55 protein-coding genes (1 of these 55 cut by a window edge) are annotated in these 57671 nt (G+C 40.2%); 43 read left to right on the forward strand and 12 right to left on the reverse strand.

Features of this window, described 5'->3' with window-relative positions; all coding sequences use genetic code 11:
• From rlmN to RMA95_RS03210, 28 genes are all read left to right on the forward strand, one after another.
• On the forward strand, positions 1-107 hold the 3' end of the coding sequence (gene rlmN / locus RMA95_RS03075; RefSeq protein WP_151682915.1) for a 23S rRNA (adenine(2503)-C(2))-methyltransferase RlmN. 1126 nt of this gene lie to the left of the window's left edge; the window shows 107 of its 1233 coding nt (coding positions 1127-1233); the start codon falls outside the window, past its left edge; it ends in the stop codon at positions 105-107.
• A gap of 15 nt (positions 108-122) precedes the next feature.
• On the forward strand, positions 123-923 hold the full coding sequence (pilW, locus tag RMA95_RS03080) for a type IV pilus biogenesis/stability protein PilW (protein WP_263612899.1): 801 nt from the start codon (positions 123-125) through the stop codon (positions 921-923).
• Entirely contained in the window at positions 914-1705 is a 792-nt protein-coding gene (locus RMA95_RS03085) for a RodZ domain-containing protein (RefSeq protein WP_263612900.1), read from the forward strand. The genes pilW and RMA95_RS03085 overlap by 10 nt, the downstream gene beginning before the upstream one ends.
• Before the next feature lie 21 nt (positions 1706-1726).
• Complete coding sequence (gene ispG / locus RMA95_RS03090; protein WP_000572095.1) at positions 1727-2842, forward strand: flavodoxin-dependent (E)-4-hydroxy-3-methylbut-2-enyl-diphosphate synthase; 1116 nt, start codon at positions 1727-1729, stop codon at positions 2840-2842.
• Positions 2839-4131 (forward strand): histidine--tRNA ligase, encoded by a 1293-nt coding sequence (gene hisS / locus RMA95_RS03095; RefSeq protein ID WP_311069560.1) that lies wholly within the window; start codon positions 2839-2841, stop codon positions 4129-4131. Before ispG ends, hisS begins: the two co-directional genes overlap by 4 nt.
• A gap of 28 nt (positions 4132-4159) precedes the next feature.
• Entirely contained in the window at positions 4160-4858 is a 699-nt protein-coding gene (locus RMA95_RS03100) for a tetratricopeptide repeat protein (protein ID WP_002053293.1), read from the forward strand.
• Positions 4858-6003, forward strand: coding sequence for an outer membrane protein assembly factor BamB (gene bamB / locus RMA95_RS03105; protein WP_311069561.1), 1146 nt, complete (start codon positions 4858-4860; stop codon positions 6001-6003). Before RMA95_RS03100 ends, bamB begins: the two co-directional genes overlap by 1 nt.
• A 188-nt stretch (positions 6004-6191) precedes the next feature.
• Complete coding sequence (gene der / locus RMA95_RS03110) at positions 6192-7601, forward strand: ribosome biogenesis GTPase Der (RefSeq protein ID WP_263612903.1); 1410 nt, start codon at positions 6192-6194, stop codon at positions 7599-7601.
• Positions 7602-7797: 196 nt separating this feature from the next.
• On the forward strand, positions 7798-8412 hold the full coding sequence (locus RMA95_RS03115) for a beta-ketoacyl synthase chain length factor (RefSeq protein WP_114270788.1): 615 nt from the start codon (positions 7798-7800) through the stop codon (positions 8410-8412).
• Complete coding sequence (locus RMA95_RS03120) at positions 8397-9200, forward strand: 1-acyl-sn-glycerol-3-phosphate acyltransferase (protein WP_077162756.1); 804 nt, start codon at positions 8397-8399, stop codon at positions 9198-9200. The genes RMA95_RS03115 and RMA95_RS03120 overlap by 16 nt, the downstream gene beginning before the upstream one ends.
• Before the next feature lies 1 nt (position 9201).
• The gene (locus tag RMA95_RS03125; protein ID WP_039250423.1) at positions 9202-9462 is read left to right on the forward strand and encodes a phosphopantetheine-binding protein; all 261 of its coding nucleotides are present in this window, start codon (positions 9202-9204) and stop codon (positions 9460-9462) included.
• A 5-nt stretch (positions 9463-9467) separates the two neighbouring features.
• Positions 9468-9722 (forward strand): acyl carrier protein, encoded by a 255-nt coding sequence (locus tag RMA95_RS03130; RefSeq protein ID WP_080649511.1) that lies wholly within the window; start codon positions 9468-9470, stop codon positions 9720-9722.
• On the forward strand, positions 9719-10273 hold the full coding sequence (locus tag RMA95_RS03135) for a septation protein IspZ (protein ID WP_311069562.1): 555 nt from the start codon (positions 9719-9721) through the stop codon (positions 10271-10273). Before RMA95_RS03130 ends, RMA95_RS03135 begins: the two co-directional genes overlap by 4 nt.
• A 9-nt stretch (positions 10274-10282) precedes the next feature.
• Positions 10283-11941 carry an AMP-binding protein gene (locus tag RMA95_RS03140; protein ID WP_311069563.1) on the forward strand — a complete coding sequence of 553 codons (1659 nt, stop codon included), beginning with the start codon at positions 10283-10285 and terminating at the stop codon, positions 11939-11941.
• A gap of 2 nt (positions 11942-11943) precedes the next feature.
• On the forward strand, positions 11944-12684 hold the full coding sequence (locus tag RMA95_RS03145; RefSeq protein WP_311069564.1) for a glycosyltransferase family 2 protein: 741 nt from the start codon (positions 11944-11946) through the stop codon (positions 12682-12684).
• A 2-nt stretch (positions 12685-12686) separates the two neighbouring features.
• Positions 12687-13613 (forward strand): acyltransferase, encoded by a 927-nt coding sequence (locus RMA95_RS03150; RefSeq protein WP_311069565.1) that lies wholly within the window; start codon positions 12687-12689, stop codon positions 13611-13613.
• A 1-nt stretch (position 13614) separates the two neighbouring features.
• On the forward strand, positions 13615-15150 hold the full coding sequence (locus tag RMA95_RS03155; protein ID WP_311069566.1) for an aromatic amino acid ammonia-lyase: 1536 nt from the start codon (positions 13615-13617) through the stop codon (positions 15148-15150).
• 9 nt (positions 15151-15159) lie between these two features.
• Complete coding sequence (locus RMA95_RS03160) at positions 15160-15588, forward strand: thioesterase family protein (RefSeq protein ID WP_039250438.1); 429 nt, start codon at positions 15160-15162, stop codon at positions 15586-15588.
• A complete protein-coding gene (locus tag RMA95_RS03165; RefSeq protein WP_104074996.1) occupies positions 15588-16217 on the forward strand; it encodes an outer membrane lipoprotein carrier protein LolA in 630 nt (209 codons plus the stop codon). Before RMA95_RS03160 ends, RMA95_RS03165 begins: the two co-directional genes overlap by 1 nt.
• Positions 16192-18507: a hypothetical protein gene (locus RMA95_RS03170; protein WP_311069567.1), complete on the forward strand. Its 2316-nt coding sequence runs from the start codon at positions 16192-16194 to the stop codon at positions 18505-18507. The genes RMA95_RS03165 and RMA95_RS03170 overlap by 26 nt, the downstream gene beginning before the upstream one ends.
• 30 nt (positions 18508-18537) lie before the next feature.
• The gene (locus tag RMA95_RS03175; RefSeq protein WP_311069568.1) at positions 18538-19833 is read left to right on the forward strand and encodes an NAD(P)/FAD-dependent oxidoreductase; all 1296 of its coding nucleotides are present in this window, start codon (positions 18538-18540) and stop codon (positions 19831-19833) included.
• A gap of 2 nt (positions 19834-19835) precedes the next feature.
• Positions 19836-20381, forward strand: a complete 546-nt coding sequence (locus tag RMA95_RS03180; RefSeq protein WP_311069569.1) for a DUF3261 domain-containing protein — start codon at positions 19836-19838, stop codon at positions 20379-20381.
• Complete coding sequence (locus RMA95_RS03185; protein WP_311069570.1) at positions 20378-21580, forward strand: beta-ketoacyl-[acyl-carrier-protein] synthase family protein; 1203 nt, start codon at positions 20378-20380, stop codon at positions 21578-21580. Before RMA95_RS03180 ends, RMA95_RS03185 begins: the two co-directional genes overlap by 4 nt.
• Positions 21580-22005: a 3-hydroxylacyl-ACP dehydratase gene (locus tag RMA95_RS03190; RefSeq protein WP_077162746.1), complete on the forward strand. Its 426-nt coding sequence runs from the start codon at positions 21580-21582 to the stop codon at positions 22003-22005. Before RMA95_RS03185 ends, RMA95_RS03190 begins: the two co-directional genes overlap by 1 nt.
• A 23-nt stretch (positions 22006-22028) precedes the next feature.
• Positions 22029-22754 carry a 3-ketoacyl-ACP reductase FabG2 gene (locus RMA95_RS03195; RefSeq protein ID WP_151793694.1) on the forward strand — a complete coding sequence of 242 codons (726 nt, stop codon included), beginning with the start codon at positions 22029-22031 and terminating at the stop codon, positions 22752-22754.
• Positions 22754-23980, forward strand: coding sequence for a beta-ketoacyl-ACP synthase (locus RMA95_RS03200; protein WP_311069572.1), 1227 nt, complete (start codon positions 22754-22756; stop codon positions 23978-23980). The genes RMA95_RS03195 and RMA95_RS03200 overlap by 1 nt, the downstream gene beginning before the upstream one ends.
• Before the next feature lie 11 nt (positions 23981-23991).
• Positions 23992-24426 carry an excinuclease gene (locus tag RMA95_RS03205; protein ID WP_263612915.1) on the forward strand — a complete coding sequence of 145 codons (435 nt, stop codon included), beginning with the start codon at positions 23992-23994 and terminating at the stop codon, positions 24424-24426.
• A 26-nt stretch (positions 24427-24452) separates the two neighbouring features.
• Positions 24453-25109 (forward strand): 4'-phosphopantetheinyl transferase superfamily protein, encoded by a 657-nt coding sequence (locus tag RMA95_RS03210; protein ID WP_311069573.1) that lies wholly within the window; start codon positions 24453-24455, stop codon positions 25107-25109.
• 71 nt (positions 25110-25180) lie between these two features.
• On the opposite strand, the gene secB is transcribed toward RMA95_RS03210, so the two are convergent.
• The 4 genes from secB to rsgA form a co-directional block, all read right to left on the reverse strand.
• The gene (gene secB, locus RMA95_RS03215) at positions 25181-25639 is read right to left on the reverse strand and encodes a protein-export chaperone SecB (protein ID WP_311069574.1); all 459 of its coding nucleotides are present in this window, start codon (positions 25637-25639) and stop codon (positions 25181-25183) included.
• A 27-nt stretch (positions 25640-25666) separates the two neighbouring features.
• A complete protein-coding gene (grxC, locus tag RMA95_RS03220) occupies positions 25667-25924 on the reverse strand; it encodes a glutaredoxin 3 (RefSeq protein ID WP_000729828.1) in 258 nt (85 codons plus the stop codon).
• An 11-nt stretch (positions 25925-25935) separates the two neighbouring features.
• The gene (locus tag RMA95_RS03225; protein WP_000443006.1) at positions 25936-26352 is read right to left on the reverse strand and encodes a rhodanese-like domain-containing protein; all 417 of its coding nucleotides are present in this window, start codon (positions 26350-26352) and stop codon (positions 25936-25938) included.
• Positions 26353-26449: 97 nt separating this feature from the next.
• Positions 26450-27508: a ribosome small subunit-dependent GTPase A gene (rsgA, locus tag RMA95_RS03230; RefSeq protein WP_004883292.1), complete on the reverse strand. Its 1059-nt coding sequence runs from the start codon at positions 27506-27508 to the stop codon at positions 26450-26452.
• Between the two features lie 125 nt (positions 27509-27633).
• Here rsgA and orn point away from each other — a divergent pair, with 125 nt between their 5' ends.
• The 3 genes from orn (at position 27634) to RMA95_RS03245 (ending at position 30026) form a co-directional block, all read left to right on the forward strand.
• Entirely contained in the window at positions 27634-28200 is a 567-nt protein-coding gene (gene orn, locus RMA95_RS03235) for an oligoribonuclease (RefSeq protein ID WP_311069575.1), read from the forward strand.
• Positions 28201-28354: 154 nt separating this feature from the next.
• Positions 28355-29086: a Bax inhibitor-1/YccA family protein gene (locus tag RMA95_RS03240; protein ID WP_002053496.1), complete on the forward strand. Its 732-nt coding sequence runs from the start codon at positions 28355-28357 to the stop codon at positions 29084-29086.
• A 136-nt stretch (positions 29087-29222) separates the two neighbouring features.
• Positions 29223-30026: an enoyl-ACP reductase gene (locus RMA95_RS03245; RefSeq protein ID WP_002027450.1), complete on the forward strand. Its 804-nt coding sequence runs from the start codon at positions 29223-29225 to the stop codon at positions 30024-30026.
• Positions 30027-30095: 69 nt separating this feature from the next.
• Here the strand turns inward: RMA95_RS03245 and RMA95_RS03250 are convergent, their stop codons facing one another.
• From RMA95_RS03250 to RMA95_RS03280, 7 genes are all read right to left on the reverse strand, one after another.
• Positions 30096-31493 carry an efflux transporter outer membrane subunit gene (locus tag RMA95_RS03250; RefSeq protein ID WP_311069616.1) on the reverse strand — a complete coding sequence of 466 codons (1398 nt, stop codon included), beginning with the start codon at positions 31491-31493 and terminating at the stop codon, positions 30096-30098.
• 22 nt (positions 31494-31515) lie between these two features.
• A complete protein-coding gene (locus RMA95_RS03255; protein WP_311069576.1) occupies positions 31516-33510 on the reverse strand; it encodes a MacB family efflux pump subunit in 1995 nt (664 codons plus the stop codon).
• Positions 33511-33512: 2 nt separating this feature from the next.
• A complete protein-coding gene (locus RMA95_RS03260; RefSeq protein WP_311069577.1) occupies positions 33513-34853 on the reverse strand; it encodes a MacA family efflux pump subunit in 1341 nt (446 codons plus the stop codon).
• A gap of 107 nt (positions 34854-34960) precedes the next feature.
• Entirely contained in the window at positions 34961-35950 is a 990-nt protein-coding gene (gene holA, locus RMA95_RS03265) for a DNA polymerase III subunit delta (RefSeq protein ID WP_019458091.1), read from the reverse strand.
• Positions 35951-35970: 20 nt separating this feature from the next.
• The gene (gene lptE / locus RMA95_RS03270; protein ID WP_134262251.1) at positions 35971-36480 is read right to left on the reverse strand and encodes an LPS assembly lipoprotein LptE; all 510 of its coding nucleotides are present in this window, start codon (positions 36478-36480) and stop codon (positions 35971-35973) included.
• Positions 36481-36507: 27 nt separating this feature from the next.
• Positions 36508-39132 (reverse strand): leucine--tRNA ligase, encoded by a 2625-nt coding sequence (leuS, locus tag RMA95_RS03275; protein ID WP_311069578.1) that lies wholly within the window; start codon positions 39130-39132, stop codon positions 36508-36510.
• Positions 39133-39319: 187 nt separating this feature from the next.
• Positions 39320-39673, reverse strand: a complete 354-nt coding sequence (locus RMA95_RS03280; protein WP_311069579.1) for a DUF4124 domain-containing protein — start codon at positions 39671-39673, stop codon at positions 39320-39322.
• Between the two features lie 502 nt (positions 39674-40175).
• Here RMA95_RS03280 and RMA95_RS03285 point away from each other — a divergent pair.
• From RMA95_RS03285 to RMA95_RS03305, 5 genes are all read left to right on the forward strand, one after another.
• Positions 40176-41900 (forward strand): acetolactate synthase 3 large subunit, encoded by a 1725-nt coding sequence (locus RMA95_RS03285; protein WP_263612922.1) that lies wholly within the window; start codon positions 40176-40178, stop codon positions 41898-41900.
• Positions 41900-42391 carry an acetolactate synthase small subunit gene (gene ilvN, locus RMA95_RS03290; RefSeq protein ID WP_170247650.1) on the forward strand — a complete coding sequence of 164 codons (492 nt, stop codon included), beginning with the start codon at positions 41900-41902 and terminating at the stop codon, positions 42389-42391. The genes RMA95_RS03285 and ilvN overlap by 1 nt, the downstream gene beginning before the upstream one ends.
• A gap of 32 nt (positions 42392-42423) precedes the next feature.
• Entirely contained in the window at positions 42424-43440 is a 1017-nt protein-coding gene (gene ilvC / locus RMA95_RS03295) for a ketol-acid reductoisomerase (RefSeq protein WP_032005583.1), read from the forward strand.
• Positions 43441-43904: 464 nt separating this feature from the next.
• Positions 43905-45959 carry an EAL domain-containing protein gene (locus RMA95_RS03300; RefSeq protein WP_311069580.1) on the forward strand — a complete coding sequence of 685 codons (2055 nt, stop codon included), beginning with the start codon at positions 43905-43907 and terminating at the stop codon, positions 45957-45959.
• Between the two features lie 607 nt (positions 45960-46566).
• Entirely contained in the window at positions 46567-47130 is a 564-nt protein-coding gene (locus RMA95_RS03305; protein ID WP_019458096.1) for a TetR/AcrR family transcriptional regulator, read from the forward strand.
• A gap of 174 nt (positions 47131-47304) precedes the next feature.
• Here the strand turns inward: RMA95_RS03305 and RMA95_RS03310 are convergent, their stop codons facing one another.
• The gene (locus RMA95_RS03310; RefSeq protein ID WP_134262255.1) at positions 47305-47877 is read right to left on the reverse strand and encodes a TetR/AcrR family transcriptional regulator; all 573 of its coding nucleotides are present in this window, start codon (positions 47875-47877) and stop codon (positions 47305-47307) included.
• Between the two features lie 330 nt (positions 47878-48207).
• Here RMA95_RS03310 and RMA95_RS03315 point away from each other — a divergent pair, with 330 nt between their 5' ends.
• From RMA95_RS03315 to RMA95_RS03345, 7 genes are all read left to right on the forward strand, one after another.
• Entirely contained in the window at positions 48208-49071 is an 864-nt protein-coding gene (locus RMA95_RS03315; RefSeq protein ID WP_004698707.1) for a hypothetical protein, read from the forward strand.
• 227 nt (positions 49072-49298) lie between these two features.
• Entirely contained in the window at positions 49299-50891 is a 1593-nt protein-coding gene (locus RMA95_RS03320) for a peptide chain release factor 3 (RefSeq protein WP_004698705.1), read from the forward strand.
• 69 nt (positions 50892-50960) lie between these two features.
• On the forward strand, positions 50961-51803 hold the full coding sequence (locus RMA95_RS03325; protein ID WP_311069581.1) for a hypothetical protein: 843 nt from the start codon (positions 50961-50963) through the stop codon (positions 51801-51803).
• 87 nt (positions 51804-51890) lie between these two features.
• Entirely contained in the window at positions 51891-52832 is a 942-nt protein-coding gene (locus RMA95_RS03330; RefSeq protein WP_263612930.1) for an RsiV family protein, read from the forward strand.
• On the forward strand, positions 52832-53644 hold the full coding sequence (locus RMA95_RS03335) for a TatD family hydrolase (RefSeq protein ID WP_263612931.1): 813 nt from the start codon (positions 52832-52834) through the stop codon (positions 53642-53644). Before RMA95_RS03330 ends, RMA95_RS03335 begins: the two co-directional genes overlap by 1 nt.
• 124 nt (positions 53645-53768) lie before the next feature.
• Entirely contained in the window at positions 53769-56525 is a 2757-nt protein-coding gene (acnA, locus tag RMA95_RS03340; RefSeq protein WP_311069582.1) for an aconitate hydratase AcnA, read from the forward strand.
• Positions 56526-56854: 329 nt separating this feature from the next.
• On the forward strand, positions 56855-57616 hold the full coding sequence (locus tag RMA95_RS03345; protein WP_311069583.1) for a tRNA threonylcarbamoyladenosine dehydratase: 762 nt from the start codon (positions 56855-56857) through the stop codon (positions 57614-57616).
• Positions 57617-57671 lie beyond the last annotated feature (55 nt).

A 57671-nucleotide genomic window follows, 5' to 3' on the forward strand; every position in this document is an offset into this window, starting at 1 on the left:
CTGCATGTGGACAGTTAGTGGGTCAAGTAGCTGATAGAACCCGCCGTGCTGAACAGTGGCAGAAAAAAGTTACACAGCGTCAAGAGATTTTACGTACACAAGGATAAAGTTGAGGGAAGACTTTGAGTACTCCGAAGTTAAAGATCATGTTATGTATGGGGGTTGCAGTTGCATTTCTGGCAAGTGGTTGTCAGACTTCGCCAACACTAAAAAAGGACCCGGAAAAAGCAGTTAAGGTGCGTACGCAGCTTGCTGCAGAATACATTCGTTCTGGTGACTTGGATTCTGCAAAGCGTTCCCTTGATCAAGCCTTAAGTGTCGATAGTCGTGATGCAACGGCAAATATGATGATGGGTATTTTATTGCAACAAGAAGGCAGTAAACCCAATTTAGAAAAAGCAGAACATTATTTTAAACGTGCAATTTCTTCTGAGCCAGATAATGCTCAGGCACGTAATAATTATGGTACGTACTTGTACCAAATGGAGCGTTATAATGATGCCGTCGAGCAATTCCGTATTGCTGGTGCAACATTAGGGTATGATCAACGCTATCAAGCCTTAGAAAATCTTGGGCGGATTTATTTAAAATTGGGTGATATTGCGAGTGCTGAAAAAACATTCAAACAAGCACTCCTTGCTAACCGCGACTCTTACATTTCAATGTTAGAGTTAGCAGAAATTTTTTATTTGCAGCAGCAGATTCCGGCTGCTACACAAATGTATGAACAATATGTTCGTACAGTGGGGCAGAAAAATCAGGGTGCTCGCGCACTTTGGATTGGTTTAAGAGTGGCTCGAGCCAATGCGGATAAAATGGGAATGCAAGTTTTAGTAAACCAGTTACGTGCTTTATTCCCGGAAAGTCCAGAATATCAACGTTATTTGCAATTACAGTATAGTACTGAGGCCGTATGGAAATAAATCCTAATTCACAGCAGCCAACTGGCTCAAGCTTACCGACTTCTGCTTTAGGAAATATTCAACGTCCTGGTGAGTATTTACGTCAAATTCGTGTTTCTCAGAAAAAAGAATTAGAGCAAGTATCTTCAGATTTAAATATGCCGCTTAAAACGCTCAGTGCGTTAGAGCAAGACGATTATAAATCTTTGCCAGAAGCAACCTTTATCAAAGGTTATTATCGTTCTTATGCAAAATATTTAAATGCTGATGCAACTGCAATTATTCAGCGTTTTGATGAGATTTATGCTAACGATACAGGCCTTTTGCCAAATCATGCTTTAAACAACTCACCAATTAAAATCATGGGTAAATTACCGGGTTCTAATAGTGATCGTAACAAGAAGTGGTTAAAGCGTGCATTGCTTGCGATTTTGATTATTGCTGTCGTGTCATTGATTGTGATGGGTGTCCAAAAATGGACTTCAAACAAAGAAGAAGCTGAGGCGCCAAAAGCAAATCAGTCTAATGTTGAAGTTTTACCTATGAAAGGAAATGCCTCTGCAACAGCGGGTGATCAATTGGTGTTAAACTTTAACCGTCCAACTTCTGTTCATATTGTAGATGCAACAGGGAAGGTTTTAGCTACGGGTCGTCAGGCATCGACTTTAACCTTAAATGGTGAGTCTCCATTCCAGATTCGTCTTGATGACGCAACAGCTGTGTCATTAAGCTTAAACCAAGAACAGATTTCATTGTCTCCATATACGGTAAACGGTAAAGCTGAATTCCGTTTATCCCGCTAATACCATGAGTTGAGCGATACAATGATAGAGAACCCAATTAAACGTCGACCAACACGTAAAATTCGTGTTGGTTCGGTCTATGTCGGCGGCGATGCACCTATCAGCGTGCAAAGTATGACAAATACCGAAACTTGCGATGTCGATGCAACAGTTGCTCAGATTGAACGTTGTGTTGATGCAGGTGCAGATATTATGCGAGTTTCAGTTCCTTCTATGGAAGCAGCTGAAGCTTTTGGTGCGATCCGTAAACGTGTTTCAGTTCCACTAGTGGCTGATATTCACTTTGACCATAGAATTGCTTTAGCAGTTGCAGACTATGGTGCAGACTGTTTGCGTATTAACCCAGGTAATATCGGTTCAGACCAGAAAGTTCGTGAAGTTGTTGCTGCTGCACGTCATCACGGCATTTCTATGCGTATTGGTGTGAATGCGGGTTCTTTAGAAAAAGATTTGCAGAAAAAATATGGTGAGCCTACAGGGCAGGCGCTGCTTGAGTCGGCTTTACGTCATATTGATATTTTAGACCGTCTAGATTTCCATGAGTTTAAAGTCAGCGTAAAAGCATCAAATGTGTTTTTAACCATGGATGCCTATCGTTTGCTTTCTCAACAAATTGATAATCCATTGCACTTGGGTGTAACCGAGGCTGGTATTTACCGTACAGGTACTGTGAAATCAGCGATTGCTCTTGGCGGTTTATTGATGGAAGGCATTGGCGATACCATGCGTATTTCGCTTGCTGCTGAACCTGAAGATGAAATCAAGATTGGTTTTGATATCTTAAAATCGCTTGGCCTACGTTCTAATGGTATTAACTTTATTGCGTGTCCAAGTTGTTCTCGCCAAGAATTTAACGTGATTCAGGTGATGCAAGCCTTAGAAGAGCGTTTAGAAGATATACGTACACCAATGGATGTTTCGGTTATTGGTTGTAAGGTAAATGGCCCAGGTGAAGCAAAAGAAGCAGATATCGGGGTTGTTGGGGCTGCGCCTCGTTCATTGGTTTATCGTAATGGTGAGAAAAGCCATTTAATTGATACCAATCAATTGGTTGATGAAATCGAAACTATGGTTCGTCAACGTGTTCAAGAGCTTGAAGAAGCTAAATCTAAAGAAATTATTCGTAGTTCATCATGAGTTCAATTGTCGCAATCAAAGGTTTTAATGACGTTTTACCAACGCAAACAGCAGCGTGGAGACGTCTCGAGCAGCATTTAGCATCGTTAATGGATGCTTATGGTTACCAACAAATTCGTTTGCCGATCGTTGAACAAACGGGACTGTTTAAACGTGCTATTGGTGATGCAACTGATATCGTTGAAAAAGAAATGTATACATTCTTCGATAAAGGGAACCCACCTGAATCATTAACTTTGCGTCCAGAAGGGACTGCGGGTTGTGTACGCGCGTTGGTTGAACATAACTTGTTGCGTGGTGCTACACCACGTGTGTGGTATATGGGACCTATGTTCCGTTATGAAAAACCACAAAAAGGACGTTACCGCCAGTTCCATCAGTTCGGTGTAGAAACTTTTGGTGTAGCGACTCCTGATATCGATGCAGAATTGATTCTGTTGACAGCTCGTTTGTGGAAACGCATGGGCGTTGATCACATGGTTCAGCTTGAGTTGAATACTTTAGGTGAAACAGATGAGCGTACAGAATACCGTAATGCTTTAGTTGCGTTCTTAAATGAACATAAAGATGCTTTGGATGAAGATTCACAGCGTCGTTTAACGACAAATCCATTACGTATTTTAGATTCTAAAATTGAATCGACCCAGAAAATTTTGGAAAATGCGCCGAAATTACATGACTTCTTAAAAGAAGATAGTCTAAGCCACTTCCAACAATTACAAGACTATTTGACTGCTGCAGGCGTTAAATTTGTAATTAATCAAAAATTAGTACGTGGTCTAGATTACTACAATAAAACTGTTTTTGAGTGGACAACGACAGCACTAGGTTCGCAAGGTACAGTATGTGCAGGCGGACGCTATGATGGTCTGGTTGGTCAATTAAAAGGTAAGGCTGATCAGTCTGTACCTGCTGTTGGTTTTGCAATGGGGATGGAGCGTTTATTGCTTCTACTTGAGCAAGTTGAACAAGCTGAAACTGTACGCGATTGTGAAGTTTTCTTGGTTGCAGAGCCTGCTTATCAAGCTAAAGCATTGGTTTTGGCAGAGCAATTACGTGATCAGTTAGAAGCTGCTAATAGCAATGTTCGCATTAAGACGGGTTCACAAGGCAGCATGAAGAGTCAGATGAAAAAAGCTGATCAAGCTGGGGCCGTTTACGCCATGATTTTGGGTGAACGTGAATGGGAAGCACAGCAGCTTGCTATCAAAGAGTTAGCAACAGCTGAGCAGTCTCAAGTTGCATTGGCTGAACTCGTACCATTCTTAATTGAAAAATTTACAAAATAAACTGAAACATCTGGAAAAGGACAATCACATGAGCTTAAGTGATGAAGAACAATTCGACAGCTTAAAGTCGTTCGCCAAAAAATATGGTTCTGCCATGATTAGCGGGATTCTCATTGCATTGATTGCCTTTTTCGGGTGGGAATATTGGCAAAAGAGAAACCTTGCAACGAGCCAGACAGAAACTGCAAAAGTACAGCAGTTAATGGATGAGGCAAATGCAACAGCCGATAATCCAAATGCTTTAGCTTCAATCACAGCTTCAGCAGATAAACTTGTAAAAGATGATATTGATTCAGTTCAGGCGATACAAACTCAATTTGTATTGGCAAAGCTTGCATATGAAAAACAAGATTATGCTGCTGCTGAAAAAGCTTTGAAAAAAGTTGAAAACTCAAAAGTAAAAGATGAAGGACTGATTCAGGTTGTAAAATTGCGTTTAGCAGATGCACAATTAGCGCAAAACAAATATGATGAAGCTCTAAAAACCTTATCTGGTAATGTCGATCCGGCATTTAAAGCAACAGTAGAAGAGTTACGTGGTGATATCTTCGTTGCGAAGAAAGATATTGATTCTGCTAAAAAAGCGTATCAAGCTGCATGGGATTCGTTACTGGAACGTAAACAAGAGCGACAAATTTTACAAATTAAACTCGAAAGTGTTGGCGTTTTAGTTGAAGATCCACAGATTGAGCGCCCAATTTTGGAAACACAGGTGGAAGAGTCTTAATGAATCAGAAATTCAAACTGCCTTTGGCAATTGCAATCGCATCAGCTGTACTGGTGGGATGTTCTAGCAACAAAGTAAAAGAAGCAAAACCAAATCCACTACCGAAATTGACTGAGTCGAAAAAGTCTCTAGTACCGGTGTTTTCGCGCAGTGCTTCTTCTACGAATAAGGCAGATCCATTACGTTTACAACTTGATGCTAATGACGGTGTTGTTTTTACACTTGACCCTAAAGGCGAAGTTGCTGCATATCGCGGTAAACAACGTCTTTGGGAGAAAAAAGTAAGTAAATTGGGCTTAAGCTCTGGTGTTGAAGCTGCTGAAGGTATTGTTGTTGTGGGTAACAGCAAAGGCCAGTTATTTGCTTTAGATCAAGCTACAGGTGAGCAAAAATGGACTGCACAATTATCTGGTGCATTATTAAGTCCTTCTTTAGTTCAATCTGGACGTGTGATTACGATCGCAAACGACGGTACTGTATTTGCACATGATGCATCATCAGGACAACAAGTTTGGGCATACAAATTGCCAAACGTTCAGTTCAGTTTGCGCGGTCAACCATCTCCAGTCAGTCTTGATCCACGTACTGTTTTAATTGCTTCTGCAAATGCATATGTTTATGCAATTGATACGATTAGTGGTATTCCACGTTTCCAACGTCGTGTTGCGGTAAGTGAAGGTCGTTCTGATATTCAACGTCTAATTGATATTGATGGTGACCCGGTTGTTGCAGGCCAGCTTATGGTTACAACCAGCTTCCAAGGTCAAGTCACAGTGACTGATTTGGCTTCTCAACGCGTAGTTTGGAGTGAAGATTCAAGCAGCACCAAACGTCCAGAAGTTTATGACAATAAAGTATTTGTTTCATCAACTGATGGCAAGTTGACTGCTTATGATTTATCTACAGGCGAAAAGCTTTGGGAAAATGAAAGTCTCTTAAATCGTCATTTAAGTAACCCTGTTGTATTGGGATCGGACCTTATTGTTGGCGATTTGGATGGTGTTTTACACCTGATTGACCCAGTAACAGGTAAATTGGTAGGTCGTTCTAAAACAAGTGGTGAGGTCAATACATTACGTGTTATTGAGAATCAGCTCTACGTTTCGACCCGAAAAGGCGATTTAAGTATTTGGCAGAATCGTTAATTTTGTTCGCTTGTGCTAAAATAGCCGCTTAACAAATTACGCTGTTAAAAAATATCGGGGTGTTTGAATTAAATCAGTTCAAAGCCCCGTCTTTTATTATGGTCATATCTGACCTTAAAATATATCTCCTGTACTGTTTCTAATGCTCATGCCATGAGATATGGCTGGTCTTGAATTAAGGTTATTGTATGAAACCCGTTATTGCGCTCATTGGTCGTCCGAATGTCGGAAAATCAACGTTATTTAACCAGATTACCAAGAGTCGTGATGCACTTGTAGCCGACTTCGCGGGTCTGACTCGTGACCGTAAATATGGTGATGCGACTTATCAAAATAAGTCTTTCATTGTTGTTGATACTGGCGGTATCGGTGAAAGTGAAGGCGGTATCGATAACTACATGGCCGAGCAATCAAAAACAGCCATCAACGAAGCAGATATTATTATTTTTGTAGTTGATGCGCGTGCTGGATTGTTAGCTTCTGATGAGCAAATTGCTCGTGAACTCCGTACTTTAGGCAAGAAAATTTATCTTGTTGCAAACAAGGTAGATGGCGTACATGCTGAAGCTGCTTTAGTTGAGTTTTATAAACTTGGTATGGGCGAACCATTACAAGTTGCAGCGAGCCATGGTCGTGGCGTACAGCAAATGCTTGAAGATGTACTTGCGGAAGTTCCAGAAGATGAAAATCCGGAAGAGCATGACAAAGATACTGGCCTACGTTTAGCCATTATTGGTCGTCCGAACGTAGGTAAATCAACGCTGGTAAACCGCTTACTTGGTGAAGACCGTGTAGTGGCATTTGACCAACCGGGTACAACTCGTGATTCTATTTATATTCCGTTTGAGCGTGAAGGTCGTAAATACACCTTAATTGATACAGCGGGTGTGCGTCGTAAAGGTAAAGTTGATGAAATGATTGAGAAGTTCTCAATTGTAAAAACTTTACAGGCAATGAAAGATGCGCACGTTGTGGTTGTTGTAGTCGATGCGCGTGAAGGTATTGTTGAGCAAGACTTACATTTAATTGGCTATGCACTTGAAGCTGGTCGTGCCATGGTAATCGCCATTAACAAATGGGATAACATGAGCGAGTACGACCGTAAACAATGTAAGCTTGACGTTGAACGTCGTTTTGACTTCATTCCTTGGGCAAAAATTCATTTAATTTCTGCACTGCATGGAACAGGGGTAGGTGAGTTATATCCTTCTATCCACCGTGCTTATGAGTCTGCAAACTTAAAAGTTTCACCAGCGAAATTAACTCAAATTTTGAGTGATGCGACAGAAGCTCACCAACCTCCAATGATTAGTGGTCGCCGTATTAAAATGCGTTATGCGCATATGGGCGGACAAAACCCACCGACTATTGTGATTCACGGTAACAAGGTTGATAAAACACCTGCGGACTACCGCCGTTACTTAGAGAACGTGTTCCGTAAAGTGTATAAACTTGAAGGTACGCCAGTTCGTATTGACTTTAAAACTTCTGAAAACCCGTTTGAAGGTCGTAAGAGTCAAGTTGATGAACGTACAGCTGCGCGCCGCCGTCGTTATATTCAGAAATTCAAAAAAGCGGAAAAGAAATTTAATCGTTAATCTGTATTCATGTAAAAAAGCCCAAAGTCTTCTTTGGGCTTTTTTTACAAAGAATTAAGATAGAACAAAGATTTATGAAAAAGTGTGATTGATAAACGTAATTTTTTGTAAATTTCATAACGAATGCTATAATCCATTTTTTTATAAAATAATCTATATTCCGAAAGAATAATGCTGCTTAAGGTTCTTTTTTAGCATGGTAACATTACATCTTGCCCAGTTAACGCTTACACATGCCCAACCTTCCTACGCGGCACTTGAGTGTATTCCCGCCATGCAAAGAAGGCGTCTCTCACCTTTGGCTAAATTAGCGCTCAATAGTGCAATTAGTACTTTAGATGGACAGCGTGTTGATTATATTGTTTGGGTATCACGTTATGGTGATGAAGCCAAAACATTGGGAATATTACAAGATGTTCTGCAAGGCCAAACACCATCACCTACGCAGTTCTCTACCTCAGTTCACAATGCTATTTCTGGTTTGTATTCTATTTTATGTCAGGATGACACTCCATCTACCAGTCTAAGTTGTTCATGGACTGAAGGATTAATAGAAGCTTACGCTGCATTAAAAGCTTTACCACGTATTCAGCGAGTTTTAGTCGTTGCCTACGATGAACCTTTACCAAACATTTATAGCGAGACTATTGATTTTCCTGCCTATGCAATGGCTGCCTTAGTAAGTCTGGATCAGCCTAATTTACAGTTTACTGAATGGTCACCTACAGATGAATTAGACGGTCTGACATTTTCTCGTTTTTGGCAAAGTGCTGATCTTTCTATGTCTGAATATGGGTGGAAAAAATGCTAAACCTTAAAAAGTTAAAGCAAAAAAGTAATTATTGTTGGCGGGTAGCTGCTACAGGTTTTAGCTTTGCGAGTTTTGGTATAGGGGGTATGGCAATTGCGGCAGTCATAGCACCTGCATTGAAAGTGACCACATCAGATCCGGAAAAACGCCAACAATATGCACAAAGTATAATTAAGCATAGTTTTAAAGGCTTTACTGAAATGATGGTTAAGCTTGGCATTATGACCTATTCGGTAGAGGGCCTAGAAAAATTAGAAAATAGTCGCCAAGAACTTGTCATTGCCAACCATCCGACTTTGATTGATGTTGTAGTACTAATTGGTATGATGCAGCAAGCTAATTGTGTGGTGAAGGAATCTCTTTGGAGCAATCCATTTACCAAAGGACCAGTACAAAGTGCAGGTTATATTTTAAATGCAGGCTCTAAGCAGTTTGTCGAGGATTGTGTTTCTCGGCTAAAAGAGGATAATGCCGCTTCTCTTTTGATCTTTCCGGAAGGTACTCGGACTGAAAAAGGAATGATCCTCAATGAGTTTCAGCGAGGGGCCGCAAATATTGCCATTCGTGCAAATGTGCCAATTCGCCCAGTAGTGATTACATGTGCTCCATCTACATTAACCAAAAATGAAAAATGGTATCACGTACCATCTCGGCCGTTTCATATAGAAGTGAAGGTACTAGATGCAGTGTATGTAAAAGATCTATTAGAAGATTTAACGGTAGGACCTAAACAAGTTCGTGAGTTAAGTCGTAGTTTTTACAAAATTTTTGATGAAGAGTTATCTTGAAATGAGCAATCTTGCTGATGAACTAAAGCAAATGATTATTGATGTTTTAGCACTAGAAGATATTACTATTGCCGATATTGATACAGAAGCTCCATTATTTGGAGAAGGTTTAGGATTAGACTCGATTGATGCCCTTGAGTTAGGACTTGCTTTGAAAAAACGTTACAACATCCATTTAAGTGCAGAATCGGATGAGACCAAACAGCACTTTAAATCAGTTCAAAGTTTGGTTGCGTTGGTCGAAGCGCAGCAGCAAGCATAAGGAGTGTGATGATGTTATCTCAAGAACAAGTACTGACAAAGCTCCGTGAATGGATGGAAGATTTATTTGAAATCGAACCTGAGTCTGTACAGTTAGATTCAAACTTATATTCAGATCTAGATGTAGACAGTATTGATGCAGTTGATTTGGTAGTTAAGATTAAAGAGCTAACAGGTAAACAAGTAAAACCTGAAGACTTTAAAAATGTAAGAACTGTGTTAGATGTGGTGACTGTTATTCAGAACATGACTGCTGAATGAAAATGTTAATTAAAGGGATAATTACAGCACTTTTCGTGCTGTATCCCTTTATTGTGGGCTGGAGTTTATCGCACGGACAATTTGTCTGGGTAAGTGCATTGCTTATTGGGCTAGGTGTTTTACGTTTATTTAGTAAAGGTAATCAGCTTTTATGGCCTTTAACCAGCCTTGCTATTGTTTGTGGTGGCTTAAGCTTACTACTACAGAATCATGCATGGTTAAAGCTGTATCCGGTTGGGATGAGTTTAGGCGCTTTAGGTATTTTTGCATTCACCTTAATCAAACCTCCTTCTATGATTGAGCGTTTTGCTCGGTTGATTGAACCTGATTTACTACCATCAGGTGTTCATTGGACTAGACAGGTCACTAAGGTCTGGTGTGTTTTCTTTTTATGTAATGCATTAATTGCATTCATTACGGTTTTTTTTACTTCGACTCAAATTTGGGTCATTTATAATGGCTTTATTTCTTATGTGCTGATGGGCATGTTATTCCTTGGCGAATTTATTTTGCGTAAAAGGCATCAGCGTTTACATTCTTCAAATCACTAATTCAAAATTATGCAGTGTCATTTTCAGAAATTCATCGATTCGGTTCAGCCACTTTGCTTAGACAATGCTCTGCATTCAACTAGCTTTAATCATTTTTGGCAGGATGTGGCCTTACAAGCTGGTGCAATTGCTCAATTAGAAAATTTAACTTGGGCTTTATGGGAAACAGATAGCTACGAATTTTTGGTTTTATTATTTGCTGCATTATTGGCTAAAAAGCAGGTGCTGTTACCGCCAAATCGAGTACGTGAATTAGAACAGGACTTTGCAGCACAGCATATTTATTTTTTAAAACGTCAAAGTGTTGAAACAGTTGTTCCCTTATCTTTAACGTTGGATGATGACTTTTTAGAGCAGGCACAACTCTATTTTTATACCTCTGGTTCAACAGGGCAGCCTAAAAAAATCCCAAGAACCCTAAAACAATTACTCAATGAGGTACAAGGCTTAAGCCAAAGTTTTGTTTTTGAAAATGATGCTATAGCTATTGCAACGGTGAGTCACCAGCATATTTATGGATTACTGTTTAAGCTACTTTTACCTCTTGCAACAGGTCGTTGTTTCTATATACCGCAAGTTGCTTATCCAGAAGATGTCATACAAGTTCAAAAGCAATTAAAAACACAGAGTTTAAGTAATTATTTGATTTCAAGCCCAGCTTTATTAAAACGCTGGACAACCGATGTGGTTTTAGAACAATGCCAGATGGTGTTTAGTTCTGGTGGCAAACTAGAAAGTGGCGTTCGTCCTTTAGTCAATTGCTTAATTATTGAAGTTTTAGGAAGTTCGGAAACGGGTGGTATTGCCCATCGTGCTAAAGATGATGACGTATGGACGCCTTTTGCCAATGTGGCTATTCGTATTGAAGACCATCAGCTCATGGTCAAAAGTAATCATGCTTATGAAGATAACTGGATTACCACAGGTGATCGTGCTGAATGGGTAGATCACATGTGTGAGAGCTTTCAGCTTTTAGGACGTACCGACCGAATTATTAAGCTTGAAGAAAAGCGTTTGAGTCTAGATGCGATTGAACAAAGTATTCAAGCCTTAGACGAAGTCAAACAGTGTCATGTACTGGTGTTTGAGCATGAGCATCGCCAAATGCTGGGTTGTATTGTTGTTCTGACAGAGCAGGCTCGTGAGCAGTTGCAAAAGCAAGGTAAGGCAGTCTTTGTTGGCCATTTAAAACAGCAGTTGAAAGATCATTTAGAAACCTTAGCAATTCCACGTCAATGGCGTTTTTTAAGTCAGCTACCGCAAAATACACAGTCTAAACTCGATAAAAGTTATTTGAAAACGCTATTCAAGCCGATGTTGCAACCTGTTGTGCTGTCACAGAGTCAAAGTGCAGATGACTATATTTTTAGTCTTGAGTTTCCACCTGAGTTAGCATGTTTTAAAGGCCATTTTCCAAACCAGCCTATTTATCCAGGAGTGGGGCAAATAGGTTTTTTACAACATTTTGCTAAATCAATTTGGTCCGATTTAAATTGGTGCAAAGGGTATGAGCAGTTAAAATTCCAAAATCTCATTTGTCCTTATGCTGTTGTGCAACTCAAGCTTTCGCGAAAAGAGCATAAGGTGAGTTTTGAATTACGTGATTCAGAACAGATTCTAGCTTCAGGACGACTATTATTTGCTTTGCAAACGGAAGTAGAGGGTTAAAAATGCAGACCAACTATGGCTTTGTTATCCCAGTCTATAATCATCCACATTTCTTAGCAGACTTGATTGCTAATTTGGATAGTTTTCATTTGCCGATTGTGTTGGTAAATGACGGAAGTGATGATGCGTGTAGCCAAATTTTAAGAGACTTGGCAGAGCAATATCCTCAAATTCATTTAATCGAGCATGAGGTAAATAAAGGGAAAGGCCAAGCTGTAATAACCGGATTACGCGCAGCACATGCGCTTGGTTTAAGTCATGCATTACAACTCGATGCCGATGGTCAGCACTGCTGGGATGACATTCCAAAATTTCTGGAACAGTCTCGGCAGCATCCAGATGCGATGGTGATTGGTCAGCCATATTTCGATGCCTCTATTCCCAAAAAGCGCCTATATGGACGTTACATCACCCACTTTTGGGTGTGGTTAAATAGTTTATCGTTTGAGATTAAAGACAGTATGTGTGGTTTCCGAGTGTATCCACTTGAGAGCACCATTAAGGTATTGAATAGCGCTAAATTCCAGCCGCGTATGGGTTTTGATAGTGAAATTTTAGTGCGTTTAAAATGGGAAAATACACCTTTTATTAATGTCCCGACACCAGTGGTTTATCCAGAGCAGGGGATTTCCCATTTTCATGCTTGGCGAGATAACTTAGGCCTAAGTAAGGCACATGCAACTCTATTCATGGGGATGCTGATTCGTTTGCCAAAACTGTTAAAACATAAGCTGCAAGGTTAACCATGACACAGTCAGCTTCTCCAAAATGGAATGATATTAAAGAGCGTGGTGGCATGTTGCCATTAATGTTAATGCTTTGGTTTTATCGTTTTGGTGGGCGCTGGTTATGTAAATTGGTGCTGTACTTTGTGATTATGTGGTATTGGTTATTTGCAGTTGCAGCAAGACAAGCTTCACTACTCTACTTACGAAAATTACATCGTTTTGCAGGAGCCAACTCTCCATTTACACATGAGCCGACTTTGGGAAATAGCTACGCGCACTTTATGCAGTTCGGCGAATGTATTTTAGATAAGATCGAGGGCTGGCTAGGCAATATTCCAGAACAGAAACTGGAAATTTTGGGACATGAGTATTTTCATCAGCACTACCAAAAGGGCGCTCTAATTGTTGTCTCGCATTTTGGTAATATTGAGTTACTTCGCGCAATAAAATCAGATCATCCACAAAAAATTAATGTGCTGGTTTATCAAAAACATGCAACGAAATTTAATGATTTTCTCAAAAAAATAAATGATAAAGCAGATGTTTGTCTTTTATCGGTCGATGAACTCGGTATTGAAACGGCTATGTTGCTTCAGGACAAAATGCAACAAGGTGAGTGGGTCATTGTTGCGGCAGACCGAGTGCCAGTGCAGTCAGACCGAGTACAGCAGCTAGAGTTTTTAGGGGAAACTGCTGCATTTCCACAAGGCGCATGGATTTTGGCAAATTTACTTAAAGTACCGGTGATTGCCGTATTTTGTTATCGCATGCAGCAACAATTTCAAGTGCATATCCATCTCATTTCAGAGCAGGTAAATTTACCGCGTGCTCACCGTATTGAAAGTATGCAAAGTGTGACTCGAACCTATGTAAATGTATTAGAGCAGCATTGCATGCGAGCTCCTTATCAATGGTTTAATTTTTATAATTTTTGGACGAAATAACATGCGTGTGTTAACCGTAGGGGAACAACCACTTTGCATTGAAGATGTTGTTGCTGTAGCCAGAGGCGAATGTCAGGTTGCGTTACCTGCATCCTCTGAATGGCGTGAACTGATTCAAAAAGGAGCTGATTTTCTCGATCAGTTACTTGAAGAAGAAGGGGTAATCTATGGTGTGACCACGGGTTATGGCGACTCGTGTTTAGTTGAAGTTCCATTGCATCAGGTCAATGAATTGCCACTGCATCTTTCTCGTTTTCATGGCTGTGGTTTAGGTGAAAACCTTGATGTAATTACTGCACGTGCAGTCGTTGTTACTCGTTTATGTTCATTGGCACGTGGTTATTCAGGTGTGTCGATTGCTTTGCTGGAACGCTTAGTTTGGTTGCTCAATCAAAATGTGATTCCGGTTATTCCATCTGAAGGTTCAGTGGGGGCAAGCGGTGATTTAACACCATTATCTTATATTGCTGGAACTTTGGTTGGTGAGCGTGATGTTTATGTCGATGGACGAATTGTTCCGGTTGCTCAAGTGTATGCCGAAAAAGGGTTACAGCCTTTAACACTCAGACCGAAAGAGGGCTTGGCCCTTATGAATGGTACTGCGGTGATGACGGCAATTGCATGTTTAAATTATAAAAAAGCAGAGCAGATTGCTTTTGCAAGTACTTTGATTACTGCGTTGAACGTATTGGCATTGGAAGGTAATCCAAGTCATTTCGATGAAGTTCTGTTTGCACAAAAGCCGCATCCAGGGCAGCAACAGATTGCCAAGCAATTACGTGATTGGCTGAACAGTGAAGTACAAACCGCACATCAGAGCCCACGCCTGCAAGATCGTTACTCATTACGCTGTGCGCCGCATATTATTGGCGTGTTTGAAGACTCAAAAGTATGGTTACGTCAGTTTATTGAAAATGAGCTGAATTCGAGTAATGACAATCCATTAATTGATCCTGTCGGCATGCGTGTGTTGCATGGTGGTCACTTCTACGGTGGACATATTGCACAGGCAATGGACAGCTTAAAAATTATGATTGCCAATATTGCTGACTTGATGGATAGACAGATTGCACAGTTGGTCGATCATAAAATGAATCATGGTTTACCGCGTAATCTAACAGGTGCAACGGCTGAACGTTTACCACTGAATCATGGTTTTAAAGCTGTACAGATTGGAGTCTCCGCGTGGACAGCCGAGGCTCTAAAAAACACCTTAGCTGCTTCAATTTTTTCACGTTCAACCGAATGCCATAACCAAGACAAAGTCAGTATGGGAACCATTGCTGCACGTGATGCGAGCCGTGTGATTACTTTGACACAGCAAGTAATTGCAGCGCTGTGCTGTGCAAGTGTACAGGCGATTCATTTGAAAGGTTTAACGGAACAATTAAGCCCAACATTACAAGCCTTCATGCAATGGACCTTACAAAGCTTTGCATTTGTCGAAGAAGATCGACCATTACAAACCGAATTACAACAGATTGTTGATCGTTTAGACCAACTTGAATTGTTTAATCAACCAGAATTTATGGGATAAGGTGAGCGAATGCATGCGGATGTAATCATTGAGATTCCATTTCATGATGTTGATACCATGAATGTGGTTTGGCATGGACACTATTTAAAGTATTTTGAAATTGCACGCTGTAAATTGCTTGATCAATTTCATTACAACTATATGCAAATGAAAGAATCTGGTTATGCATGGCCTGTGATAGAAAGTCACGTCCGTTATGCATATGGTATTGAGTTTGAACAAAAGATTCGGGTTCGGGCTATTTTAAAAGAATGGGAAAACCGTTTAAAAATAGACTATTTAATTTTTGATGCCGAGTCTGGAAAGCGTTTAACCAAAGGCTATACCACACAGGTTGCTGTAAATATTGCAAACCGTGAAATGTGCCTTCAGTCACCTCAGGTTTTATTTGAACGTTTAAATGCGTGGTCTGAGTTCCAACCAACGAGGGGAGCATGATGTCTAAATTTGTTAAAACTTTAGGGATAGGTCTCACAGTCTGGATGGGCAGCTTGAGTGCCGTTTATGCGGCCTCGACAGAAGTGACACAGATTTTTCAGCAGTTGGCACAAACGCCGATAGTCCGTGCTGATTTCGAGCAGCAAAAAAAATTACCGTCTTTGAATAAAACCTTTGTATCCAACGGTTCTTTATTATTTGCGAAATCTTATGGTGTGGCATGGCAAATTAAACGTCCGGTACAGGCGGATCTTATTGTTACTCCAACCAAACTGGTACAAAAAACTCAGCGAACATTTAGCCAGATTCAAATTGATCAATCACCTTATAGTTCTGTTGCAACACTCTTTTTGCAGTTAATGTCAGGTAATGAACAAGCCTTGGCAAAGAACTTTAATGTAGTGAGTGCAAACTATAGTCCAGCGGGCTGGAATATTAGTTTAACGCCAAAAAGTAGCTTATTTAAAAAACTGTTTGTGCGTGTAGATGCTCAAGGTCAACAGTATGTAAACCAAATTGTGATTACTGAAAAAGCCAATAATTTGACCACAATTCGCTTTAGTCACCAGACTTCTAAACCGACGACTTTAATGGCTGCCGAGCATGCGCTTTTCCAATTGGCAAAATAAATTTACTGTACTGTGGCTAATCGCGCTCTTACTGATGGCTGTGGGGTTGGGTATAACGTGGCTTAAAAAAGATATCCATATTCAGACGGATATTTTTGCGCTATTGCCAAAAATGCAGCAGGACCCACAGCTTGCCCGTACTCAGCAGTATATGAATGAGCAACTCAATAACAAAGTATTTGTTGTAGTTGATGCTAAAGATGAATCTGAGATACAACGCGCGACGGAGCTTTTAACGGTACAAGCCAAAAGCAGTGCATTATGGCAACCTTTAAAACCACAACTTGATTTTGATCAATTTGCAAAGCAGCTCTATCAACATCGGGTAGGTTTGTTAAGTGAGCAAGACCAGCAGTTACTACAAAAGCAAGATTATTCGGCACTTAGCGAACAAAGCTTAATGCAGATGATGAGTCCAGGCCTACCTGTGACAGCAGAATCACTTAAGCAAGATCCATTACTCTTGTTTACTCGTTATGCCATGCAATTGGCAAAGCCATCGCAGCAAGATATTGAAATGGAACAAGGCTTTGCGACTATTCATCACGATCAGGGGCTTTCACGATTATTTGTATTACAGTTAACCCAAAGCCCCTACAATATTGATTATCAAGAACAAGTATCGAGCTGGATTGATCAGACTAAACAAAAATTAGCTGCAATGGGACTAAATTCCCATTGGACGGGAACGATTTTATTTACAAATTTTGGAACGCAATCGGCTAAAGAGGAAATCTCGACCATTGGTGTTGGTTCGACATTAGGTCTGATTTTTCTGGTGTGGTTTGGTTTCCGCTCATTACGTCCTATGGCGACAGAATTTATTGCTGTTTCGACCGGAAGCTTTGTTGCATTTGCAGTGACTCACTGGATATTTGGGGAAATCCATCTCATCACTTTAGTATTTGGTGCGAGTCTAATTGGGGTTTGTGTCGATTTTTCTTTTTACTTCATGGCAATGCAATCTCAGCATAGAAAGCTAGGTGGTTTCCAGATTTTATTACCTTTATTGCCTAGCTTATTTATGGGCTTAATGACCACCTTGGTGGCTTATGTCTTTTTGAGTTTTACACCATTTCCTGGGTTTAGACAGATTGCGGTATTTTCAATTGTCGGATTAACTGCGGCTTGGATTAGTAGTGTGCTTTTGTTACCAAGACTACCTGCACTTAATGCCCAGCCAGCCATACATGCTTTGTCATGGATTGGACAAACACGACTGTGGTTTCAGCAACGTGCAAAAATACGTTATAGCTTGATTGCGACTATTTTAGTTGCGGGGACAGTTAGTCTTTTCTACCTTAAAACAAACGATGATATTCGTAATTTGCAAGGTATGGATGCGAGCTTAAAGCAGCAAGATCAAACTGTACGCGAACAATTTGGACAACAGCAAGGCAGTGATTATTTTGTGGTAAAAGCCGCCTCTGCAAATGAAATGCAACAACAGGAACAACAACTCATTGGACAGTTGCAGCAGTTACAGGCAAAAGGGGAAATTTCTGCATTTCAAGCTTTGGGACAGTGGATTCCACCGTTGGTTCAACAGCAACATAATGTGCGGCTATTACAAAGTATTCCACGCTCGACTTTAGAACAATATGCACAAAGTATGGGGCTAAATGTGGCTGATGTTTTGCAATGGCAACAGCAGCTCGTGAAACAACCCTTATTGGATTTTACCGTATTTAAAGATCATCCTTTAGCTTTTTTACAGCTCCAAGCGAATGAGCGTTTGGTTATGGTGACAGGGATAAAACACCCAGAGGTTTTAAAAGGGCTACAGTCTCAATATGTGCATTTTCAGCAACCGATTGCAACAATGTCGCAAATGTTTGCCGAGCATAGAGTACAGGCTCAGCATCTTCTGATTTATGCGTTAATTGGTCTAACACTAGGCTTAGCCATTATTTATAGCCTAAGTTCGATTGTGCCTTTAGTCCTGCCTGTGAGTTTGGCGTTATTGAGCACTTTTGCTGTTCAGGCGTGGTTAGGTGTAGAAATTAATTTGTTTAGTATTATGGCAACTTTCCTGATTATTGGGATTGGTGTTGACTATGCAATTTTTTATCGACATGGGCATGATCATCCACAAGTAGTTGGAATGGCGTTATTTTTATGTATGATGTCGACCTTACTTGGCTTTGGATTACTTTCATTTAGCCATACCTATGCAATTCACTGTTTTGGTTTGACGGTTTTATTTGGGGTTATTTTCTCATTCATCTATGCGACTTTACTCACCCCAGCAGATGAAAAACATATCGTGAATTTACAAGACCATTCATAATTTGAATAAATTAAAAAGGAAAGTTGTGCTATGAGCACTTTAGAAAAAATTGATGTAGTCATTATTGGGGCGGGTCCATCAGGAAGTTCTGCTGCGGCACTTCTGCGCAAAAAAGGCTATAAGGTTGCGGTTTTGGAAAAGCAGTATTTCCCACGGTTTTCAATTGGTGAGTCATTACTACCGCAATCTATGGCATTTTTAGAAGAGGCCGGTTTACTAGAAACAGTTCGCGAGCATGTCGAGCAATATGCGTTTCAATTTAAAAATGGTGCGGCCTTTTTACGTGGTAAACAACGCAGTTTTTATGACTTTACTGAAAAATTTACCGATGGGCCGGGGACGACTTGGCAGGTTCGCCGTGCCGATTTTGACAATTTGCTTGCTAAACAAGCTCAGGCTTATGGGGCAGACCTCCGTTTTGGACATGAAGTTTTAGATGTAGACGTAGCGCCGGAACAACCTATTCTTACGGTATTAGATGAAAATCAGCAAAGCTATCAAATTCAAACCAAGTTCTTACTTGATGCAAGTGGGTTTGGTCGAATTTTGCCAAAATTGTTAGATTTAGAGAGCCCATCAAACTTTCCGGTACGTCGTGCGCTGTTTACTCATATTGAAGATGGTATTGCCGATGACCCTGAGTTTGACCGTAATAAAATTTTAATTACGGTACATGAAAAAGACCACCGTGCATGGTATTGGCTAATTCCATTTGCTGATGGCCGAGCTTCTTTTGGTGTAGTCGCTGAACAAGATTTCTTTGACAAATACACAGTTGAAAATGCTGCCGATAATGAGCCAGAGGCAATGTTCAAACGCATTTTAGCTGACGAACCAAGCTTGTCAGAGGTACTTCGTCAAGCTAAGTTTGATACACCAGTACGTACTTTGGTGGGTTATTCTGCCAATGTTAAGCATTTGGCAGACCGCAATTATGCACTTTTAGGGAATGCGGGTGAGTTTCTTGATCCAGTGTTTTCATCAGGAGTGACTATCGCGTTAAAATCTTCCAGCTTGGCGGTTCCTTTGGTTGAGCGTGTTTTGCAAGGTGAACAGGTAGACTGGTTGCAAGAATATGAAAAACCGCTGCGCCGTGGTATTCAGGTGTTTCGTGCCTATGTTGAGTCATGGTATGAAGGTGAATTTCAGGACGTCGTTTTTTCACAAAATCAGAATGATGGCATTCGCCGTATGATTTCATCATTACTGGCGGGTTATGCATGGGACGAAAAAAACCCAATTCATAAAAATGCCAAACGTAGACTTAGCACCCTAGCAGAATACTGTCGTGAAGGCTTAACGCAAGAACAGGTATTAGAGGTATAAGCATGCAGCGCAAATGGATGATGATATTACTTGGTGGTTGCCTATGTTTTACGGGCTGCCAAGTGATGCCACATGCGAAAGGTTTACAAAGTCCCTTATGGCAAACTCAAGCTTATCAAAGACAAGATCAGGTTGAAGTTCAGTGGAAACAGCAAAGTTTTAGTTTTTTGCTTTATCAGCAACAGCAAGGAACTGTACTGGATATGGTCGCTTTGAGCTTGACTGGTCAACAGCTGTTTAAATTACAGTTTGATGGGCAACGAGTTCATGTAGAGCAGCGTATTGACCAAATGCGTTTATTACCTTTTGAATTTGTGGTACGTGATCTTTTATTTGCGACCTACCCAAAATTTTCAAGCTTGGGACAACAAGCTGTAGAAATGAAGCAACAGGCTGATAATCAGGTGATTTATATTGATAAACAGCCTGTATTACACATCAAGAAAGGTCAGGGAAGTATCGAATTACTTAATCAACAAGTTCCTTATAGCATGACGCTAAGTTCGATTGAAAATACCTTGCAGCCTCAAAAAAGCAGTACACCATGAGCGTTTCATCTATAAATAATTCTGCTCAAATGGCAGTCGGCATACAGTTCAGTGTAGGTTTATCTGCATTAGGTTGTGAATCTGATCAAATCAAACAAGCATTACAACAGCCGCAGCAAACCTTAACTTTGCGTGATGATTTAATCGCTGATCGTAATGTTTGGGTGGGACAATATACGCACTCATTGTGTTCGAGTGTGCCCGATGCTTTACAGTCTGTCGATTCTCGTAATTTAAGATTTGCTTTGACTGCTTTAGCAAAAATTGAAACCGAACTAAAAAGTTATACAGAGAAGTTTCCATCAAAACGTTTAGCGATTGTGGTTGGAACCTCTACTTCTGGTATTTCTGATAGTGAATTATTGCTTAAGCAATATTTTGAAGGACAAACTCAGCAACTCATTTCTCACCGACGTCAGGAAATGAGTTGTTTAGCAAAAGCCTTACAACAGTATTTAAACTGGGAAGGGCCAGCATATACCATCTCTACTGCTTGTTCCTCAAGTGCTAAAGCATTGGCTGCTGGGCAGCGTTTGCTACAAGCCGATTTAGCTGATGCAGTACTGGTCGGTGGTGTCGATACTTTGTGTCAACTCACACTCAATGGATTTAATAGCCTAGAGAGTTTATCTAGCGATATTTGTCAGCCATGTGGGGCTGAACGTGATGGTATTAATATTGGTGAAGCCGCAGCCTTCTTTTTGCTCACTAAAGAACAAACACCTGTCATGTTAATGGGCGCAGGAGAATCAATGGATGCATGGCATATTTCTGCTCCGCATCCGGAAGGTAAAGGTGCAGCTATCGCTATGAAGCGCGCATTGGAGATGGCAAATATATCTGCACAAGATATTGGATATTTAAATCTTCATGGAACTGCAACTCCACAAAACGATGCCATGGAAATAAAAGCTGTACGACAAGTCTTTGGCGATTATCAAGTTGCTTTAAGTAGTACCAAGCATAAAACTGGACATTGTCTTGGTGCGGCTGGTGCTATAGAAGCGTTTATTTGTGAGCAGATTTTAAAAGATCAAAGCTGGCTACCATTGCATCGAAATGTTGAGATTGATCCGGATTTGGCTAACCAAAACTATGTGCAAAATACCGAACTAAAACAGCCCATCCGTTATGTGATGAGTAATTCTTTTGCTTTTGGGGGAAGTAATATTAGTCTTGTTTTTGGAGTGATGCCCTAATGAAACTGGAGGCAATTCAATATATTCCTCATGAACAACCGATGGTATTTATAGACCATTTAACTGAGGTTGCAGAAGGGCGAGCACAAGCTGAGCTAACCATTACACCTGAGCTTATGTTTTGTGAAGCAGAAGGTTTGCCAACATGGGCAAGCATTGAAATTATGGCGCAAACCATTAGTGCTTACTCAGGCTGGCAAGGCCAACAGTCAAAACAAGCACCAAAAGTCGGATTTTTATTGGGAACACGTAAATTACATTTACCTATTCCTTATTTCGCCTTGGGTTCTCGATTGATCATTCAAATAGAACAACAATATTTTCATGAAGGACTTGGGCAATTTTCCTGTGAAATTCAATATGCTGAACACTGCATTCAAGCAACGTTAAGTGTATTTGAGCCAACAGAATCACCATTTGAATAACCACAAAGAATTAGGAATACATTGTGACAAGACGAATTTTAGTAACGGGTTCAAGTCGAGGAATTGGGAAGGCGATTGCATTACAACTGGCAAAGGCTGGTTTTGATGTAACGGTACATGCACGTTCGCGTCAGGCGGAGGCCGAGCAAGTCGTACAAGAGATTCAGGCATTAGGACAAAATAGCCATTATTTAATGTTTGATGTAAATGAGCGCAGTACGGTTCAGCAAATTTTAGAACAAGATGTCGAGCAGCATGGTGCTTTTTATGGCGTGGTTCTCAATGCTGGGCTTACCCATGATGGTGCTTTTCCTGCACTCACCGATCAAGACTGGGATGAGGTGATTTCGACCTCATTAGATGGTTTCTATAACGTTTTAAAACCGCTCATTATGCCAATGATTCATCTACGCAAGGGTGGGCGTATTGTCACTTTATCTTCTGTTTCTGGAATTATGGGTAACCGTGGTCAGGTGAACTATAGCGCTGCAAAAGCAGGTTTAATTGGTGCGACCAAAGCCTTGGCACTTGAGTTGGCGAAGCGAAAAATTACCGTGAACTGTGTTGCGCCGGGTCTGATTGAGACCGAAATGGTCACCGATGAAGTTAAAGAACATGCACTTAAAATGATTCCGTTACAACGCATGGGACAGGTCGATGAAGTGGCAAGCGTAGTGAAATTTTTATGTTCAGATGAAGCCTCTTATGTAACCCGACAGGTGATCTCTGTAAATGGGGGACTCATTTAATGAAACGCGTTGTTGTAACAGGAATGGCTGGAATTACCTCTTTAGGTGAAACTTCCGACGAAATTTTTGCTCAATTTAATGCAGCGAAAAGTGGCATCCGCTATATGCCTGAATGGGAGCAATATGTTGACCTTCGGACTAAGCTAGGTGGTCCAGTTGAAACATTTCATGTTCCTAAGCACTTTAACCGTAAAGTTACCCGTGGTATGGGGCGTGTTGCGCTCATGTCTGTGGTATGTGCTGAAACAGCTTTGCAAAATGCTGGTTTGCTTGGGCACGAAATTTTGTCCAGTGGTGAAACAGGCGTTGCATTTGGTTCTTCTGCGGGGAGCGTAGAGGCTGTAGGTGAGTTTGCAAGCATGTTGCTTCATCAGAGCATGAGTAAGATTAATGCAACCACTTATATACGTATGATGGCCCATACAAGTGCTGTCAACATGACCGTGTATTTTGGCCTAAAAGGCTTAACTTTACCGACGTCTAGTGCTTGTACTTCTGGCTCTATGGCCATTGGTCAAGCTTATGAAGCAATTAAGTATGGCAAACAACTGGTCATGATTGCGGGTGGTGCAGAAGAGCTCAGTGCTGCGGGCGCAGCTGTTTTTGATGTTCTATTTGCCACAAGTAATATGAATGATCAGCCAGAAAAAACACCACGTCCATTTGATGCAAAACGAGATGGTTTAGTGATTGGGGAAGGAGCAGGCTGTTTAATTCTGGAAGAATACGAACATGCTAAAGCCCGCGGTGCACATATCTATGCTGAACTTATTGGATATGGAAGCAATACTGATGGCCAGCATGTAACTAAACCTGATGCTGAGATGATGGGGCGTTGTATGGAGTTAGCGCTTAAAGATGCATCTTTGCAGGCTAGTGATATTGGTTATGTAAATGCACATGGCACATCGACCGATCAGGGGGATATAGCAGAAAGTCAGGCGACAGCAAAAGTTTTAGGACGTAAGCCAATTAGTTCATTAAAAAGTTATTTTGGACATACGCTGGGGGCATGTGGCGCTATTGAAGCTTGGCTCAGTATTGAAATGATGAACCGTAATTGCTTTATTCCGACATTAAATCTAGATGAAATTGACCCGCTTTGTGGAGATCTGGATTATATCGTTCAGCAGCCTAAAGCACTCGATGCAGATATTATTATGAGCAACAATTTTGCTTTTGGTGGGATTAATACTTCACTTATTTTTAAACGTGTTAAACAATAAGGAACACAACAATGTTAAATAAGAAAATTTTATTGGTAGCAATGTTGAGTGCTGGTTTTACTGCTACCGTTCAGGCTGCTGATGAAGTACATCATTTAAACTTTAAAGAAGCTGTAGACCGTGCCGTAGCAGATGGAACTTTGGATGGCTCTGTAAAATTTTATTTAAGTGGTACAAAGTCGGGCGGTAAAGTTATTCAAAAAGACGTGGTAACTAATAAAAAGACCAATGGTTTTGCTAAATCAGCAGAAGATTCATGTGATTGGGTTTTACGTTCAGCGCTTATTCAAATGCAAAACAATGCTAAAGCACAAGGTGCAAATGCAGTGACCAATATTGTGAGTTATTTTAAGTCAAATGAAACACGTAGTACGACGACTTATGACTGTTATAAAGGCACAATGATGGCTGGCGTAACGCTTAAAGGCGACATCGTTAAATTTTAATTTATTTGGTAAATAGGGTAGAGATAATGTCTGAGCATATTATAGAAGTTTATACACAGGCATTATCTCAACTTCTTTTAAAGTCCAAACAAGACTTCCCTGATTTTCGTACATTTAACGATTATAAAAAGCAGCAAATACAACATATTAAAAATAAACTATTAGCTCAAAAGCTAAATGTAACCCCAACAGATTTGGTATTTGCGAAACATGAGTATGGCAAACCTTATTTGTTAAATCATACGTTGCATTTTAACCATTCACATAGCCAACAATATTATGCTTTAGCGCTAAGTGAGCGAGTTAAAGATATTGGTATAGATGTTGAAGAACTTGACCGTAAAGTACGTTTAGATAGTTTGGCACAACATGCTTTTCACCCTGATGAATATGCAACATGGCAAAGTCTAGAACAAGATAGAGAGTATTGGTTTAAAGTCTGGACCACTAAAGAAGCTGTTTTAAAAGCATCAGGCCTTGGTATACGTTTAGATTTAAATACGTTAAACACTCAAGCACACCCCACCAATCATGGCGGATTATGTTCGCATGAACTTATTGGAACGTTTGCTTATCAAAATTTTGTTTTAGGTAACATGATTTTAACGGTCGCATGGCGTTCAGAGCAGTCTTGCCGTGGGTTTCAGTTCCCTTCTATTCAGCTTCATTCACTTGAAGGATAGGGTGAGCCAAATAGCACATATAAAAAAACCGCGAATTACGCGGTTTTTTCAGTTTAGAGCAAGCTATAAAATTAAGCTTGACCTTCAGCAGCAGCAGCTTGAGCACGTTCCATATTTGCTTCGAACTCTGCATCAAAGTTGATTGGAGTAAGAAGTAATTGTGGGAAGCTACCCTTAGTAACTAAGTCGTTTACAGCTTCACGTAAGAACGGGAACAAAATGTTCGGGCAGTATGCACCCAAAATGTAAGGTAAGCGGTCTTCTTCGATGTTATCGATTAAGAAAATACCAGATTGAGTTACATCTACGATGAATGCTGTTTCATTGTCGTTATTGGCTTGAACCACAACTTTTAAAGATACTTCAAAATGAGTTGGGTCAATCTTTTCAGCAGCAGAAGAAAGATTGATGTTAAGTTCAGGTTGCCATTGTTTAGTAAAAACTTGTGCCCCTGGAACCTCAAAAGAAATATCTTTTGTATAAATACGCTCTAAAGCTAATTGTGGTTGAACTTGTTGTTCTTCGCTCATTGTTTTTTCCTTAATATGGATGCGATGTTAAGCCAATAATTCGTCGAGTTTACCTTCACGCTCTAAAGCATAAAGTTGGTCAAAACCACCGATAAACTGATCATTAATAAAAATTTGTGGAACAGTACGGTGGTTTGTACGTTGCATTAATTCAGCACGTACTTCTGGTGCTTCAACAGAAAGATTTACTTCTTTGTAAGCAACACCTTTACGCTCAAGTAATTGTTTCGCGCGAACGCAATACGGGCATACAGAAGTTGAGTAAACAATGACATTTGCTGCCATAACAATTCTCCTTAAGCTTTTGGTTTGCTTTTAACGAGAGGTAAGCCTTGAGCTTTCCAGTTACTGATACCACCATCAAGGCGATAGCTGTCATGGTGAGCGACTTTTTGTAAAGCGCTACCAGCAACTTGCCCTAGGTTACAGATAAATACCAATGGACGGTCACTTGCTTTTAATTCATCAGCATGACTTGCAATTTGGCTATAAGGAATATTGCGGCTACCACTAATGTGACCTTCGCGGAAGTCTTTGCTATCGCGTAAGTCAATCAAAAGAGCATTTTTCGCTTTCACTAAAATACCAAGCGACTGTGGAGAAATTTTACGACCGTTACGTTGACCTTCAAAAATGAAGAATAATACGATCAAGACTCCGAGTGTACCAAACAAAATGGGGTGATTCCCCATAAACTCTAACCAGCGTTCCACAAGTCACCTAAAAAAATTAAAAACAAAATTGACCTAGAGTATAGCGTATATAGATGGTGATCAAAATCACCACTTCAAGGGCAAAAGGGGTAGAAAATTAGTTTTTTTGCTGCGCTTCTTGAATCTCATCGATTAAACGTAAGAAGCTATCTAAGCGTCGTGGCAAAATTTCACCTGCTTCAACAGCCTGTTTTAAACCACAGTTCTTTTCATGAGTATGCGTGCAATTACGGAACTGACATGAACCTAAATGCGCTTCGATTTCAGGGAAGCCCATACGAATTTTTTCTAAATCGAGATGCCAAAGCCCAAATTCGCGAATTCCCGGCGAATCAATTAAGGCACCATTTTTACCAAAGTTGATTAAGCGCGTAGAGGTTGTTGTGTGTTGGCCAAGTGCAGAGTTTTCAGAAATAATATTGGTTTTCTGCTCGGCATCTGGAATAAGCACATTAATAAGTGAGCTTTTACCAACCCCTGACTGACCGACAAAAGCAACGGTTTCACCATCAAGTCGTTGAGACAATGCTGAAATATCGCCTTTAGAATGACAAATCAAGCTCTCATAACCTAAATCTTCATACTCTTTAAGCATGTCGAGAATTGGGTCATTTTCAGTGAGTAAATCCGATTTATTCAGCACTAAAAGAGCAGGAATATTTGCATCTGCACATGCTACTAAGTAGCGGTCAATCAAAGTAGGTGCAGGTTCTGGAAGCGGAGCAAAAACAATAACGATTAAACTGATATTGGCTGCTACAGGTTTTACTTTGTGATAACGATCTGGACGAGTAAGCAGTGAAGTACGTGGGTGAATTGCAGTAATAATCCCTAAGCCTGTGTTAGGGTCTGCTTGCCACTTCACTCGGTCACCCGTGACCAGTAATTCAAGATTTGTACGCGTGTGACAGCGCCAAATACTTTTTAATTCAATCGGTTTCCAAAATGGTTCTGGTTCGCCTTCGGCAACTTGAGGTTTTTCTGGGTGATGCTCGGGTACAGAAAGTGCCTGTACTTCAAGTTGACGGCCATAGTGCTGTACAACCAGCCCATCTAGATCTTGTGAAGTATCGACTTCTTCTTGGCGAGTTTTATGCTGTTTTTCAATACGGCGTTGCTGTTGCTCAGTTAAACGACGCTTACGAATTAGAGCCATTCATATCCCAAAAAAACCATTGTTTGAAGACCGCAAAAATAGCACGAAGCTGGTATGGAATTACAGCGCAGAAGCAAGAAATTTGCTACTATTGATGTTTTTACGGCATTTTAGAACGTACATACATGAGCAGTACTTTAAATACACGATTAATTTGGATTGATCTGGAAATGACCGGTTTAGATACCTACAACGACCAGATTATTGAAATCGCAACAATTATTACAGATGATCATTTAAATGTACTTGCCGAAGGTCCGGTTTTGGCTATTCATCAACCTGATCGTATTTTAAATGCAATGGATGAGTGGAATACTCGCCAGCATGGTCAGTCAGGTTTAATTGAGCGAGTTCGCCGTAGTAAATTAACAGCTCGTGACGCTGAGTTACAGACTTTAGAATTCCTAAAAAAATGGGTTAATCCAAAAGTTTCACCAATGTGTGGTAACTCGATTTGTCAGGATCGCCGTTTCTTACATCGTCTTATGCCTGAGCTTGAGCAGTATTTCCACTATCGTAATCTTGATGTATCTACGGTAAAAGAGCTCTCAAAACGCTGGCGCCCTGAAATTATGAGTGGCCTGAAAAAGAATGCATCACATTTGGCGATGGATGACATTCGTGACTCAATTTCTGAACTTAAGTATTACCGCGAATACTTTTTCATTATGAATACTGATGGTAAAGATTAATGACGTTGTTCAAGTCATATGAAAGGGGGCAGTAGCCTCCTTTTTTATTGTTTAAAGGACATTGTTACAATAATGCCAAGGGCTCATTTGGCTTTCATATTCATTTTGCTTAAAATGATGTTTTAAGTTTATTTATTATAAAAAGAGAGCATTTATGCAAAGTAATAACCCGATACTGACCCGCGTTGAAACGGTCAGTGACTACAGTCAACCGATGACCGTGCAAGGTGCGATTCAAAAATCTGTGATGTTGACTATCATTGCTGCTGCAGTGGGTGTCGCTTTATTTTTCTATGCAGCCTTTACTGCAAATGTTGGTATTGCTTACGCAGCTTCAATTGTGGGTGCAATTGGTGGCTTGGTTTTAGCTTTAATCACAACGTTTAAACCAACGACTGCACCAACTTTAGCAATTCCTTATGCTCTATTTGAAGGAGCATTTATTGGTGGTATTTCGTTTACTTTCCAGTTGAAATATCCGGGTGTTCCTCTTCAAGCGTTATTGGCAACCTTTGTCACTACTTTGGTGATGTTTGGTCTATATAAGTTCCAAATTATACGCGCAACTGAAAAGTTCAAATCAGTTGTGATCTCTGCATCTTTGGCGATTTTTATTGTATTTATCGTGCAGATGGTTATGCGTTTAGCATTTGGATCAAGCATTCCTTATATTTTTGAAAGTAACTGGTTAGGAATTGGTTTTGCTGCATTTGTTGCAGTCATTGCTTCACTTAACCTGATTTTAGATTTTGACTTGATCGAAACCAATGCAGCATACCGTGCTCCAAAATTCATGGAATGGTTGTGTGGTATTGCGTTGCTTGCAACTTTAGTCTGGATGTATATCTCATTCTTACGTCTACTTGGCTTATTGTCTGACGACTAAAATTTAGATTATAAAAAGTCGCTCCTGCATAGGGGCGATTTTTTTTCGTGCGTTTTTTGAAAAAAGATGCATTATGCAATTTCGAAAAACGTTGAATATTGGCATTATGCTGAAAATTGTTTTGAGTGAGATCGGCATGACACAAGGACTTTTAGCAGGTAAACGCTTTTTGATTGCAGGCGTTGCTAGTAAATTATCAATTGCTTATGGTATTGCACAAGCATTACACCGTGAAGGTGCTGAGCTTGCATTTACTTATCCAAACGAAAAATTAAAAAAACGTGTAGATGAGTTTGCTGAGCAATTCGGTTCTAAGCTTGTGTTTCCATGTGATGTTGCCGTTGATGCTGAAATTGATAATGCATTTGCGGAACTTGCAAAACATTGGGATGGCGTAGACGGTGTTGTGCACTCAATCGGCTTTGCACCTGCACACACGCTTGACGGTGACTTCACTGACGTGACTGACCGTGACGGTTTTAAAATTGCTCATGACATTAGCGCATACAGCTTTGTTGCAATGGCACGTGCTGCAAAACCTTTATTACAAGCTCGCCAAGGTTGTTTATTAACTTTGACTTACCAAGGTTCTGAGCGCGTTATGCCTAACTACAACGTAATGGGTATGGCGAAAGCATCTTTAGAAGCTGGTGTTCGTTACTTGGCATCAAGCTTAGGTGTTGATGGTATCCGCGTAAACGCGATTTCTGCGGGTCCAATCCGTACTTTAGCTGCTTCTGGTATTAAATCTTTCCGTAAGATGTTAGATGCTAACGAAAAAGTTGCACCATTAAAACGTAACGTAACTATTGAAGAAGTGGGTAACGCAGCGTTATTCCTATGCTCACCTTGGGCTTCAGGTATTACTGGTGAAATTCTATATGTAGATGCTGGTTTCAATACTGTAGGTATGAGCCAATCTATGATGGATGATGAATAAGTTTTAAAATTTATTCAGACATAAAAAAAGCCGTAGTTGAAGGACTACGGCTTTTTTACTGGGCGCAAGTTATTGCGGCAGTTCTTTTACAGGTGAACCACCTAATGCCTGCATAAGGGTGACATAAGCGTTGTATTGGCTTTGTTTGGTTTCAACAAGATTCAAGCGCGCAGTACGTGTAGTTTGCTGTGCATCGAGAAGTGTTTTTAATGCAACAGCACCATAACGGTAGCGGACTTCGGTTAAACGTTCGGTTTTTTCTGCAAGTTCAACATTACGTTGTTGCAGCTCTACTTGTTTGTCGAGTTCTGTGCGGCTTGATAATGCGTTTTCTACATCAGCAAAAGCCTGATAAAGCGTTTGGCGATATTGAATAATCGCTTTTTCATAATCAAGGTTGCTAATCGCGATATCTTTTTTCATATCGTTATATTGCAAAAACGGTAAGCTCAAACTCGCCCCAAGCGTGAGTGCAGGGTTACGTAATAACTCCGTTAATGATGTACTGCTTGAACCTAAACTACTGGTTAAGCTAATTGACGGATAGTAGCTTGCTTTAGTTGCATCTTTGGTTGCTAGTGCTTTTCTCAAGCGAAGCTCAGCTGCTTGCAAGTCTGGGCGACGTGACAAAATATCTGCTGGTAAACCCGCACCAATAGCAGGCAGTGCTGTACGTGGTAAACGCTGTGGTTCTTGAATGTTGAGTTGCTGTACAGGCTCATGCAATAACACAGCAATCGCTGTACGTGTTTCAACAAGCTGTTGCTCAATTTGGCTTAAACTTGCTTTCTGGCTTTGAACAGACTGCTCGGCTTGCGTAAGGTCTAAGCCTGAAACTGCACCTGCTTTATACTGAGTTTGTACTAACTGATAAAGCTTTTGTGAAGTGGCTAAGCTCTGCTGTGCAGTTGCATAACGTTCATTTAAGTAGCCCAGTTGCCAATAGAGTTTCGCTGTAGTGGCAATCAGGCTTTGCCCTGTAGACTGTAAGTCTTGTTCGGACGCTAAAGCTTCCCATTTACTTACTTCAGTTTGACGAGCAAGCTTGCCAAACAAATCAAGTTCATAACTTACGCCTGCACTTAGCGAAAGTCCTGCTGAGCTGTCATCACCTGAATTTAAATCGAAACTATGGCCTGTTGAAACCTTTGAACTGGTACGCAAGCCTTGTTGATTTGCTGTTAAATCAGCTTTCAGGCGAGCTTGCTTTAAGGTGATCCCTGCAACAGCCAAATCGCTATTACGTTCTAATACGTTGTTTACGAGTTGGTTGAGCTGTGCATCGTTAAAAAGCGTCCACCAACGGTCAGAGTATTGCGCAACTGATACAGTTTTCGTTTTAGTTGGGTTGTCGTACTGAAAGTTACCCGGAACCTGTACAGACGGTGCTTGGTAAGGTGTTTTAACCATCGCTGCACATCCCACAAGAGAACTGGTGAGGAGAAGTGCTGCGCTAAGTTTAGTCATTGAAAAAGACATGCAATTTTCCTTATTCTCGTGATAGTGCTGCAACAGGGTCGAGTTTTGCGGCATTTTTGGCAGGCAAGAAACCGAATACGACACCAATTAATGTTGAGCAAACAAATGCAGCCACAATAGAAGTCGTCGAATATGCCACTGCAAAATTACCTGCGGCCACTTTGTTAATGAGCTGTCCTAGACCGAGCGAAAGTAATACGCCGAGTACACCACCAATTAAACACACTAAAATTGCTTCGATTAGGAACTGCTGCAAAATATCACTTTGTCGAGCGCCGACAGCCATACGCACACCAATTTCTTGAGTACGTTCAGTCACCGAAACCAACATAATATTCATTACACCGATACCACCAACCACCAGAGAAATGACAGCAATTGCTGAGACCAGAAGCGTCATGGTGCTGGTTGTTTTCTCAATGGTTTGACGAATACTGTCACTGTTCATGGTGAAAATATCTTGGGCACCATGTCGTTGCGTTAATAAGTTAACAATCGCGTTTTCAGCGGCGCTGGTCGAGTATTTATCGTTAATACGTACGACAATATTACGAACATGGGCTTGCCCTAACATACGGCTCATGACCGTGGTATAAGGCATATACACATTGAGTGTGTCATCTGAACCCATACCGCTAGTTTGAGGTTCTACAATCCCGATAATACGAGCTGGCACACTACCCAGTAATACCACTTGCCCAATTGGATTAGTGCCATCACTAAAGAATTGTTTTTGAGTATTGGTATCAATGACTACATCTTGCGAACGATCTCGCACACTACGCTGGTCAAAGGTTTGACCATCTTTGAAGACAAGTCCCTTTACGTCAAAGAAGTCGTTACTTACGCCGTTAATGGTCGCATTTGCTTCATTTTGTTGATAACGCATAGTCTTGGATGTGCTGACCATTGGACTGACCGCACTCACATAAGGCTGCGTCATTAATGCATCGGCATCGGCAGGCACCAGCGTTTTAAAATTGGCTGTTTTGGAGTTATCACCAAAACCACGACCTTGGAATACTGTAATTGTGTTAGTACCGAGGCCACTAATATTTTCCAAAATCTGCTTTTGTGAACCATTACCCAGCGCTACCACCGTTACGACAGATGCAATACCAATAATGATGCCTAGCATGGTTAAGAAGGTACGCATACGGTGGGCATTCATGGACAGTAAAGCCATTTGGAATGCTTCAGATAAGCGGTCTAAGGTTGAACGCCAAGCTGAAATACTTTTGCCTTTTTTCTGCTTGTTTTGTAGAGCAGGGGCTGCATCTGGGTCAGATTTAACTTCTTCTGTAGATTGGTCTGGAGCATTAGGACGGTCACTAATAATTTCGCCGTCACTAATTTCGATAATACGCGTTGCATTTTTTGCAACTTGCATATCGTGTGTAACCAAAATAATGGTATGACCAGCCGCATTGAGTTCACGCAAAATTCGCATAACCTCAACACCACTATGTGAGTCGAGTGCACCTGTTGGTTCGTCGGCTAAGATTACATCACCGCCATTCATTAAGGCGCGGGCAATCGAAACACGTTGCTGTTGACCACCAGAAAGTTGGCTCGGTCGGTTTTGAGTTTTAGTGCCTAAACCTAATTCAGTGAGTAGGGCAGTTGCACGTTGTTTACGGTCCGAAGGAGTAACACCTGCATAAACAGCTGGAACTTCAACGTTACCTTCGGCTGACAAGTCACCGAGTAAATGATAACGCTGGAAAATAAAACCAAAATATTCGCGACGTAACTGCGCTAACTGGTCGGGTTCTAGCTTACCGGTTTCTTGACCATTAACCTTATAACTACCACTTGTTGGGCGGTCCAGACAGCCCAAAATATTCATGAGCGTTGATTTACCAGAGCCGGACTGACCGACAATGGCAACCAGTTCACCTTCATAAATAGTCAGGTCAATGCCTTTTAAAATTTGAATCGTGCTTTCGCCAGCAGGGAATTCCCGGACCAGATTGCTGACTTCAAGCAAAGCTTGTTTTGTCATGCTTACATTCCCATTGGACCGCTACGGCGACGGTTATTACCACTATTTGCAGAAGCAGCAGAGTTTTCTGAACTATCAGCAATCACAACTTGGTCACCTTGTTTTAATCCGGCAAGTACTTGTGCGTTTACACGGTTGTTAATACCCACCAAAATTTGCGTTGGTTTAGTCGTACCGTCTGCTTGTAAAATACGAACGACACTCAGCGTTGCTTTGCCTTGTTCAATAAGTTGTTTTTGTTCAGGAGTTAAATTTAAGCGTTCTAAACGAGCACCATTACCTTCATGTTTTCGCTCTGCTCTTGGTGTAGAGCTTGCTTTGTCAGCTGACTGACCAGGTTTTCTTTGACCAGAAAATTGTTTACTACTTAAAGCAGAAGATGGAACCAATAAGGCATTTTTTGCTGAATCTAATACGATATAAACTTGAGCGGTCATATCAATACGCAATTTGCCATCTGTATTTGGAACGTCAAATAAAGCGTTGTAGTAAACAGCTGAACTGCTAGTTGAACTTGTTGTGCTGTTTGATTCACTAGAAATTGAATCTGGAGCTGGCTCAATCTGACGTAATGTCGCATAACGCTTGCTGTCATCGCCTAGAGTAGTGAAGTAGACCTGTTGGCCTTTTTCTACTCGCATAATATCGGCTTCACTCACCTGCGCTTTAATCGTCATATTTTGCAGTTTCGCAATTTTAACGATTGTAGGAGCACTTTGGTTCGCGTTTACGGTTTGGCCTTCTTCAGTCACAATCGCAACAACCGTACCATCAGTTGGCGCAACAATACGTGTATAGCCAATGTTTGTTTGTGCTGTTGAACGCGTAACTTTCGCAGACTCAATTTGTGCATCTAATGCTTTAACTTGTGCCTGAGCGGTTTTATAAGCAGCTTCAGCTGACTCTAAATCTGCACGAGGTGTTGCATCTTGAGCATACATTTGTTGCTGACGACGATACTCAAGTTGTTTTTCATTTAAAGATGCTACTTGTTGAAGGCGCTGTGCTTCTAAGTTTTTAATATTGGCATCGGATGTTTTTAAACTGTTCTCTTGGGTAGTCGAGTCAATTTGTGCAATGAGTTGACCTTGTTTGACCTGATCGCCAAGCTGTACATACATCTTTTTAACCTGACCAGATACCTGAGCACCGACACTAATCAGTTTGGTTGCATCAAGCGTACCGGTTGCAAGTACATTATTCTCAATATCTCCACGAGTTACCTCAGCTGTAATATATTGAGGTTGCTGTTGTTTAGGCTTTAAAAACTTCCAAGCTAATACAGCAATAACGGCTATACAGACGACAATAATAACGAGTTTAATTGGCTTTATTTTTGGCATGGCGAGAGGTCAGAAAGTCTAAAATTTTAATTAGTATAAGAGTCAATTGAGGATAAAACGTGAATTTTTATGATATTTCAATCAAGCAGGCAAAGGATTTAACTGCTCTATTGTATAAATAATGTTTTCCCACACAACTCGGCAATTGCCTGTTGCATCAAATGTTCGGCATTTTCATTAGACATGCCTTTAATTGCCGCATCGATTTGCAAGAGTAGAGTAGACCAGCCTAAAAACTGCTGTGGATTGAGTCTTCTTAACGCTTGCTGATATAAGCTAACTTTTGTTTTCCAAATACCGAGCTGCAATGCATTATGCGGTTGTTCAAACAACTGCATGAGTAAACGCATTTCTTTACTTAATGTCCATAAGATCAGGCTTTCAGGTTCACCAGAACCAATTAAATACTGGAATATCTTAATCGACTGGGCAAGATTACCTTCTAATAAAGCATCGCTTAAATCGTAAGTGGTGTAACGAGACTGATCTTGTAGACATGCATATAACTGTTCAATTTGAATCAGCTTCTGGTCTGGGAAAGTATCTCGTACGCGCATCAAGCTATTTTTAGCAGCAAGTAAATTGTGCTCGTGATGCTGCATGAGCCACTGCCAAGCGTCATTGTCGAGTTGAATTTCGAGCTTCTCTGCTTCAGCAGTTAAAATTCTTTGACGGTCTTGCGGATAGTTGGCAGTCAAAGCAACAACAACGCCGTTAGCTTCGACAACTTGGAAAAAAGCAGACTTTAAACTGCTACTGTCTTGTTTAGGTAAAACAATTAATAGCAGGTTAGTTTCATTATGTTGAATATAGCTTTTAAGCTGTTTTAGACCATTTGCATCGGGCTTGATATTGCCATGAACTTCAATCGCAAGTTGCTGCGAAAATAAAGACAAGCTGTTCAGTGCATTAAAAACATTTTTCCAGTCACTCACGCTACTAATGTCATAGCGCTGTCTTTCAATGTCTTGCTGCTGCCAGCTTTTGCGGAAAGTATCTAATAAGTTTTGTTCAAGTAATGGTTCCTGTCCATGCAGAATCCACGCACCCCGAGCTTCCGGAATGCGTTTAAGAGCTTGTAAATAGTCAAGTTTCATTACTTAAGAACAAATAAATCTTATGGTTGAGCTTTTGGTAAGCGGTTTGCTGAAATTTGACGAGTAATTTGCTGTGCAATGTCATCAATCACAATACGTTGTAAGTAGCCTTCTTGCTGGTTCTCAGTGTTAACCGTTGCCAAGTCGTATTGATAACTACGAGATGCAGTCAAAGTACGCGGCTCGGTAATTTTATTACCTTGACGATCTTCAATTTGGAAAGTCACAGTCAAGCGTAATAACACTTCTGTAAGCTTACCATTTAGAAGTTGACGACGCGGTGTGTACTCTAAAACATGAAGAACATACGCATCATTGTCATTGCTGAACTGAACGCCATTTGCAGCTAAATACACTTTTAATTGTGTTTCTAGGTCATCGGTTTTTGCCGGTAACTCAAGGCTTAACTTTTTATAAACAAGTGGAGTCGCAGTCGGGTTAGTTCCTTTTAAATGGAAACCACACCCGACTAAGCCTGCACTAAGGCCTAAGGTTAAAACAACAGCGGCTAAACGTTGGGCTAAGTGCATGCTTGATCCTCTCATTAATACCTGTAATTAAACCACGAGGTTAACCAATTTGTTTGGAACCACAATTTCTTTTTTGGTTGGTCCTGTTAAGAACTGTTGCACTTCTGGTAATGCTTTAGCTTGAGCTAATAATTCATCTTTAGAAATATCAACAGAAACTTCAAGTTTACCGCGAAGTTTACCATTTACTTGTACAACAATCGTTTGGGTATTACGTGTTAACGCAGAAGCATCAACTTCAGGGAAGGTTGCTGCTGTTAAGTCCGTACCAAACTGAGCCAATAAAGTTTGGCTTAAATGTGGTGCAAATGGCGCAAGTAAAGTTAACAATGTTGTGATTGCTTCACGTTCTACAGCAATGTCATTGTCATCTTTTGCTTCAAACTTGTTGCTTGCGTTTAACAATTCCATCAATGCAGCAATTGCAGTGTTGAATGCATGACGACGTTCAATATCATCACTTACTTTTTGAATCGTTTCGTGAGTCTTACGACGTAAATCTTGAGCATCTTTAGACAAGTTTGCTGTATCGATTGTAGTTGCAGCGTTTCCTTTTTCAAGGAAGCTTGCTACAAGACGCCATACACGTTTCAAGAAACGGTTAGCACCTTCAACACCTGCATCAGACCATTCTAAAGATTGATCTGGTGGAGCAGCAAACATCATAAATACACGTGCTGTATCTGCGCCGTATTGATCAATAATTGCTTGTGGGTCAATACCGTTATTTTTCGACTTAGACATTTTTTCTTGTCCGCCGATAATCACTTCTTGACCGTCACCTGAATATTTTGCAGAAATGATGCGACCTTTCTCATCACGTTCTAATTCGATGTCAGCAGGGTTGAACCAAGTTTTCTTACCATTTTCTGCTTCACGATAGAATGTATCTGCAAGCACCATGCCTTGAGTTAACAAGTTAGTAAATGGTTCATTACCTTGTACAACGCCTTCATCACGCATTAATTTGTGGAAGAAACGTGCATAAAGTAAGTGAAGAATCGCATGTTCAACACCACCAATATATTGGTTTACAGGAAGCCAGTTTTGAGCTGCTTCAGGTTTAACCATACCGCCAGTGAAGTCTGGAGACGCATAGCGTGCGTAGTACCAAGATGACTCTACGAATGTATCCAATGTATCTGTTTCACGGCGTGCATCGCCACCACAACAAGGACATTTCGTTTCATAGAATTCAGGCATTTTATTAAGCGGGTTACCTGAACCATCTGGAACAACGTCAGTTGGTAATACAACTGGAAGTTGGTCTTCTGGAACTGTGACTTGACCACAAGTATCACAGTTAATCATTGGAATTGGACAACCCCAGTAACGTTGACGAGAAACACCCCAGTCACGTAAACGGAATTGAACTTTAGAGTTTGCTAAACCTTGTGGTTCTAATTTCGCAAGGAATGCGTCAAACGCAGCTTGGAATTCTAAACCGTCAAACTCGCCAGAGTTAACAAGTTTACCTTCTTTAGAACCGTACCATTCTTGCCACTCAGTTGCAGAGTAGTCTGCATCGTCAGCGCCTTTGGCATCAATCACTTGTTTAATTGGCAAGTTGAACTTGTTTGCAAATTCAAAATCACGTTCGTCATGGGCTGGTACAGCCATCACTGCGCCAGAACCGTAAGACATTAATACGTAGTTTGCGATCCAGACAGGAAGCTCTTCACCAGTGACAGGGTGTTTTACAAACAAGCCTGTTGCCATGCCTTTTTTCTCGGCTGTTGCCAAGTCAGCTTCTGCAACTGAACCCATGCGGCATTCTTCGATAAATGCAGCCAATTCAGGGTTATTTTCAGCAGCTTTAAGTGCAAGAGGGTGTTCTGCTGCAACAGCAACGTATGTTACGCCCATAAGCGTATCAGCACGTGTTGTATAAACAGTTAAGCCGTCAGCATAAATTTCGGTATTGGCAGATGGGAAAGTAATTTCCATACCTGTAGAGCGACCAATCCAGTTACGTTGCATGGTCAACACTTGTTGAGGCCAGCCGTCTTGTAAGGTATCTAGGTCGTCTAATAATTCTTGTGCATAGTCCGTAATACGGAAGTAGTACATTGGAATATCGCGTTTTTCAACCAATGCACCAGAACGCCATCCGCGACCATTTTCAACTTGTTCATTTGCCAAAACTGTTTGGTCAACCGGATCCCAGTTCACTGTTGAAAGTTTACGGTAGATCAAACCTTTTTTATAAAGCTGAACAAACAACCATTGTTCCCAGTGGTAGTACTCTGGTGTACACGTTGCAAATTCACGGTCCCAATCAACAGATAAACCTAATTTTTTTAATTGGTCACGCATATAAGCGATGTTTTCAAATGTCCATTTTGCCGGAGCAACTTTATGGGCAATTGCAGCGTTTTCCGCAGGCAAACCAAAAGCGTCCCAACCCATAGGTTGTAGTACGGTTTCGCCTTTTAAACGATAGAACCGGCTAATTACATCGCCAATTGTATAGTTACGCACATGACCCATGTGCAGTTTGCCACTTGGGTAAGGGAACATTGACAGGATGTAACGATGTTTACCTTCGACAGTGTCGGCAACTTTAAAGACTTTACGATTTTCCCAATCTTGTTGGACGGATGGTTCAATCGTGTTTGCTTGATATTCTGGGTCAATGTGAGAAATAGTCATAGACGTAAGCTATACAACGAAAATTGAAATGAAAGATTGCTGCACAGCATAGCGCAAAATAGAGGAAAATGTCAGTTTTTAGATCACGATTTTATCTTTTAATATGCGCTATAAAAATTTCCCAACTTATTCTTCTTTATTTTAAATCCGAGAAGAGTGGTGAAAGTATTCACCACTCTCATTTTACTTATCGTGGTGCTGAAGCTGATGGAGCCGGTGCGGGTGCAGCAGGTGAAGCTGCTACTGCAGGTGCAGTTTTTTCCTGCATGGCGTTAGCTGCTTCTGATACGGCTTTATCTGTTTTAGTCTGAGCTGGTTGTTCTGGGTTTGATGTCGGATTCTTCACAGAAGGCTGGGTACCGTAAGTTGAAACTTTGTTCAAATGTTTCGCACCCTTAGGTGGTGGCGTCGTGGTGTAATGTGTCGAGCCGTTTTTATCTACCCATTTATAATACTGCTCGGCCTGACTTTGAGTTGAGCAAACTAAAATTGCTGTAGTGATTGCTGTATATAAGCTTGTTTTTAAATAAGATAAATTCATATTAGATGTTCCCCAAAAAATACTGACTATATTTAAATAAAGTTCATAAATAAGCAATTTAGAATGCAGGGTTTTATATAAAAAAGAGTGTTTTTTTAATAAAAATGGAGAGGGAATGAACAAATTTACGGCTTAATATTAGATTAAAAAAACAACAGCTAAAACTTTTTATGGAAAAACCATTTCTTTATTCTTGACTTTGTATATAGAAACAACAAAAATGCTTTCTCTAGTTTTATATGTATTTACTCGATCACCCTTCGAATAAATATCATGTTTTGTAATAGACATTCTCTCTAGCCGAGAGATTGATTTTACTAAAGTATGTATATCCAGACATGCTTTATTAATGTTAAAACAGCTTATACGGCTGAAAACAGAAATTTTTCTATTGCGACGAAAACTAGACAATATGTGTGCTATAACAGTGCAGACAATTCAATGAATGAAACACTATTTGTGCCTTCCATAAATAGTGATAAAAATTTTAGGGTGAATCACGTTGGAACTTTTATCTGGTGGTGAAATGCTCGTTCGTGCTCTTGCGGACGAAGGCGTTGAACATGTTTTTGGTTATCCAGGCGGCGCTGTATTACATATTTATGATGCGCTATTTCAACAAGACAAAATCAATCATTACCTCGTGCGCCATGAGCAAGCTGCTGGTCATATGGCAGATGCATACTCGCGTGCTACAGGTAAGACTGGCGTAGTACTGGTCACTTCTGGCCCAGGCGCAACCAATACAGTAACTCCAATTGCAACAGCTTATATGGACTCAATCCCAATGGTGATTTTGTCTGGCCAAGTTGCATCACATCTTATTGGTGAAGACGCTTTCCAAGAAACTGACATGGTTGGTATTTCACGTCCTATCGTGAAACACAGCTTTCAGGTCCGTCACGCGAGTGAAATCCCTGCAATTATTAAAAAAGCATTCTATATCGCTTCAAGTGGACGCCCTGGTCCGGTTGTAGTTGATATTCCTAAAGATGCGACGAATCCTGCAGAAAAGTTTGCATACGAATATCCTGAAAAAGTGAAGATGCGTTCATATCAACCGCCTTCACGTGGCCACTCTGGTCAAATTCGTAAAGCAATTGATGAATTACTTACTGCAAAACGTCCTGTTATTTATACAGGTGGTGGTGTCGTACAAGGAAATGCTTCTGCTTTATTAACTGAACTTGCACATCGTCTTGGTTATCCGGTAACTAACACACTTATGGGGTTAGGCGGATTCCCGGGTGATGACCCTCAGTTTATTGGCATGCTTGGTATGCATGGTACATATGAAGCCAACATGGCAATGCACAATGCAGACGTAATTTTGGCAATTGGTGCGCGTTTTGATGACCGCGTAACAAATAACCCTGCCAAGTTCTGCCCGAACTCAAAAGTGATTCATGTCGATATCGATCCTGCGACCATTTCAAAAACGATTATGGCGCATATTCCTATCGTTGGTGCAGTAGAGCCTGTTCTTCAAGAAATGTTGGCACAGTTAAAACAGTTAAATGTGTCTAAACCAAATCCTGAAGCAATTGAGGCTTGGTGGTCTCAAATTAATGAATGGCGCAAAGTTCATGGTTTGAAATATGAAAACCTATCTGATGGCACCATGAAGCCACAGCAGGTTGTTGAAGCTTTATATAAAGTGACCAATGGTGATGCCATCATTACTTCTGACGTTGGTCAACATCAGATGTTTGGTGCACTTTATTATAAGTACAAACGTCCTCGCCAATGGATCAACTCTGGTGGTCTTGGCACCATGGGTGTTGGTTTACCTTATGCAATGGCTGCGAAGTTGGCTTTCCCAGATCAGCAAGTTGTTTGTATTACGGGTGAAGCTTCAATTCAGATGTGTATTCAGGAACTTTCAACCTGTAAACAATATGGTTTGAACGTAAAAATCTTGTGCTTGAACAACCGTGCATTAGGTATGGTGAAACAATGGCAAGATATGAACTATGAAGGTCGTCATTCAAGTTCTTATGTTGAATCATTACCTGACTTTGCCAAGTTAATGGAAGCTTATGGTCATGTAGGCATTCAAATTGATCATGCCGATGAACTTGAGTCGAAGCTTGCAGAAGCAATGGCAATTAATGATAAATGTGTATTTATCAACGTTATGGTTGACCGCACAGAACACGTTTATCCAATGTTGATTGCGGGTCAGTCTATGAAGGACATGTGGTTAGGTAAAGGGGAGCGTACATAATGAGACATATTATTTCTGTACTCGTTGAAAACGAAGCTGGTGCGCTTTCTCGCCTTGTTGGTTTATTTAGCCAACGTGGATATAACATTGAAACCCTTAATGTTGCACCAACCGAAGATCCGACATTATCGCGTCTGACTTTAACGACTTATGGCGATGACCATAAAATCGAACAAATTACGAAACAGCTCAACAAACTTGTTGAGGTGGTAAAAGTAGTTGATTTATCAGAAGGTGCACACATCGAACGTGAACTCATGCTAATTAAAGTAAAAGCATTAGGAGCTTCACGTGCCGAAATTAAGCGCACTGCGGATATTTTCCGTGCGCAAATCGTAGATGTGACACCAACGACCTATACCATTCAAATAGCAGGGACAACTGAAAAATTAGATGGTTTTATCGATGCACTTGCAGAAAACACCATTCTAGAAGTCGTTCGTTCAGGGGTATCTGGTATCGCCCGTGGCGAAAAAGTTTTAGCCATTTAATTTTTTAAAAAGTATTTTAGCGGAGAACACAAATGCAAATTTTTTACGATAAAGACTGTGACTTATCAATCATCCAAGGCAAGAAAGTAGCGATTATTGGTTACGGTTCTCAAGGTCATGCACATGCACTTAACCTTAAAGACTCAGGCGTAGATGTAACTGTAGGTTTACGTGCAGATTCAGCTTCTTGGAAGAAAGCTGAAAATGCTGGTCTTAAAGTTGCTGAAGTTCCAGCAGCAGTTAAGCAAGCTGACCTCGTAATGATTTTGACTCCAGATGAATTCCAATCACAACTTTACCGTGACGTGATTGAGCCAAACATCAAAGAAGGCGCGACTTTAGCATTTGCTCATGGTTTCTCTGTTCTATATAACCAAGTTGTTCCACGTAAAGACTTAGACGTAATCATGGTTGCGCCTAAAGCTCCTGGTCACACAGTACGTTCAGAATTCCAACGTGGTTCAGGTGTTCCTGATCTAATTGCAATTCACCAAGATGCTTCTGGTAATGCACGTAACGTTGCGCTTTCTTACGCTTCTGGCGTAGGTGGTGGCCGTACAGGTATTATCGAAACTTCATTCCGTGAAGAAACTGAAACTGACTTATTCGGTGAGCAAGCAGTTCTTTGTGGTGGTGCAGTTGAACTTGTTAAAATGGGCTACGAAACTTTGGTTGAAGCTGGTTATGCTCCTGAAATGGCTTACTTCGAGTGCTTACACGAACTTAAGTTAATTGTTGACTTGATGTTCGAAGGCGGTATCGCTGACATGAACTACTCAGTGTCTAACAACGCTGAATATGGTGAATACGTAACTGGCGTTGAAGTAATTAACGAACAATCTCGTGAAGCAATGCGTAATGCATTAAAACGTATTCAATCTGGTGAATACGCGAAGATGTTCATTCAAGAAGGTGCGTTGAACTACCCATCTATGACAGCTCGTCGTCGTCAAAATGCTGCACACGGCATTGAAGTAACTGGTAATAAGTTACGTGCGATGATGCCTTGGATTCAAGCGAACAAAATCGTAGACAAAGAGAAAAACTAAGATTTCTCTTTAGCTTGAAACGTGCGTTAGCGAAGTAAAACTTCGCTCTTGCACTCGGGCAGAGCGGTGCTCTGCTAGTCCTCGTTCATACCTTGGATTCAAGCAAACAAAATCGTAGACAAAGAGAAAAACTAAGTCTCTTTTCTAGTGTTTCTAAAAAACCCTGCTTAATGCAGGGTTTTTTATTTTAATTCAGCTAAAAACCAAGCTTAAAAAATCATCATTAAGGTCAATTGACCTAGACTTAAGAAATTCTATATTTTTCATATAATTGGATGCTTAATTTTTGGTTACTTTATTGATTTCTAAAGTAAAAAATGCTTGACCAAATGTTAGATAATGTTATTGTTTATAACTGACTAAAAAAGTCGAATTTACTAATTTTCTTTAACGTGTTTAATTGTATTTTGTGCAATGAATTGAACAAAATAAAAAAAAGTATTGAATAATCATGGAAGTCCAGTATGGGTCATGTTGATTACGATAGCACATTGATCGTCGGCTCTTTTATTGCGGCTGGCGTTATCTGCTATATTGTGATTTCCATGGAGCAGTTAATATTTAAGCAAGCTTATAAAAAAGTTGAACCGCTTATTTTATTACTGAATGGTTTATTGCTCGCAGCAGCCATTAGTATTGTCCATATCGTAGGCATGCAGGCTTACCATTTATTTGAAACAGCCTACTCTAATATTTCTTTAGTGGCACTTTCTTTTGGAATTAGTGCTGTACTTTCATGTATCTCAATTTGGCTCACTACTCGCTTTACACTACCATTATTTAGGTTGGTTTTAAGTTCAATCATTATGGGAATTGGTATTTCCGCTTCGTACTATGTAAGTATGTTGGGCTGGAATATTGATATTTATAAGAAAGATTACACCTCATTTCTCATTTTATTTTCTGTCTTAATTGCCATGAGTGGGTCGGGTTTAGCTTTCTTGCTAGCCTATAAATTAAAAGAGAGCGAACGTAATCGGGTGAGTTTAAAACTCGCTTTTGCAGTCATGATGACCTTAAGTATTATGGGTATGCACTATACGGCACTCATTGCGACCAATATTACCGATAAATTTGTGAGCCAATATCAGGCTGAACATGACTTGCTGCTGTTTACCATTATTTTGGTCACTTGTTTGGTGCTGGTCGCGAGTTTTATTGTTGCAGTGCTGGAGCAGCGACTAAATCAACGAAATTTAGAACTACGTAAAGCCAATAAAGAACTCGCCAACCTCTCCATTCAAGATAATCTAACTAAGTTACCAAACAGACTTTATTTAGTTGATTACGCAGAAGTTCTTCTTTCAGACCATCGTTATAAAGACCAAAAAATTGCTTTTCTCTATATCGATTTAGATCGGTTTAAATCGGTAAATGATGCGTTTGGACATCACATTGGTGATCAGCTTCTTATTCAAATGGCCAATCGCTTACATTGGCAACTCAATGAAAAATGTAAGTTACTTAGAATTGGTGGGGATGAGTTTTTATTAATAGCTGAAAATACTGATATCGATGGAGCAGTGCATTTAGCAGAAAAAGTATTGCAGCTTATTCAAGAAAGTTACCAAATTTCTGGTAAAGAAATTAATATTTCGGCAAGCCTTGGTATCGCACTGTTTCCGGAACATGGACAAAATGTTCAAGACCTGCTGATGAATGCTGACGCTGCCATGCTGATGTCTAAAGAACAAGGCCGCAACACTTATACCGTCTTTAGTTATTCTACTCATCAACAAGAAACCAGAAGTCAGTCAAAACTAATCAACGATTTATATAAAGCAGTCGACGAAAAGCAATTTGTTCTTTATTACCAGCCGAAGTTTAATACCAATCTTGAAATTTGTGGGGTAGAGGCGCTTATTCGCTGGAACCACCCAACGTTGGGTATGCTTACGCCACACATGTTTATTGGCGGTGCAGAAAAGACAGGTTTAATTATTCCAATGGGATATTGGGCGCTTGAACAAGCTTGCCAGCAAATTCAGGAATGGGAGCGCAATAATACTCATTTTTATCCAGTTGCAGTCAATTTATCGGCCTTACAGTTTGAAAATAAAAAGCTCTTTAGTACCCTCGAAAGCCTGTTAAAAAAATACCAAATTAAGCCTCATCACCTTACTGTTGAAATTACCGAATCAACAGCAATGCGACATATCGACTTAAGCATTCGTGCTTGTGAGCGACTGCGTGATATGGGTATTCGAGTGGCCATTGATGACTTTGGAACGGGGCATTCAAGCTTCTTATATTTAAAAGATTTACCAGTTGATGAGCTTAAAATTGACCGTGGTTTTATTGTCGATTTAAAACCGGGTTCAAAAGAAGAAGTCATTTTAGAAAGTATAATTCACTTGGCGAAAAAGTTAGGTTTAACCGTAACAGCCGAAGGGGTGGAGACTCAGCAGCAAGTCGAGATTTTAACGCGTTTGGGTTGTCAGCAGTTCCAAGGTTACTTGTTGGGTATGCCTGTAAATGTAGGGCAACTGATCCAGTCACAAGGCGCTCATTTTGTTTAATCTCGACATTAGCTTAAAATTAAAAAATACTAATATATATAATATCTAAAATCATAATTTATTTAATCTAATGAAAAACAATAAGAAATTTAAAATCTTGGCATAAATTCCACATTGACACTTCTAAACTCTCAGATTATCCTTTGCCTGCTGGCCTACATTGCCAGCCGGTTGTCGCAGACCGATTAGTAAAGGCATCAGATTATTCCCTCTGAGGAGTAGTCTTGTGTGTAAATCGTCCCTCGCTCGTTGCGGTAGGACGAGTGAGGGACACCTTCGGGTGTGCTGATTCTTTACTATCAGTCTGCGAACCCTTGCTCGTTCTGCCACCATAATTCTAAATTAATGCTTTGGCAGAACTCCAAATATAAGGAGTTGGCTATGCATACTTTTTTTATACCACCAGATTAGTCTTTAACAAGGTTTGATTACTTTTGAGTTTTCAGACTTTAGTTCGTCACGACTAAAAAATCATATGAACAATAAAACTTGAGATGCGTTAGGGCCATCTTTGGGGCCTTTGCATGCTTTTTTTGCCCAAAGCAAAAGTTGCAGCCGTTTTTTCTCATTTAGACACAACAACAAATTAATTTATAACGGTACATATATGCCATATTCAAATCTCTCATTTCGCGCGTTAAGTGCGCTGCATAAGTCTCGCTATCTTTTTAGTCAACATGGTTTTCACAACGTCGGTGTCGATCGACTTGCGAGAGAGGCAGAGGTCCCGAAAGCCTCATTTTATAACTATTTCCACTCTAAACAGCGGCTGGTTGAAATGTGCCTAAACTTTCAAAAAGATGCCTTAAAAGAGCAAGTACACTCAATCATTTACATACAAAAAGATTTAGCCTTACGTGAAAAGCTCAAGAAGATTTTCTTTTTACATACCAATTTAAATGGCAACTATTACTTATTATTTAGAGCTATTTTTGAAATTGAAAAAATCTACCCGACAGCTTATCAAGTGGTGGTGCAGTATAGATATTGGCTCATTAATGAAATCTGTAATTTGCTTTTAACCCTAAAGAAAGAAGCCACCCAACAAGATGCTTATATGTTTTTGTTTGTAATGGATGGGGCAATTATGCAATTACTCGATACAAACAGGGGAGATACACGAGACATGTTACTGGTGTATATTTTAAAGAGTATTTTTATGAGTGATTAATTAATTTAAATAAATAAGCTTACCTAACACTATATTTTTATTAAGGAATATTTAAATAATTAAAATTATATAAAGTTAAGGCCGCTATGTAGCGAGTACATGTCGGCCTAATTTATATTGATTAAGAGAAGAAGCAAATCTGCTTATATAAATAAACTAAATTATTAAGTTTATTTAAGCAGCTGCACATCTCAGAGTTGTTTCGAGTTCAATTAGTTTGTTTATATAAGACCATGTTTCTTCAGGGTTAATTTCTGGCTTATTAACGGTGGCATCAATAATAAGTCCATCTATAATATTAAGAAAAAGGCTGCTTAGAACTTTTGGATCTTCAATTTCTAAATCTGAAAATATTTCAAAAACTACATTGTAAATCCAGTTTCGGTATTTATTAACTTGAACTTTAACAGATGGATACATTTGTAGTACTTCAATGGTCGCTTTTTTAAATAAGCATCCATTAAAATCTTCAGTATTAATCCAGTCGATATACCAATTAAAAACACTTTTAAGTTTATTTAATGGGTTGTTTATACTGTTAACTTTGTCTAATAAAGACGCCTGAACCTCTAAAATCCGTCGTTGAAGACATTCTTCAATTAAAATCTCTTTAGAAGAGAAGTACTTATAGAACGTCATTTTTGCAACATTGGATTCAGCAATAATTTTGTCAATACCAATAGAGGTATAACTTTTTTGATTAAAAAGGGTCATTGCTGTTGTTATAATCGTTTCTCTTTTTGACATTGGTTGCCCCGTCATAGATATTTTTTGATTAACTTTGCTATTGTAAAGTATGAAAGCTTAAATAAAACTTATTTTATGATATTTAAAAAATCATATTTATTCAATAGTTTGGTTTATTTTAAAAATTATGAATTTTTATATTTTATTGGCAATAGTTTACTTTTTTAAATAATATTAATTAATCCATTGATTTGTTGAGATAATGAACATAATATCGGATCGTTAAGTATGGGTATACGGAATTTATCCTTTTAGCAAATGAGTGCAAAATGGAAATAGAGGGATGACCCACAACTTAACTATAAGAAAAACTTTTTATTGAGAATGATTATGTCAAAAAAATTTGAAGACTTTGATAATCCAAGACAAAAAGCATTACAAGGTATGAAAAACAGTATTTCGGCCCAACAGTGGGAAGAAAACTTACAATTTCTCAAACAGTTAAGGAATAGAATTGCACATTTACCAGTAAGTCATCATCCAGCCATTGAAATATTAAATAACGGTTATCTTGATAAACAAACCCTGACACGTATTCATTTAGAATATCGTCATGCCATCGTACAAATTTTTACTGATGCTTTATTACAGGCGCAGTTTCTCACGAAGCAATTGGAACCAAAGCTTCACTCTGGCGCTAAAATGTTTCCTAGGGTGTTATTAAGCTTAAATATATTGGATGAATTCGGTTTTAGGCCGGGTTTAGGTAAAGATAATTATTATTTAGGGAACCCTGAATATGCACATTATCCTTTATATGAAGATTTATTGAATGATTATGGTTTGACTGAGGCTGACCGCCGTAATTATAAACCTTCTAAAATTTCAGATCAGGTAAGAACATTCTTAGAAGATTCTTATGATAGCTATATGAAAGTTGTGGCTTTATTGGCCGTAGCAGAAGAAGAAGTCATTCTTTTTAGCCCACCATTAAGACAAGCAACCAAGTTTGTAAATATTGATGTTGAGGGTGGGGGATATTATCACGTACATGGTGTTTCAACAGATGAAACGGCTGAAGCTGCTGATGATGACCATCAAGACGACTTGTGGTTTGCATTAGCACAAGCGATTACTCCAAGTGACTATGAAAGTTTAACAAAACTATGTCTTGATTATTGTGCATTGTGGACTGAATTTTGGGATGCCCAAATTGCCGATGTTCAATTTATTGAAGAAAAGAAATTGGCATAAGTTTCTAAGTTTATTCATAAAAAGCCTGTTTATATTGAACAGGCTTTTTTAATGGTGAATGCTATGAGTTCTTTAGGGCTTCACGAAAAATATTCCCGACATGAAAACACGGGCAGACAACTCAACAATCTCTAAACAGTACCTATAAATCTGCTACAATTACGCCAATTTTTATTTTGATCGACTTTAGATCTTTGGCACTGCAATCTCCGCAGTAGGTGTATTTCATGAGTTTTAAAGATGAGTTAGCGGCACAGGTCGCTCAACGACGCACATTTGCTATTATTTCCCACCCCGATGCCGGTAAAACCACCATGACAGAAAAACTGTTGTTATGGGGTAAAGCAATTCAGGTTGCAGGGATGGTAAAAAGCCGTAAATCTGACCGTGCAGCTACATCTGACTGGATGGAAATGGAAAAAGAACGTGGTATTTCGATCACCACGTCTGTTATGCAGTTCCCATATAAAGGTCACACGATTAACTTACTCGATACACCGGGGCACGAAGACTTCTCGGAAGATACTTATCGTACGCTTACCGCGGTTGACTCTGCACTCATGGTAATTGACGGTGCAAAAGGTGTCGAAGAGCGTACCATCAAATTGATGGAAGTGTGTCGTATGCGTGACACACCAATTATTTCTTTCGTCAACAAAATGGACCGCGAAATTCGTGAGCCACTTGAGTTGTTAGACGAAATCGAAAACGTTTTAAACATTCGTTGTGTACCAATTACATGGCCACTTGGTATGGGTCGTGACTTTGCTGGTGTATACAATATTCTTGAAAATAAATTGTATGTGTACAAAGCAGGTTTTGGTTCAACAATTACAGATATTGAAGTGCGTGATGGTTATGACCATGCCGATATTCGTGAAAAAGTAGGTGAGTTAGCTTGGGCTTCATTTGAAGAGTCGCTTGAGCTTGTACAAATGGCAAATGAACCATTAGACCGCGAGCTTTTCTTACAAGGTAAACAAACACCTGTTCTATTTGGTACAGCATTAGGTAACTTTGGTGTTGACCACGTTCTAGATGCATTTATGCACTGGGCACCTGAACCTAAAGCTCACCCAACGCAAGAGCGTGTGGTTGAAGCGAAAGAAGAAGGTTTCTCTGGTTTTGTATTTAAAATCCAAGCCAACATGGACCCTAAACACCGTGACCGTATTGCGTTCATGCGTATTTGTTCAGGTAAATACGAGAAAGGCCTGAAAATGAACCACGTGCGTATTGGTAAAGAAGTCCGCATTAGTGATGCATTGACTTTCTTGGCTGGTGAGCGTGAGCACTTAGAAGAAGCATGGCCAGGCGATATTATTGGTTTGCACAACCACGGTACAATCCAGATTGGTGATACTTTCACTAGCGGTGAAAACCTGCACTTCACTGGTATTCCACACTTCGCGCCAGAAATGTTCCGCCGTGTACGTTTGAAAGATCCATTAAAGTCAAAACAGTTGCAAAAGGGTTTGAAAGAGTTGTCTGAAGAAGGTGCAACTCAGGTGTTTATGCCGCAAATTAGCAATGATTTGATCGTGGGTGCAGTTGGTGTGCTTCAGTTTGACGTTGTTGCTTACCGTTTGAAAGAAGAATATAAAGTTGACTGTGTTTACGAGCCAGTAAGTGTAAATACCGTGCGTTGGATTCATTGTGATGACGATAAGATTCTTAATGAGTTCAAGAAAAAAGCACATGACCAACTTTCAATTGATGGTGGCGGTCACTTAACGTATCTTGCTCCAAGCCGAGTAAACTTGCAGATTATGCAAGAGCGCTGGCCTGATATTCAGTTCCGTAACACACGTGAACACTAAGCATGTAAATGTGACAAACAGCTTCGAATAGAAGCTGTTTTGTTTTGAAAAATAAGAAAGGATGATGAAATGAACTTGAGTAAAAAGGCCATTATTGCGCTTATAGTTGCAGTCATAGCACTAATTTCTGCTATTTCTGCATTTCTTTGGAAAAGCACTCATTCCTCATCATCTTCTCAAAAAAATCCGGTTTCTGCTCAAGAGCATCCTGCTGAGAAAGCAGAGGTTTTACCTTATTTAAACTTGACCGAAACCAAGGCAAATTATGCAGTTCCTTTTTGTGAAAAGAAAAACTGTATTGATGTCGATATTCAAACCATAAAAACCCAAGACACTTGGCTAAATAGCTGGATTGAAAAAAGTCAGGCGAAAGTTATACAGACTCAAATTGATTTGAAAAAAGATTTGAGCTTGCAACAAGCAGTAGATGCTTATGTTAAAAAGTCGGACGAATGGCAAGAGAAATATTCTAAAAACCGTGCTTACGAATTACACATTCATACGCGTATTGCTTCGCAGCGCAACCAATATGTTTTATTGCAGTTAGGGTTAGACAGCAAACAAGAAGAAGTCACTATAAAAGATCGTTATTATTTTTTCGTGGCTGATCGTAAATTGCATAAAAGCTTAACTTTGCTTGATGTACTTCAAAAAGACCAACAAACCACTGTGCATCAAATCGTGCAAACGGCTTATCAGGATTGGCTGAAAAAACAAAATGCTGACGTTAAAAAAGACGCACCAAAAACTTTGTATTGGGGACAAGCAGACTGGTTCTTTGATGGTGAGGGTGTAGGTCTGCACTATCAGGCAAATCAGATTACGAAAGATGCCCCTCAGCTCGATATTTATTTAACGACAGAACAAACCAAAAAAATATTACAACCTGAGGTTTATGAACAAATGTTTTAAGTTGGTAGCAGAATTTGCAACCTACTTATAGATGCGCTAACTTCATATCAGTTATGCATAATCTTCTCAGAATAAAGGCAAAATATGATGTTAACTTCTAAGGCCTCGCTACGTTTAACGCTACTTGCTTCTGCACTATTTTTAGTGGCATGTCAGCCTAAAAGTGATCCTAAAGAGTCGAAAGATCAGCAAAAACCAGCAGTGGTTGAGCAAAAGCCTGTGGAGCTGACTTTAAAAGGGGAAACAGTGCAAAGTAAGGTGGTTTTACCTGACTGTAGTGGTAAAACTTGCCCTGAATTTACTGTAGAGCGCTTGCAAAGTAACTATCCATTTATTGATAAGATTATTGACCAACAAGTTTTAAAAGCACTCGGCCAGATTCTTGAGATTGCAGAGCCAGATGCAAAAGCAGCAAAAGCGGATAAAAAGACAGAGGCTTCCGCAGTTGCCGCTACAGATCAACCAGATAGTTTCGATGCTCAGGTTCAGCGCTATGCCAACTCATTTATTGGATTAGACAAGGAACTAAAAGAGTTAAGTAGTAATCATCAGATTAATCTTTTAGTGAAGCCTAAAATCATACAGTCGCAAGGTAAAGTCGTAACTGTTGTGGTTAACAGTAGTAGCTATTTGGGTGGGGCACATGGTTCGGCTGCACAGCACTATTACAATTTTGATTTAAAAGAGGAAAAGCAGGTCAAACTTGAAAACTTGCTGCGTCCAGAGAAAAAAGCGGCTTTAGAAAAGTTAGCACATGAAGCGTTTAAAGCTTGGGTGACAGATTCAAAACTTGCCAATAGTGTGAGTGAATATGAGCAAGCTTGGCCGTTCAAACTCACCGAAAACTTCTTGCTAGGTGATCAGGGCTTAATTCTTCAATATGGCGAATATGAAATTGGTCCTTATGTTGTGGGGTTGCCTCGTTTAGTTATTCCGTATGATCAATTACAAGATGTGTTGAAAGAAGAATATTTACCGCAGCCTAAAGCTAAACCTGCTTCGGCACCAGCTGCAAAAAGTGCTAGCTAATGCATTTGTTTGATACCCATACCCATTTTGATGTTGCCGATTTTGATGAAGATCGGCAACAGTTAGCACTCGAGGCTAAAAAAGTGGGTGTAGATGCTTTGGTGTTAATAGGCTTTTTACAGTCACGTTTTGATGAGTTGGTACACACCCATCATCAGCTCAAGCAGTGGGATAATGTACCCACTTCTTATTTAGCGCCGGGGTTGCATCCGTTTTATATTGAACAACACAGGCCAGAGCATCTTTCTCATCTTGAACAAATTTTACAGCAAGAAGACTGCGTGGCAGTCGGTGAAATTGGCTTAGATACTTTTCTGAAAGAGCATAAGCAGCCCGATGTATATGCCAAGCAAAAACAATATTTTGCTGACCAGTTAGAACTAGCAACCCAATACCAAAAACCAGTGCTGCTTCATATCCGAAAAGCACATGGCGATGTGCTTGCATTATTAAAAGCGCATAAGTTTAAACTTGGCGGCATTGCTCATGCCTTTAGTGGTGGAGTAGAAGAGGCGAAAGGGTTAATTAAACTCGGTTTTAAAATTGGTGTAACGGGGCAAATTACCAACCCAAATGCGAAAAAGCTTCATACGGTTGTGCAGGCTATAGGGGCGGAGCATTTAGTGATTGAAACGGACTGCCCAGATATGACACCGCTTTGCTGTCAAACCTCTGCTGAGCAGCGTACTCGCAATACTCCTGTAAACTTACCGTTTGTACTCAAAAGTTTGGCCGAAAATTTAAATATGGCTGAGTCAGATTTAGCCGAAAAACTATGGAAAAACTCTCTATCTGCTTTGAAATTATCATAATAAAAATCAAAGATTAGAAATATTAACTAAAACAAAACACAGCGATTAGAAAAGAAGCTTAAAGTAAGAAAACAACATGTAAAAACGTGAAAAATAACATTGCCAGACATGGGAGGATAACCCAATGGCTAAGTATAGCAATATCAATAGTTTTAATGCTCTACAGACGCTAACAGTAGGTTCCAGCAATTATCAGATTTTTAGCTTAAGCCAAGCCGAGAAAAAGCTAGGTGACATTGCCAAACTGCCGAAATCATTAAAAGTACTGTTGGAAAACTTATTACGGTTTGAAGATCAGCATAGCGTTAAAACAGAACACATTCATGCTTTAGCAGAGTGGTTAAAAACCCGTAGTTCAGATCAAGAAATTCAGTACCGACCTGCACGGGTTTTAATGCAGGATTTTACTGGTGTTCCGGCTGTGGTTGACTTGGCTGCCATGCGTGCAGCAATGGCACAAGCGGGTGGTGACCCTGAAAAAATTAATCCGTTATCGCCTGTAGACTTGATCATTGACCACTCTGTGATGGTTGACCATTTTGCCGATGATCAGGCTTTTGAAGAAAACGTTCAAATTGAAATGCAACGTAATGGTGAGCGATATCAATTTTTGCGTTGGGGACAATCTGCATTTAATAACTTTAGTGTTGTGCCTCCCGGTACAGGTATTTGCCATCAGGTCAATTTAGAATATTTGGCTCAAGCAGTATGGCTCGGTGAAGATAATGGCCAAACTTTTGCTTTCCCCGACACCTTAGTCGGTACAGACTCCCATACCACCATGATTAATGGTTTAGGTGTATTGGGGTGGGGCGTTGGTGGTATTGAAGCAGAAGCTGCTATGTTAGGCCAACCTATTTCTATGCTCATTCCTGAAGTGATCGGTTTTAAACTCACAGGCAAATTACAAGAAGGGATTACTGCAACTGACTTGGTGCTTACCATTACTCAAATGCTTCGCCAAAAAGGTGTAGTGGGTAAATTTGTAGAGTTCTATGGCGATGGTTTAGCCGATTTACCACTTGCTGACCGTGCGACCATTGCCAATATGGCACCTGAATACGGTGCAACGTGCGGTTTCTTCCCAATTGATGAAGTGACTTTAGGTTATTTGAAGCTAACAGGCCGTCAAAATGACCGTATTGCACTGGTTGAAGCATATAGCAAAGCACAAGGCTTATGGCGAAATGCAGGTGATGAACCTGTTTTCACAGATACGTTAAGTTTAGATATGAGTACGGTTCAGGCAAGTTTGGCAGGTCCAAAACGTCCTCAAGACCGTGTGCTTTTATCAGAAGTACCAAAAACCTTTAATGCACTCATGGAATTAACGCTTAAACCAGCTAAAGAAGCTAAAGAGCGTTTAGAAAATGAAGGTGGCGGCGGTACGGCTGTACAAGCGACCAAATCCAATATTCAGCATGAAAACCCATCCTGTGTAATTGACGGAGAAAAGTATCCTTTAAATCATGGCGATGTTGTTATTTCAGCGATTACTTCATGTACCAATACTTCTAACCCAAGTGTAATGTTGGCAGCAGGTTTACTTGCTAAAAAAGCCATTGAAAAAGGCTTGCAGCGTAAACCGTGGGTGAAAAGTTCACTTGCACCCGGCTCTAAAGTCGTGACCGACTATTTATTGGCGGCTGGGCTTACGCCGTATTTAGATGAACTTGGGTATAACTTGGTTGGTTATGGTTGTACAACCTGTATTGGTAACTCAGGTCCACTACCCGAACCAGTTGAAGACGCAATTCAATGCCATGATTTGAATGTTGCATCAGTACTTTCGGGTAACCGTAACTTTGAAGGGCGTGTACACCCATTAGTTAAAACAAACTGGCTTGCTTCGCCACCTTTGGTAGTTGCTTACGGTTTAGTTGGGAATATTCGTACCGACTTAACGACGCAACCCATCGGGGAAGGTAAAGATGGACAACCTGTTTACTTAAAAGATATCTGGCCAAGTCAGGCAGAAATTGATGAAGTGCTGCAAAAAGTAAATACTGACATGTTCCACAAAGAATATGCTGCAGTATTTGATGGTGATGAAAGTTGGCAAGCGATTCAGATTCCAAAAAGTAAAACTTACGAATGGGCTAATGACTCGACTTATATCCGCCATCCACCGTTCTTTGAAGGGATTGGTGAACCGCCAAAACCAATTAAAAATATTGAGCAGGCACGTATTTTGGCAGTGCTTGGGGACTCGGTAACAACCGACCATATTTCACCAGCGGGTAATATCAAAAAAGACAGTCCAGCAGGCCGCTATTTGCAAGAGCAAGGTGTTGAACCAAAAGACTTCAACTCTTATGGTTCGCGACGTGGTAATCATGAAGTCATGATGCGAGGCACGTTTGCCAATATTCGTATTAAAAACGAAATGCTCGGCGGCGAAGAAGGTGCTAATACCATACATGTGCCAAGTGGTGAGAAGCTTGCTATTTATGATGCCGCAATGCGTTACCAACAAGAGCATACACCGCTCATTATTATCGCTGGTAAAGAATACGGAACAGGTTCTTCACGTGACTGGGCTGCCAAAGGTACGAACTTGTTAGGTGTTAAAGCTGTCATTGCTGAAAGTTTTGAGCGTATTCATCGTTCAAACTTGGTGGGTATGGGCGTGTTGCCACTCCAGTTTGTTGATGGACAAACTAGACAGTCGCTCAACTTAACCGGTCATGAGGTTATCTCGATTCGTGGTTTATCGGATGGTATTCAGCCTCATGAAATTCTTGAAGTTGATGTGAAAGGGCCAAATGGGGTAGCCAGCCACTTTAATGTGTTATGCCGAATTGATACGTTAAATGAGGTTGAGTACTTTAAGGTTGGTGGTATTTTGCATTATGTACTTCGGAATTTGATTGCTGGTTAATGTTGTCTTGAGATTAATACCAATCAATATTTTTATTGGTTGGTATTTGAAGAATTATCACGACGGGGTCTTCCCGTAAAAAATTCTAATAGCAGTAGCTCATAACCCTACTTTTGTTTCGGCAAAAGTAGGCAAAACCATTCCCATTCACAGAACCTGTTCAATATTAATTAGCATCTTACGTTTTGCAAAAACAGTATCTTGTCGATGCTCGACAGGCTGTGAATGGCTTTGGCACCAATCAGATAGCTGACTAGTGCCAAGTAGCAATTTGGTTTTGAAAAGCAGTAAAATACTCCCCGTGTTTTATATCCCCTCAAAGAGTAGCAATGACCGATCTCCAACAAGATGAATATGACCGCCGTTTTGCAGGTGTAGCCAAAATTTATGGTGATTCATCGTTCCAGCACTACGAACAAAGTCATGTGATGGTGATTGGTATTGGTGGGGTTGGTAGTTGGGCAGTAGAAGCTTTAGCACGTACAGGTATTGGCGAGATCACACTAGTCGATATGGATGTAGTTGCAGCATCAAATGTGAACCGTCAGCTACCTGCAATGACATCAACTCTGGGCTGTGAAAAAGTTGAAATTATGGCGGAACGTTGTCGCCAAATTAATCCGCGTATTAAAATTAATATTATTGATGACTTCTTAACACCTGAAAATGTCACAGAGCTTTTAAACCCTGTACCAGACATTGTTTTGGACTGCATCGATGATGTTAAAGCAAAACTGGCTTTAATGCTTCATTGTCGTTTTAATAAGATTCCTTTGATTGTATCGGGCGGAGCAGGTGGTAAGCTTGATCCACTTAAAATCCGTGTGGCTGATTTATCAAAAACAGAACAAGATCCAATGTTAGCGAAGCTACGTAGTCAACTTCGTGCTCGCGGCATCTGTAAAAAGCCAAAAGAGAAATTTGGCATTACCTGCATTTATTCTATCGACAATCCATTTTCAAGCGCAGATGTCTGTCCATCGGCTGGCTTGCGCTGTGGAGGTTATGGTTCAGCGGTGGTAATCACTTCAAGCTTTGCTATGATTGCCGTGGCCGAAGTTTTGAAAAAGCTTGATTTAAAGAAAGCCTAATTTAAATATTGAAAAGGCATGCGCTTATGTGAGTGCATGCCTTTTATTTTTGAGA

It is taken from the genome of Acinetobacter sp. V110_1 (genome assembly GCF_031798975.1).
In the GTDB taxonomy this organism is placed as follows: domain Bacteria; phylum Pseudomonadota; class Gammaproteobacteria; order Pseudomonadales; family Moraxellaceae; genus Acinetobacter; species Acinetobacter nosocomialis_A.

Bases quoted from the DNA above. Each gene is read 5' to 3' on its own strand.
- RMA95_RS03280 (WP_311069579.1), bottom strand. From the start codon at position 39,673: ATGAATTTATCTTATTTAAAAACAAGCTTATATACAGCAATCACTACA.
- RMA95_RS03200 (WP_311069572.1), top strand. From the start codon at position 22,754: ATGAAACGCGTTGTTGTAACAGGAATGGCTGGAATTACCTCTTTAGGT.
- RMA95_RS03100 (WP_002053293.1), top strand. From the start codon at position 4,160: ATGAGCTTAAGTGATGAAGAACAATTCGACAGCTTAAAGTCGTTCGCC.
- orn (WP_311069575.1), top strand. From the start codon at position 27,634: ATGAGCAGTACTTTAAATACACGATTAATTTGGATTGATCTGGAAATG.
- RMA95_RS03085 (WP_263612900.1), top strand. From the start codon at position 914: ATGGAAATAAATCCTAATTCACAGCAGCCAACTGGCTCAAGCTTACCG.
- RMA95_RS03180 (WP_311069569.1), top strand. From the start codon at position 19,836: ATGCAGCGCAAATGGATGATGATATTACTTGGTGGTTGCCTATGTTTT.
- RMA95_RS03345 (WP_311069583.1), top strand. From the start codon at position 56,855: ATGACCGATCTCCAACAAGATGAATATGACCGCCGTTTTGCAGGTGTA.
- RMA95_RS03310 (WP_134262255.1), bottom strand. From the start codon at position 47,877: ATGTCAAAAAGAGAAACGATTATAACAACAGCAATGACCCTTTTTAAT.
- RMA95_RS03320 (WP_004698705.1), top strand. From the start codon at position 49,299: ATGAGTTTTAAAGATGAGTTAGCGGCACAGGTCGCTCAACGACGCACA.
- grxC (WP_000729828.1), bottom strand. From the start codon at position 25,924: ATGGCAGCAAATGTCATTGTTTACTCAACTTCTGTATGCCCGTATTGC.
- RMA95_RS03210 (WP_311069573.1), top strand. From the start codon at position 24,453: ATGTCTGAGCATATTATAGAAGTTTATACACAGGCATTATCTCAACTT.
- RMA95_RS03315 (WP_004698707.1), top strand. From the start codon at position 48,208: ATGTCAAAAAAATTTGAAGACTTTGATAATCCAAGACAAAAAGCATTA.
- RMA95_RS03325 (WP_311069581.1), top strand. From the start codon at position 50,961: ATGAACTTGAGTAAAAAGGCCATTATTGCGCTTATAGTTGCAGTCATA.
- RMA95_RS03245 (WP_002027450.1), top strand. From the start codon at position 29,223: ATGACACAAGGACTTTTAGCAGGTAAACGCTTTTTGATTGCAGGCGTT.
- RMA95_RS03205 (WP_263612915.1), top strand. From the start codon at position 23,992: ATGTTAAATAAGAAAATTTTATTGGTAGCAATGTTGAGTGCTGGTTTT.
- acnA (WP_311069582.1), top strand. From the start codon at position 53,769: ATGGCTAAGTATAGCAATATCAATAGTTTTAATGCTCTACAGACGCTA.
- RMA95_RS03260 (WP_311069577.1), bottom strand. From the start codon at position 34,853: ATGCCAAAAATAAAGCCAATTAAACTCGTTATTATTGTCGTCTGTATA.
- leuS (WP_311069578.1), bottom strand. From the start codon at position 39,132: ATGACTATTTCTCACATTGACCCAGAATATCAAGCAAACACGATTGAA.
- ispG (WP_000572095.1), top strand. From the start codon at position 1,727: ATGATAGAGAACCCAATTAAACGTCGACCAACACGTAAAATTCGTGTT.
- RMA95_RS03240 (WP_002053496.1), top strand. From the start codon at position 28,355: ATGCAAAGTAATAACCCGATACTGACCCGCGTTGAAACGGTCAGTGAC.
- ilvN (WP_170247650.1), top strand. From the start codon at position 41,900: ATGAGACATATTATTTCTGTACTCGTTGAAAACGAAGCTGGTGCGCTT.
- RMA95_RS03160 (WP_039250438.1), top strand. From the start codon at position 15,160: ATGCATGCGGATGTAATCATTGAGATTCCATTTCATGATGTTGATACC.
- RMA95_RS03170 (WP_311069567.1), top strand. From the start codon at position 16,192: ATGCGCTTTTCCAATTGGCAAAATAAATTTACTGTACTGTGGCTAATC.
- RMA95_RS03255 (WP_311069576.1), bottom strand. From the start codon at position 33,510: ATGACAAAACAAGCTTTGCTTGAAGTCAGCAATCTGGTCCGGGAATTC.
- RMA95_RS03305 (WP_019458096.1), top strand. From the start codon at position 46,567: ATGCCATATTCAAATCTCTCATTTCGCGCGTTAAGTGCGCTGCATAAG.
- RMA95_RS03300 (WP_311069580.1), top strand. From the start codon at position 43,905: ATGGGTCATGTTGATTACGATAGCACATTGATCGTCGGCTCTTTTATT.
- RMA95_RS03250 (WP_311069616.1), bottom strand. From the start codon at position 31,493: ATGACTAAACTTAGCGCAGCACTTCTCCTCACCAGTTCTCTTGTGGGA.
- RMA95_RS03145 (WP_311069564.1), top strand. From the start codon at position 11,944: ATGCAGACCAACTATGGCTTTGTTATCCCAGTCTATAATCATCCACAT.
- RMA95_RS03135 (WP_311069562.1), top strand. From the start codon at position 9,719: ATGAAAATGTTAATTAAAGGGATAATTACAGCACTTTTCGTGCTGTAT.
- RMA95_RS03175 (WP_311069568.1), top strand. From the start codon at position 18,538: ATGAGCACTTTAGAAAAAATTGATGTAGTCATTATTGGGGCGGGTCCA.
- RMA95_RS03190 (WP_077162746.1), top strand. From the start codon at position 21,580: ATGAAACTGGAGGCAATTCAATATATTCCTCATGAACAACCGATGGTA.
- RMA95_RS03150 (WP_311069565.1), top strand. From the start codon at position 12,687: ATGACACAGTCAGCTTCTCCAAAATGGAATGATATTAAAGAGCGTGGT.
- RMA95_RS03330 (WP_263612930.1), top strand. From the start codon at position 51,891: ATGTTAACTTCTAAGGCCTCGCTACGTTTAACGCTACTTGCTTCTGCA.
- bamB (WP_311069561.1), top strand. From the start codon at position 4,858: ATGAATCAGAAATTCAAACTGCCTTTGGCAATTGCAATCGCATCAGCT.
- ilvC (WP_032005583.1), top strand. From the start codon at position 42,424: ATGCAAATTTTTTACGATAAAGACTGTGACTTATCAATCATCCAAGGC.
- RMA95_RS03165 (WP_104074996.1), top strand. From the start codon at position 15,588: ATGTCTAAATTTGTTAAAACTTTAGGGATAGGTCTCACAGTCTGGATG.
- holA (WP_019458091.1), bottom strand. From the start codon at position 35,950: ATGAAACTTGACTATTTACAAGCTCTTAAACGCATTCCGGAAGCTCGG.
- RMA95_RS03125 (WP_039250423.1), top strand. From the start codon at position 9,202: ATGAGCAATCTTGCTGATGAACTAAAGCAAATGATTATTGATGTTTTA.
- RMA95_RS03140 (WP_311069563.1), top strand. From the start codon at position 10,283: ATGCAGTGTCATTTTCAGAAATTCATCGATTCGGTTCAGCCACTTTGC.
- RMA95_RS03185 (WP_311069570.1), top strand. From the start codon at position 20,378: ATGAGCGTTTCATCTATAAATAATTCTGCTCAAATGGCAGTCGGCATA.
- hisS (WP_311069560.1), top strand. From the start codon at position 2,839: ATGAGTTCAATTGTCGCAATCAAAGGTTTTAATGACGTTTTACCAACG.
- der (WP_263612903.1), top strand. From the start codon at position 6,192: ATGAAACCCGTTATTGCGCTCATTGGTCGTCCGAATGTCGGAAAATCA.
- rsgA (WP_004883292.1), bottom strand. From the start codon at position 27,508: ATGGCTCTAATTCGTAAGCGTCGTTTAACTGAGCAACAGCAACGCCGT.
- secB (WP_311069574.1), bottom strand. From the start codon at position 25,639: ATGAGCGAAGAACAACAAGTTCAACCACAATTAGCTTTAGAGCGTATT.
- RMA95_RS03335 (WP_263612931.1), top strand. From the start codon at position 52,832: ATGCATTTGTTTGATACCCATACCCATTTTGATGTTGCCGATTTTGAT.
- RMA95_RS03155 (WP_311069566.1), top strand. From the start codon at position 13,615: ATGCGTGTGTTAACCGTAGGGGAACAACCACTTTGCATTGAAGATGTT.
- RMA95_RS03115 (WP_114270788.1), top strand. From the start codon at position 7,798: ATGGTAACATTACATCTTGCCCAGTTAACGCTTACACATGCCCAACCT.
- lptE (WP_134262251.1), bottom strand. From the start codon at position 36,480: ATGCACTTAGCCCAACGTTTAGCCGCTGTTGTTTTAACCTTAGGCCTT.